Origin of the sequence: Bifidobacterium myosotis (assembly GCF_002259745.1) — a bacterium.
GTDB lineage: Bacteria > Actinomycetota > Actinomycetes > Actinomycetales > Bifidobacteriaceae > Bifidobacterium > Bifidobacterium myosotis.
Genome location: NZ_MWWW01000002.1, coordinates 1 through 57,671, shown reverse-complemented (window position 1 = coordinate 57,671; position 57,671 = coordinate 1). Strand labels below are relative to the sequence as shown.

Genomic DNA, 57,671 nt, shown 5'->3' with positions numbered 1-57,671 from the left:
TGCCGACGGCCTCGATGGCGGTGGCCATGGAGTGGTCCATGTTGTTGTAGTGGTGCTGACCGTTGCGGCCCACGCAGTAGAGGTTGCCGAAGGAGTCGAGGTATTCGACCAGTTCGTCCATCTGGGAGTAGGTGTCGAAGTAGGCGGGGTAAGCCTTCTTGACCTTCTCGCGGTGGGTGTCGAGCACGTCGTCCGGGCTGGAGATGACCTTCATGCGCACCATCTCGTGGATGGCGAACTTGACGCAGTCCTCTTCGCTCATGTTCCAGAAGGCGTCGCCCTCATCGCAGAAGTACTCGAGACCGATCCAGACGGTGTCGTCCACATCCTTGACCAGATACGGGCTCCAGTTGTTGAAGACCTGGATACGGCCCACGGTGTAGCCCGGGTCCTGCACGTAGATCCAGCAGTCCGGCACGATCGGCGGGTTGCCGAGGGTGGGGATGTTGGTGGTGTTCTTGAGGCGCAGGCGCTTGACGAGCAGGCCGACGGTGACGAAATCGCGGTACGGCAGGCCGTTGGCGATGACGGTCATGTCCTTCGGCGCGGGCTTGGACGCGGGCGCTTCGGCGTCCTCACCGGCGGCGTCGATGGCGTTGACCAGATCCTTGATGGGCATGGAGGAGATGAACTGGTCGGCGGCAAGTTCGGTGCGGTTGCCCTCGGAATCCTCGTACACCACGGAGGAGATGGCACCGTGGTCCTGACGGACCTCGACCACCTTGGCATCGGTGATGACCTTGGCGCCGTTGGCCTCGCAACGCTTCTCGACGGTCTCCCACAGCTGGCCCGGGCCATACTTGGGGTACCAGAACTCCTCGATGAGGGAGGTCTCGACCTCGGCGTTGGAGCGCTTCTTCGGCATCAGCTTCTGGAAGGCGTTCTTGAGCACGCCGAGCACGCTCAGGCCCTTGACGCGCTGCGCGCCCCAGTCGGCGGAAATCTGGGAGGGATGACGACCCCACAGCTTCTCGGTGTAGCCCTCGAAGAACATGGAGTACAGCTTGCGGCCGAAACGGTTGATGTAGAAGTTCTCGAGGTTGGTCTCGGGCAGCTTGTGGAACATGGACCGCAGGTAGCTGAAGCCGGCCTCCATGGTCATCACGAAGCCCATGGCCTTGAACGTGGAGGGCTTCAAGGAAATCGGGTAGTCGAAGAAACGACCACCGTAGAAGATGCGAGAGACGCGGTGGCGCTTGAGCATCACTTCGTCGGTGACCTCGGGGTCCGGTCCGCCGGGCTCCAGATCATGGTGGCGGCCCAGCTTCTTGTCGTCATAGCTGGGGGCGCCCTGCAGCGGCAGGACCTCCTTCCACCAGTCCATGATGCGGGTGTCCTTCGAGAAGAAACGATGGCCGCCGATGTCCATGCGGTTGCCGTTGTGGCGCACGGTGCGCGAGATGCCGCCGAATACGCGGGTCTCCTCAAGCACGGTCACGTCATAATGCTCAGCACCGCCGTCCTTGACGAACTCCCAGGCGGCGGTCAGACCGGCGGGGCCACCGCCGATAATCACCACGGATTGCTTTTCGCTCACTGTGAATCTCCTTCTAACCAAATCAGCGACAGCTTATCCCAAGGCCGGGAAACGCACGCTGCACTTGTGCATTTCCTCCACGAATATTCATAGTCGGTTCACGCGCGCCCCTGCGCGCCCCATACATATCGACAGAACGCCCATTCTGGGGCGTTATGCCAAGTCATGCCGAGCCACAGGTGAACGAGAATACCCCGAAAACGAACTTGAGGGGTGGGATATGCAGTGCCGGACCGTAGGCTCGGCCGAACGGCCTTGAGTGTGTCCGGCACTGCATATCCCACCCCTCAAGTGGTCAGCGACCTATATATACGAATCTGACGACGTCACTCCCTCAGCCCAGCTCCACGGGCCAGCTCGTCCGGCAAGTATGGACGCGCTCTGCACGCAGCCTGCTAGCTCGCCTGTTAGGAAACATCAGTGAATGTCATCGGGAATGTCGATGTCGGTTTTCTGCACTTCCTCGACGTTCACATCCTTGAACGTCACGATACGTACGGACTTGACGAAACGGCTGGAACGATACACATCCCACACCCATGCGTCGGTCAGCTGCACGTCGAAATACACGTCCTGCCCGGCGGAGCGGACGTTGAAATCCACCTTGTTCGCCAAGTAGAAGCGGCGTTCGGTCTCCACCACGTAGGTAAAGAGCTTGATGACGTCCCGGTATTCCTTGTACAGTGCGAGCTCGGCGTCGGTTTCGTAATTGTCGAGATCCTCGGCGCTCATACTTGATTACTCACTTTCCGTGTCACGCTTGCGGCCTCGGCCCAGTGTACGCCACCATGCTTCCTTCGAGGTCTTACGCTCACCTTGGCCGTACGGCCAGTTGCTTTCCTCATCCGCGACCCGTTCGGCCACCGTGTGCGGCTCCTTGACCCTGCCTTCAGCGAAATCCTGATGCTGCGCGGCTCTACTGACGTCGTCCGCCGACCGGGTGCCATGCCCGGTCTCCTGAGGCGCCTCACCAAGGATATCGGCTGCCCCCGTGGATACGCCGGCCTCGGCCACATTCCCGGTTCCGGAACCGGTCGAACGCTTCTGCTGGATGGCGATGGAGTGCTCGCGCGCGCTCAGCGCCTCCTTGACGCCCGGGTTGTCCTCGATCAGGTGCATGCCAAAAGCGTCCAGCGAACGGATCGGATCATACTCGTCCACCAGCGTGTCCATGACGATGAGATCCTGGTACTTGCTGTTCTCGGCGTCCCACAGCGCGTCACGCGAGGTGCCGGAGGGCACGAAGCCGAGCGATTGGTAGACGGAGATGGAACGGGTGTTCTTCTCGGGCACGCTCACCCAGATGCGGTGCATGCCCAGGCCGGCCGGCTCGGGCGCGAAACCGTAGGTCATCACGCGCGGCATGGCGTCACGGGAATAGCCGCGACCGCGATAATCTCGTCCAAGAATAATCTGAATACGAGCGGACCGTGACCAACCATCGATGTCGATAAGGAAGATCATGCCAATCACGTTGGCGGTCGAGGAGGCGTCCACCTTACCGTCGTCATCATGGTCGGCGTCGGTGAGTACGGCCCATGCGATGGTGCGACGCGATTCCGGATCGCCCACACCGGACTCCGTCGGCGCCTGACCGTGCTCCCAGGCTTGGGAACGGCGGACCCACGTATGGACCACCGCACGTTCGGTGGCGGCATCCTTTCCGGTGATCTTGGAGGCCCCGTAGAAGGCGTCGAGCTCGTCGAGCCGCGGCAGATCATCCACGGTGGCTGGACGCAGATGCACCATTTCTCCGCGAATCGGCGGAATGACAATGCTGTCCGGCAAATCACGCCTCAACTGAGTATCGGTAGCCACGCTCAACACCTCGTTGGTCCCTGCCATTGGTATTTGTCCCCTGTTTCGACTCACATTGCAGTGCCGAACATATCTTACTCGACTGGACGAACGCTGAAAATGGGCTGAAATGGGATATTTGCCACACGTTCACCGAGTTACGTTCACCGAGTCATGCCGGTATCGGCAACGGATGGTTGGTTATCCCTCTGAGCGTTCATCCCTCGCCCGACTGCGACGATAGCCCGACCGGCACCTCTGACGCAAAAGGGCTCCCCTCGAGTGAGGGGAGCCCGAAGCGAGCGCGTCGCGTCATATCGCCAGCGCTCTGACCGACCGGTCAGGCGGTGTGATACGACGTCACGGCTCAGCCCTTGATCTTGCCCATGACGACCTTGGTGACGGCCTTGGCGTCGGCCTGACCGCGGGTGGCCTTCATCACGGCGCCGATGATCACGCCCATCGGCTTCATGTTGCCGCTCTTGAGCTTCTCGACCACGTCGGGGTTGGCCTCGAACGCCGCATCGACGGCCGCCTCGATGGCGCCGTTGTCCTCGACGATCTTGTAGCCGTGCTTCTTGACGACCTCATCCGGGGTGCCTTCGCCCTTGAGCACGCCTTCGACGGTCTGCTTGGCGAGCTTGTCGTTGAGCTTACCGTCGGCGATGAGCTTCTCGACCTCAGCCACGTCGGCCGGGGTGATCGGCAGCTCCTCGAGGGAGACACCCTGCGCGTTGGCGGCGCGGGACAGCTCGCCCAGCCACCACTTGCGGGCGCCGGCGGCCTTGGCACCGGCCTTGACGGTCTCCTCGATCAGATCGAGGGCGTCGGCGTTGAGGATGTCGCGCATCTGCAGATCCGTCAGACCCCACTCGGTCTTGAGGCGGTTGCGGCGCTCACGCGGCATCTCCGGCATCTGGGACTCGATCTCGGCGATGTGTTCCTTGGTGATGTGCAGCATCACCAGATCGGGGTCCGGGAAGTAGCGGTAGTCGTCCGCATCGGACTTGACGCGGCCGCCGGCCGTGGTCTGTGTGGCCTCGTCCCAGTGACGGGTCTCCTGCAGAATCTCCTTGCCTTCGTCAAGGCGCGCGGCCTGACGGCGGATCTCGTACTGGATGGTCTTCTCGATGCCGCGGAAGGAGTTCACGTTCTTGGTTTCGGAACGGGTGCCGTACGGGGCGTCGGCGGACGGGCGCAGCGAGACGTTGACGTCGGCGCGCATGTTGCCCTGCTCCATGCGGGCGTGGGAGATGCCCAGCGCGCGCACGATGTCACGGATGGCGCGCATGTAGGCGCCGGCGATCTCGGGAGCACGGTCGCCCGCACCCTCGATCGGCTTGGTGACGATCTCAATCAGCGGCACACCGGCGCGGTTGTAGTCCACGAGGGAGTGGTCGGCGCCCTCGATGCGGCCGTCGGCACCACCCACATGGGTGTTCTTGCCGGCGTCGTCCTCGATGTGGGCGCGCTCAATCGGCACACGGAAGACGGTGCCGTCCTCCAGCTCAACGTCCAGATAGCCGTTGCCGTTGGTCGGCTTGTCGTACTGGGAGATCTGGTAGTCGCGCGGCATGTCCGGGTAGAAGTAGTTCTTACGGGCGAACTGGCTCCACTCGTTGATCTCGCAGTGCAGGGCCAGACCCAGCTTGATCGCATAGTCGACCGCAGCCTTGTTGACCACCGGCAGCGAGCCCGGCAGACCAAGGCTCACCGGGGTCAGCTGCGTGTTCGGTTCGCCGCCGAACTCGATATGGGCCGGGCAGAACAGCTTGGTGTTCGTGCTGAGCTCCACATGCGTTTCCAAGCCGAAGACCACGTCATACTTCTTGGTGGCATCGGCGTACTTCATCAGTTTTTCAGCCATGATGTTTGTGTTTTCCTTCCGATGCTTCCGTCACTTGTCGAGACCGTCGAGCCACGGGGCCTTGAGGTCCTTCCAGATCGGACCGTTCCAGTCCTCCTCAAGCGCGGCCTCCAGCGCGGCGGCCGGCTTGTACATGACCTCGTCACGCTGCTGCGGGGCGATGAACTGGAAGCCCACGGGCAGACCGTCGTCCGACAGGCCAGCCGGGATGGACATGGCGGGCACGCCGGCGAGGTTGGCCGGAATGGTGGCGATGTCGTTCATGTACATGGCCAGCGGGTCGTTCATCTTCTCGCCGAACTTGAAGGCGGTGGACGGGCTGGTCGGGGCGACCAGCACATCGACCTGCTGGAACGCGGCCTCGAAGTCGCGGATGATAAGCGTGCGGACCTTCTGGGCCGAGCCGTACCAGGCGTCGTAGTAGCCGGCGGACAGGGCATAGGTGCCCAGGATGATACGGCGCTTGACCTCGTCGCCGAAGCCCGCCTCACGGGTGTAGGCCATCATGTTGGCGGCGGTCTGCGGTACGCCGGCCGGCGGCATCACGCGCAGGCCGTAGCGCATGCCGTCGTAGCGGGCCAGGTTGGAGCTGACCTCGGACGGCATGATGATGTAGTACGCACCGAGCGAGTAGCCAATGTGCGGGATGGACACCTCGCTGACCTCGGCACCCATCTCCCTGAGCTTGTCGACGGCCTCGTTGAAGCGGGCCTCGACGCCGGGCTGGAAGCCGTCGCCGCCGAGCTCCTTGATCAGGCCGACCTTGAGGCCCTTGAGATCGCGCTTGGCGCCTTCACGGGCGGCGGCGACCATCGGACGCGGGCCCCCGGGGATGGAGGTGGAGTCGCGGCGGTCATGGCCGCCGATGACTTCCTGCAGCAGGGCGGAGTCGAGCACGGTGCGGGAGACCGGGCCGATCTGGTCGAGCGAGGACGCCATGGCGATGGCGCCGAAGCGGGAGACGCCGCCGTAGGTAGGCTTGACGCCCACGGTGCCGGTCAGGGCGCCGGGCTGACGAATCGAGCCACCGGTGTCGGTGCCGAGGGCCAGCGGGGCCTCGAACGCGGCGACCGCAGAGGCGGAGCCACCGCCGGAACCGCCGGGCACGCGCTCGGTATCCCACGGATTGTGGGTGGTCTGGTAGGCGGAGTGCTCGGTGGAGGAGCCCTGAGCGAACTCGTCCAGGTTGGTCTTGCCGAGGATCGGCATGCCGGCGGCCTTGAGCTTTTCGATGACAGTGGCGTCGTACGGCGGCACCCAGCCTTCGAGGATCTTGGAGGCTGCGGTGGTCTCGATGCCCTTGGTGACGATCATATCCTTGATGGCGATCGGCACACCGGCCAGTTCAGGCAGAGATGCCTTCTCTTCCGCCGTCTTGGCGTCGAAGGCGTCGGCCTGCTCGAGGGCCACGTCGCCGGAGACCTTGAGGAAGGCCTTGATGGACGGTTCGGCGGCTTCGATCACCTTGAGGTGGGCCTCGACCAGCTCGCGGGAGGTCACATCGCCCTTCTTGACGGCTGCGGCCTGCTCGGCGGCGGACAGCTTGACCAGGGTTGCGGTTTCGTTGCTTACGGTGCTCATCGGGTTCACTCCTCGCTTCCCAGGATTCGCGGTGCCACGAACATGCCGGCCTCGGTCTTCGGGCCGCCGGCGAGCGCCTCGGCCTGCGTGAGCGGGGTCTCGGCCACGTCGGGACGAAGGTAGGCTTCCAGCGGAACCGGGTTGGCGGTGGGCGGGACGTCGTCGGAGGCGACTTCCTGGACCTTGTTGATGGAGTCTGCGATGACGTTCAGTTCGCCCTGCAGACGGGTGATTTCCTCATCGGTGAGCGCGATTCGGGCAAGATCGCCCAAATGCACGATTTCTTCGCGTGAAAATGTTGGCATGGGCTCAACTATACGAGCGGTTTGTGACACGCGAAATGCGAGTTCGCATTGTACGGAACATCGAATTACTGTCACTGAGACATTCACAGCGTCAGTTTTCCGGACCGATGCGGCTGTCCTCATTCCCGATCATCGGACGAGTCACATCCGTGGGACCTATATAGAGCACCTATATAACCCGTCCGCTACTTCACATCGATGCGCTTGACGGTGACCAGGCCAGTGCCCCACAGCACAGTGCTCCATGCGAACAGCAACAGACCGGACTGCCACCACGAGGGAATCCAATAACTCGGTTTCTCAAGCGCGATCGGCGCCGACGACGACTCGACGCCACCCGATAGGAACCGGTTCATGGCGGCGTCCGGCGCCAGATAACTCAGCGTGCCCAGCCATTCGAACTGGTTCATCAGCACTGAGGTCAGGGACAGCACCGACGAGAGCACCATGAACAGGACAATCACCGCGCATACGCCGCCCACGGTGGAACGGGTCAGACCGCCCAGCCCGACCGCGAGCAGCGCAACCAGCATGATGACCACCGGGAATCCCACCAATGTGACCGGAATGATACGCATCTGGTCATCGCCCAAAGCGGTGATCTCATGGCCGCGAGACATGAGCCACACCACCAACCCGGCAGCCGCAATGCCGACGAGGCTCGCAGCCACGGAGAACAGCGCCACAGCCAGTGACTTGCCGATGTAGAACATGCCGCGTCTCGGATTCGCCACCAGACTGGCCTGCACCGCCGACGTGGTGTACTCACTGGTGATGGCCATGACGCCGAAGATGCCGAAGACCAGCGCAGCGGTGGTGCCGGACGAGGCGAGGACGGACCACACATCAGCCGCAGACACGGGTCTGGGCGAGTCCAGTTGCTGGCCTGTATTCAGATCCACCGACGCCATGAACATCGTGCTCCAAGTGCCCAGCGCCGCCATGCCGACGATGAGCAGCACGGACAGCCCCATCAGGATCCATGTCGAAGTCAGCGACTTGAGCTTGAGCAATTCGGCGCGGAGCACGCCCATGAACGTGAGATGGATGTGACGATTCCAACGATTGGCCCGGCGGCTGGTTGCACTGCCGTTCGGGATGGCGGCAGTAGCGTATGCGGAATTGGACATCACGCCGGATCTGGCGTCCGATACGGTGGCCGGTGTGACGCCGATTGATGGTTCCGGCGCCACGCCGGTCGGGTTGACGGAGACATCGTTGGGAATGAATCCGATGGCATCATTGGCGGAGGCATTGCCTGCGGAAGCGTTCATCGCGTGACCTCCTTGGCTCGGTATTCGATTTGGTCATGGGTCAAAGCCATATACGCCTCTTCAAGTGAGGCATGCTCCTCGAGGAATTCGTAGGTGACGAGCTGCGCCTGGGCAAAGACCCGTGCCGCGGCGTCAAGATCGGCGCCGATGATGCGGAACACATCGCCCGTCGGCGGGTCGTTGGGTGTGCGTTGTTCCATAGTGACCGTGATCTGTGGGGCACGGGAGAAGATCGCCAGCAACTTTTGCGGCTCGGGTGTGACCACGCGCAGTGATTTGGTGGAGTGCTCGGCCACGAATGCGTTCACCGTGGTGATTTCCAGAATGCGCCCTTGGCCGATGATCACCAGATTGTCTGCGGTGAGGGCGACTTCGCTCATCAGGTGGGAACTCAGCAGCACGGCCCGGCCTTGGGCGGCAAAGTGGCGGCAGAGCTCACGCACCCATTTGACGCCTTCCGGGTCAAGGCCGTTGATGGGCTCGTCGAGGATCAGGTTGCGCGGGTCGCCCAACAGCGCCGCCGCGATGGACAGCCGTTGGCTCATGCCCAACGAGAACCGTCCGGCCTTGTTCTTCGCCACGGCGGTGAGACCCGTGATGTCGAGGACCTCGTTCACACGACGACGTGGAATGTCGTTGGTGTAGGCCAAGGCTTTGAGATGGTCGATGGCCGGGCGCGAAGGGTACGCGGATTTGGCGTCAAGCACCGCGCCGACCGCCCGCATCGGCGCGCGCAGTGTGACGTATGGCCTGCCGTCAATGAGCGCACGACCGCGATCCGGGGTGATGAGCCCCAGCACGGCACGCATGGTGGTCGATTTGCCGGCGCCGTTGGGGCCGAGAAAGCCGGTGACTTTGCCGTCTTCGGCAGTGAAGGTCACATCGTTGAGCGCCTGCTTGGTTTTGAACCGTTTGCTGAGCCCTTCAATCTCTATCATGATTCAACTGTAGATGAAAGGCCCATGCCACACCAGCGATGTCAACATATGGCTACCGCACGTTATCGGATAGTCCAGCCTAGTGTTCCGCGTCGGAAGATCATTGACGAATTGGCTACCCCTCAGACCCGCTTCGCGGGGCACTGGCGTGCGGTTCAGGCGATGACGGCGTGCTGGGCGATCCAGGCGTGCATGGCCACGGCCGCGGCGGCTCCGGCATTGATGGATCGCACTGAGCCGAATTGCGAGATATAGACCACGTCGTCGGCGAGATCGAGGGCCTTCCGGCTCAATCCCGGGCCTTCCGCCCCGAAGAGGAGCAGGCAGCGCTTGGGAAAGGCATAGGTCTCCATGGGCACGGCACCGGGAATGATGTCGAGCGCGATGATGCGAGAAGACTCCAGCTCCTTGATGCGGGTATCGCAGGCGTCGATTTCAGCCAGCAGCGCATGCAACCGCTGGTTGTCGCCATCGACGGCCACATCATGAGCGTGGATGGCTGCGGCTCCGGCACGGGCACGTTCGGCGGCGATCTCGCCGGCGATGCGGTTGCGCCAGCACTCCACCAGTTCGGCGATGGACGGATGGTGCTCGACGTGCTGATAGAGCTCGGTCATCAGAGCGCCCTTGCGGTTCCATTTATGCGGTCCCACAATATGAACGCGGCGTGCTTGGAACGCATTGGCGGTACGCACCATGGACCCGATGTTGAAATCATGCGTCCAGTTCTCCACCGCGACTTCGAAATCATGCCGGCCGCGAGCATCCAAATCCGCCTTTATGGCGGCCACGGACCAGTAGCGGTACCTGTCGAGCACATTACGACGGTCTCCTTCGTCCAGCAGCGCCGAAGCGTACCGGCCGTCGTAATTCGGCGAAGCGGGATTATCGGGGCGGGGTTCGCCGGGGTGGGACTCACACCACGGGCCGAGACCCACCTCACGAAATTCCGGTTCGCCCGATGCCTTGGCCGCCAAGGAGATCTGGTTCGGTGCGTGCACAATCACTCCTCTTACAAACGCTTTTCCGAGACTTTGCCTTCATCACCCGCGAGTAGCCGGAACGCTAGAACACGCTTCAATGCCGGATGCCCTCAAGCCGGAACGGCTGTGCCAGCACAGGCCTAACTATCTCGCTATCTCGTGTTCGCCGGGGATATTCAGAACCCGAGAACGGCTGTGCCGACACAGGACCGAAGGTTTACGCACCAACTGCGCGCAATGGGATATGTCTTCAGCGCAGTTTGGCGGTATGTGTCAGCGCAGCTCGGCTTCGTCGAAGACCTGAACGAACGGCAGCACATGGCCGTCTCCCGTGGAGGGATTGACCACGTTGATATCCTTGGCACCGCCGCCGACCAACGCCGCAATCGCGACCACGGATGCCCCCAACTGATCGACGACGCCGAAATCGAGGCTGAGCTCGTTGCCGTTGCGCAGCGTGACCAACGAGCTGGTCTGCACATACGACTTCTCGGAAAGCCAAGCGTCCAGCAACACCACGCGACGGCCGGCGATGGACGGTCCCTTGATGGACGGATAGACGAAATCCATCACAAAGCCGTCAAGATCCTGCCCGCGGGATGCGGCGGCCTGTATCATCGCCGACACCATCGGCACCGCAGCGGCGGTCAGCGCGCCGACCGCGTCGAAGTCATCCACCGAATAGCCGGCGTCCTCCAGGGCATCCAGCAACACATGCCCCATGACCACGGCAGCACGATGGTCGAACGTCACCGCCGACAGCTCGGAGAAGGGACGCCCGACCACATGCTCCTTGAGCAGGGAGGCCAGCTGTTCGCGCGGGTCCAGCTGGGCGAAGTCGGTGGTGTTCCGGGGTGCGGCGAGATCCGGTGTACCGGTTGAGCGGAATCCTGATTCAGTCATGACTTCAGACTATCGCCTGAGGGAGTCATCACCGCACTGTGATTTCGCTGCACAGCGCATCACCACCCAGCGATGCCACTTCCAGCGACATCACCGTCCAATGACATCACCGCGCAGTCACGGACTCGCCCGACTCCGACGGAATGACCTCGGGGGCGGACAGTTCATTGACATTGGCCTTGTCGGATTCGATCAGCGGCACCTCCTCGATGATCTTGGTGGGTTCGATCTTCTGCAGTTTGCGCGCGGTGGGCAGCACACGCTTTTCGAGGCTGGCCGCGAACTTGTTGTACGCCCCCACCGTCTTGGTGATCTGCACGCCCAGTTTTGTGGCGTAGTCGCCCAATACGGCGAAACGATCGTACAGTTCGCGCGACAGATCGAACAACTGCTTGGCGTCGTCGGTCAGGGACTGCTGCTGCCATGCGTAGGCCACGGATTTCAGAACCGCCCATAGGGTCACCGGCGAGGTCAAAGCCACCTTGCGGGAGAAGGCGTCATCCATCAGCGTAGGGTCGGCCTCAAGCGCCGCCTGCAGCAAGGCCTCGTTAGGGATAAACGCCACCACGAAGTCCGGAGCCGTGTCGAAGGCGTTCCAATACGCCTTCTCCCCCAAGGCGCGCACATGTTCGCGCAATGCCTTGGCGTGCGAACGAAGCAACTCGTCGCGACGCACCAATTCCTCCGGCGATGCCGTCTCCGAAATCTCGCAGGCACGCTGGTAATCGGCATACGGCACCTTGGCATCGATTGGAATGGTCTTCCCACCGGGAAGATGGACGATCATGTCAGGACGCAGCGTGCGCCCATCAGCGCTGTTGACCACCACCTGTGTATCGAAATCGACATGCTCGAGCAGTCCGGCCGATTCCACGATGTTCTTGAGCTGCGCCTCGCCCCACGCGCCACGGACCTTGTTGTTCCGCAATGCGGCGGACAGCGAGCTGGTCTCCTTGTCCAATCGGGCCTGCTGATCGTTCAGCCCCTTGAGCTGGGCCCCAAGCGCACCCATCTCCTGTTTGCGCCCCTCTTCGATCTGCGTGACCTTGTTCTGCAGAGCATCAAGGTTTTTGGCCACGGGCGCCAAAGCCTCCAGAACCTTGCTCTGTTCCTTGAGCCGGGCCTCCTGCTCGCGGCGCTTGGTCTCAGCGGCCTGGATTTCCGCCTGCCGACGCTCTTCAGCCGCCTTGGCCTCCGCCCGGCGACGTTCTTCGGCCTCGGCCGCGGCACGCTCCCGTTCACGCTGGATACGAATCTGCTCGGCTTGCTGCGCTTGGGCCAACTGCGATTTGACGAATGCCAACTGCTGGCCGACGCCTTCGATCTGCGCCCGCGATGCCGCATTGACGGCCCTGAGCTCGGCGGCGTCCGCACGGGCTGCCTCCAATGCGGAGCGCGACTCCTCAAGCTCCGCGGTCTTGGCACCGCGAGCCATCTCCTGGCCTTTATGCCGCCCCAGCATGAATCCGACGGCAAGGCCCATCACGGCACCCACCACCAGCACGAAGACCACGATTACTACGGTTCCCATTTGCTCAGTCATGGTTCCCAGTATGACACCGGTTCACAGTGACGGTAAAATTTTACCGTCCGCGACGAAAACAAGCCGAAAACGGCGCCATCGGCACCCGCAACACGCATCCGCAACACCGCAGCAACGACAGCAATCAATCGGTCATCACAACCCTATGACCAAACGACTCTCACGACTTGACAAGCCTCGCAATGGCCGCAGACGCCTCGGCAAGCTTTTCGTCGGCCACCGCGCCGCCTTCCGCGGAAGCCTGACGGACGCAGTGGTTGAGGTGGTCATCCAGCAGCAGCAACGCCACCGACTTCAGCGCCGAGTTTGACGCGGCAATCTGGGTGAGGACGTCGATGCAGTACTTGTCGTCCTCCACCATCTGCTCAATGGCACGTACCTGCCCCTCGATACGACGCAACCTCGCCACGATCTTCGCCTTGTCACCGCCGTATCCGTGCATGCGCCCTCCTTTTCCCACAGCTGAACACGCCACTATTATATACCCTCTAGGGGTATAGGGTATACACTGTCTGGCGATACAATAAAGAGGGAAGGAGCGGTTATGGAATTCAACATCTTTCCGATCGCAGTGGCATTGCTGGCAGCGGCCGCACTGACGTGGCTGGTGCTGCGGTTCTTCTTCGCACCGCAACGCGGACAGGCTGGAACGGTAAGCGGCGGGCGCCAGCGCGCCACAATCACAGTCAAAGGCGGCTACTCCCCCTCGACCATCACCATGCGCGCCGGCCTGCCGGCTACCCTGACGTTTGACCGTCAGGAGACCGGCGAGTGCACCTCGCATGTGGTCTTCGCGGATCTCGGACTGGACGCCATGCTGCCGGGCAACGCCACGACCAACGTGGAGCTGCCGCCCCTGCCCGCCGGCGAGTACCCCTTCGCCTGCGGCATGAACATGGTCCACGGCCTGCTGCGCGTGGAAGACGACCCTGCGACCAGCAATGCCGACGCGTCATCCGAAAGCGCCCTCAGCTCATCCAGCTCAGCCGACGCATCCGATGAATCCGGCGCATCCGTCACCCCCGAGCACGGACAGACCCCAACAGCGACACCCACCCATCACCCTGCCCCCTCGCCCAGCGCGACCCCAAGCTCCACGGATGCCGCAGAGGCCGAACGCCGGGAGGCACAGGAGCGCCGCAACGAAATCAAGTCCCTCACCAAACTGGTCGTCATCGGCGCGATACTCACCATCCCGGTGTTCGCCGCCACCATGCTGCACATGGCCAACCCCGCGCTCGTGCCGCACTGGATGGTCAATCCGTGGCTGCAGGCCATCCTCATCACCCCGGTGATGTTCTACTGCGGACATCCCATCCATTCGGTCGGCTTCCCGGCACTGGCCCACCGCTCACCGGACATGAATTCGCTGGTGTCCCTCGGCACGTCGGCCGCCTATCTGTACAGTCTGGTCACCTGCATCGCCCCTTGGGTCTTCCCGGAGGGCTCCCGCGAACCGTATTTCGAATCGGTCGGCGTGGTCATCACGCTGGTTCTGGTCGGACGACTGCTGGAAACCAAGGCGAGGGAAGGCACAGGCAAAGCCGTGCAATCCCTGATCAAACTCCGCCCGCGGACCGCACACCTGCTGAACGACGGCATCGACGCGACCAACGATGACTGGCTGAACCCGGCCAACGCAACGGACACGGACGTCGATGCCCTAGCCGTCAACGATCTGGTCATCGTCCGAGCCGGCGAGCGCATACCGGCGGACGGCGAGACCGTGACCGGCGAGGCCACCGTCGACGAATCGATGATCACCGGCGAGTCCAAACCAATCGTCAAGAACGCCGGCACACAACTCACCGGCGCCACGGTGCTGCTCAAGGGCAACGTGCTCATGCGCATCACCCAAGTGGGCGCGAATACCGTACTTTCGCAGATCGCCGGCCTCGTGGCCCGGGCGCAGGCCACCAAAGCCCCGGTTCAGCAACTCGCCGACCGCATCGCGCGGTACTTCGTGCCCGCAGTGATGATCATCGCCATCTGGACGTTCGCGATATGGGTATCGGTCGGCCCCGATCCGAGACTGGCCCACGCTCTGGTCACGGCGGTCAGCGTACTAATCATCGCCTGCCCGTGCGCGCTGGGACTGGCCACCCCGCTTTCGGTGACGGTGGCGCTGGGACTGGGCGCCACGAATGGCGTGCTCGTCACCAGCGCAAAAGCCCTGGAACGGGCCCGGCGCATCGGCACCGTGGTGTTCGACAAGACCGGCACCATCACGCGCGGCATTGCGGACGAATCCGCCGATTGGAGCCGACCGAGCTACGAACAGGACACGGTCAAGGAAGGCTCGGCACAGGCCATCGCGGCATTGCGCGCCCGCGGTATTCGCACGGTCATGCTATCCGGCGACAAGGCGGACGTGGCAAGTCGCATCGCACGCGAAGTGGGCATCGACACCGTGATCTGCGAGGTCAAGCCCGATGGCAAGGCCTACTGGATCGAAAGGCTGCAGCGCGAACGCGACGGCCTGTCGGGAGCGATGCCCGATTCCGCAACTGCTCCGTCCGACCGAGCGGACGGCTCCGCACGCCCTGTTACCGCACGGAACACTCCCGTCGGCGGTTCTCGCAGCACCGATCAATCCACGAACCTCATCGCCATGGTGGGCGACGGCATCAACGACGCCCCCGCGTTGGCACAAGCCGATTTGGGTATCGCCATCGGCACGGGCACGGACGTGGCCATGCAGTCCGCGGACGTGACGCTGATGAGCGGTGACCTCAGAGGCGTGCTCAAGACCATCGACCTTTCTCAGGCCACCATGCGCAACATTCGGGAGAATCTGGGCTGGGCCTTCGGATACAACGTAATCGGCATCCCGATTGCGGCAGGCGTGCTCTACCCGTTCACCGGATGGCTGCTCAGCCCGATGATCGCCGGACTGGCGATGGCCCTGAGCTCGACGTGTCTCGTACTCAACGCGAATCGTCTGCATGGCGCGCGGATCGACGGCGGCCTCGCATCGGCCGGCGGTGTTGTCGGCGATGGCGTCGCTGACAACGCTCACGACGGTACGGCTGGCGGTACAGCTGGCGGTACGACAGACGGCACGAACAGGCGGGAGCCGACCGTTATCGTCGACGACCGCACCTCATTGCACTTGTCCGAACAATCACCATCAACCAAGGAGAATCACATGGAAATGAACATGCACATGCATCACATGGCCACCGCCGACGGCGAAACCGCCACCGACCCGGTGTGCGGCATGAGTGTTGCGGTGAACGCCGAGTCCATCACGCGCGAATACAACGGCAAGACCTACTACTTCTGCGGCGAGCACTGCGCCACCAACTTCATGAAGGCGCCGCAGGTGTTCCTGAGCGAGTGACGCCCATCGCACCGTTTCGCGCACCCCACGGCGTAGGGATTCGCCCACGGTGTAGGGAAATCCACATGGTGTAGGGAGCCAAAACGGCTTTATTCCGCCAAAGTGGATAATCGACTCCCTACACCGTGGGCATATCCCTACACCGTGGGACATTTGCGCATATGGCCGGCGGCTCCGCTGCGGTCACGTTTGTAGCGCATATCGAAAAAGGCTCCAACCCCTATTGAGAGGTTGGAGCCTTTTTGTATGCATGTAGGGCGTATGCCGGTGCCGATCAGCCGAAGAAGAACACGAACATCCACGCACCGATGATCGCGCCCACAATCGGGGCCACGACCGGAATCCACGCCTCGCCCCAGCGGGAGGAGCCCTTGTGCGGAATCGGCAGAATGGCGTGCAGGACGCGCGGCATGAGGTCACGGGCCGGGTTCAGACCGGGGCCGGTCGGGCCGCCCATGGAGGTGACGAGGCCCCACACGATGAAGCCGACGACGATTGCGGCGGCGGCAGGGTCCTTCTCGCCCCACGGGTCCATCAGGCAGCACAGCGCGCCGAAGACGAGCACCAGGGTGCCGAACATCTCGTTGACGAAGTAGTTGACCTTCTTGTCATCGGCGTCGCTGGTGCAGAACGTGGCGAAGATGGCGTCGGGATCTTCGGTCTCCTTGTAGTGCGGGTAGTACGTCAGGTAGACGATGAACTGGCCGAGCGCCGCGCCGAGCAGCTGGGCGATGATGTACGGCAGCACTTCGTTCCACGGGAACATGCCATTGACGGCCTGGGCGATGGTCATGGCCGGGTTGATGTGCGCGCCGGAGACCGCACCGAACATCAGGACCGGGAACATCACACCGAAACCGTAGCCCATGGCGATGTTGAGCCATCCGGCATGATGGCCCTTTGTGTTCTTGAGCTCGACATTGGCCACAGAGCCGTTGCCGAAAATCATCAGGATGGCCGTGCCGAAGAACTCGGCAGCCAGCTTGGTAAAGAGGGAGTATTCCACTGCTTCTTCTTTTCTCGTTCGAATGAGGATGTGACTGCGAATAGGGCCGAAGGCCAAGTCGCGCAAACGTGACAAGCGTACGCCGAGGGCTGAACCGTGGAGCGTCGCCCATTCCACGGCTCAAGTCGGTCGGGACCCTCATTTCCCGATGATTTCAATGGGGAGGCCATAGGGTACGTGACCCATCGCGACACGCCGATGATTCGCAACTCCGGAGATCGTCTCATTCCGGCAAAGCTCCTATAGCGTGAATTGGCCATCAGGACCCTCCGGAACCTTGTAACCCAGCTTGCTACCTGAGTGGCCCTTCATTGTGGTGTGCATGGTGGTTTCGTCATGGGTGGGCTTGGATGGTGTGTGGAACCACACGCTCCTTGCACGCGAAAATCGGGAAAGCGTACAAAATACCTGTAGTGCGGATACGGACGCCGGGGCCCGTGAGAGGTTGCAGGTGAAAAGGTGTCTGTTATGACGCCCTTGGACGCCCTATCGACGTGGCCGCGTCGAATCGCAGGTGTTTTGTGTCTGTGTACGGCCTAGGATGCAGGCAAAAGAACACGATTATGGGGGTTGCAGGTGAAACGTGTCTGTTTATGGCCTCGAAAAGCCCATAAACAGACACCTTTCACCTGCAACCCTTTTAGGGCGCACAACGATATACCTGCACGATGGGTGGCAGCCACCCATCAGGGATAATCAGGGATAGAAGCACATTCCCCGGATATGAGAAACCCCGGGAAAACAATACTTCAAAGGGTTTCGGCGAGAAACAAGAAAGGCACCGACCGAAGTCGATGCCTTAAGTGTGCCCCCGCAGGGACTCGAACCCTGGACACGCTGATTAAGAGTCAGCTGCTCTAACCAACTGAGCTACGGGGGCAGTGGTTAGCTGTTGAAGTGTTCCTTGCAACAGGTGATAAATATACTCAGATTCGAGACGAATGCAACCTCCGGCGTGTCGCCCGGAATTCCAACGTTTTTGAAAACGGGATTTTGAGCCGTCTCGACGACATCAGCCCACCTCCCATCACATCAGTGGAAGGCCTTTACAAAATATACATACTCGTTGCCAACCATGCAGACCATAGGCGTCCGACCTCCAGCGTCCGACCTCCAGCCCAGTATCACCACCTTAAAATGACGGGTTTTACCCCATCATCGGCGCTTCACTCCACCGCACCCCTAAAACTGCCGGACTGACACCAGTTGACTGTCGGTTTTCGACGCTTGAGTGTCGGATACCGACGCATGACTGTCGGATTACAACGCTTGAGTGTCGGATTACGTACATATTTTGTACGAGGTCCGACACTCAAGCGTCGAAAACCTACAGTCGTCCGTCGAGGTCCGACACTCAAGCGTCGAGAACCGACAGTCGTCCGTCGAGGTCCGACAGTCAAGCGTCGAAAACCTACAGTCAACAATTTGATGGACTTCAAACACTACAAAACCAACAGTGATGGTCCAGCCTCACCAATAATTGAGCACTGCATCTCCTGTCTCTCCCCAGTCAGCTTCGCCGCCAGCCCGTCCTGCAGCGCGACCTGCCGGCTCGCACGTTACCTGCAAACAGCAACGCTGTTTGCTTTATGGCAACGTCCCAAGAGGGGACTAACAACACTCACACAATTACGAGATAGACCAGTGGCATGTCGAAGACCGACAGTAATCCATCACGGGACGCCGATATAGCTGACATAACCAGACGGATGCACCCAGTCACACCCGAATGCAGCTAAACAAAGGCAGGCACGGACAGACACGGCCAAACACAACCAGGTACAACCAAACACAACCAAATACGAAAAGCCCCGCGTCGCATGTCATAACCATGCGGACACGGGGCTTTTCGATGCTTAAGCTCAGACCTTCAGTCTGAAAGATTCCAGCGCGAAGCCGGAATGACTCACTCGGCCACGACCTTCACGAAGAAGGAAGCGGTGATCTCCGGGTGGAGGACCACCTTGGCGGGGAAATCGCCGGTGGTCTTGATGGGCTCGACCTCGATGGCCTTCGGGTTCACCGGGGCCTTGTCGGACAGAGCGATGGCGATGGCCTCAGTGGAGATGCCACCGAACAGCTTGCCGGACTCGGACACCTTGGCGGCGATCTCGACGGTCGTGCCCTCGATGGCGGCCTTGGCGGCGACGGCCTCTTCGCGGGTGGCGACGGCCTTGGCCAGACGAGCGCGCTTCATGGCGGTGATCTGAGCCTCGGCGCCCTTGGTCCAAGCGAAGGCGAGGTGCTGCGGGAACAGGAAGTTGCGGGCGTAGCCGGCCTTCACGTTCACGACATCACCGGCGTGGCCCAGGTTGGACACGGTCTTGGTGAGAATAACCTTGGTTTCAGCCATTGTTCAAAGCCTCCCTAACTCAGCGACCCGAAGTGGCGTACGGCAGCAGGGCCATCTCGCGGGCGTTCTTGATCGCCTTGGAGATCTCGCGCTGCTCCTGCACGGTGACACCGGTGATACGACGGGAACGGATCTTGCCGCGATCGGAAATGAACTTGCGCAGCAGCGCAACGTCCTTGTAATCGATCACGCTGATCTTGGCAGCCTTCAGCGGGTTCGGCTTCTTCTTGAACGGCTTGACCGGCGGTTGCGGCCTCTTACGTGACATGATGTTCTCCTTAAAAATCGATATTGCTTATGCTGATTGGCAAAAGTGAAGGGCATGGCGAGCGCGCGAATCAGATATCGCGCCGCTTCGCCCCTTTCGTCTGAATCCGCCTGAGGACCGGTACCTGACCAGTCCGAACGGAATCAGAACTCCGGGTCGTTGTCGTCGCCACCGCCGAAATCGGAGGAGGCGCCGAACGTCGAGAAGCTGCCGGAATCGGAGGAACCGGCGTTGCTCCACGGATCAGCCGCCGGAGCGGACGGAGCGGCAGGCGCGGACGGCTGCTGGGAGTAGGCGGCGCCACCCTGATAGCCACCGTTGTAGCCACCCTGGAAACCACCGTTACCACCCTGATTGCCATAGCCGTTGTTCGGCTGACCGCCCTGATAGCCGCCATTGGTGCGGCCTTGGAAGCCGCCCTGACCGGTCTGACGGGTCACCTGTGCGGTGGCACGCGAAAGCGCCGGACCGATTTCGTCGACACGAAGTTCAACAACCGTGCGCTGACTTCCGTCCTGAGCTTGATAGGAACGTTGCGTCAAACGTCCCTGAGCGATCACTCGCATACCCTTGGACAGACTGCTGGCGATGTTCGAGGCCAGCGACGAAGCGCGACCATCCCATGCCGAGCAGTTCATGAACAGCGTATCGCCGTCCTCCCACTGATTCGTGTTGCGGTTGAACTGGCGGGTGGACGCGGCGATGGTGAAGTTCGCCACTGTCGATCCACTGCCAATCGTTCGCACCTCCGGATCACGGGTGAGGTTACCAACTACGGTGATGACGGTTTCGCCTGCCATAACGGTCCTTGACTTTCACTCACTTGCCAGCATCAGCTGACTGAAACGCTGTAACTCAGGCGTCCTTACGAAGGATCTTCGTACGGATCACGGATTCGTTGAGGTTGAGCACACGATCGAGCTCGTCGCTGACAGCGGGCTCGGCAGTGTAGGTCACCACGACGTAGTTGCCCTCGGTCTTGCCGGCAATCTCGTAGGCGAGCTTGCGACGACCCCAGTAATCGGGCTCATCGACGGAACCGCCTTCCTTGGTGACGAGTTCCAGATACTGCTCGGTCAGCTTCTTCAGACCGCGCTCATCCAGCTCAGGATCGGCGATGAACATCAGTTCGTACTTGTGCGCAGACATCACCCACCTCCTTCGGACTAATCGGCCACGGACGTTCCGTGGCAGGAGTGTGTATACGCTTGCCCGGAGCAACGCGTATGGACGCGATGCCCCTTTTGGGCAACTTGCATATGATACGTACGGGGCAAGACAGCGGGCGACGTCCCAGCGAGCCTTGTGGCGGCGCGCCCGAACCGCATGCAAAGTACGTAATGGTGCTGTTTTGGATAATCCATCAAGCGTACGATGGGTGACGAAGAGTTACACAGAAGAAGGGAAATCTCATGTTCTGCCCGAATTGTGGCTCGGCCGTACGCGAAGGCGCGAAATTCTGCGCCTCCTGCGGTCACCCGCTCGCCACTCAGCAATCCGCGCCGTCACCCGTCCAGGCACAGCCGACCGGGGCATTCCCGGCAGTGCCTGCCCCGGCGGCCCCGGTCGTTCCGACGCCGGATGCCGTAAGCGACGAAACCATACTGTCGTCTCATTCGTCCGCGCCCCAGACTCCGACCGGTGCATTCGCTGCCGTTCCCGCCCCGTCGGCCCAGTTCCCGGCCCCGGCGCCCGCCCCTGTCCCGGCCGCCCCGGCAACGCCGGCGGCATCGTCGGCCACCCAGCCGACCGGAGCGATTCCGGTACCTCAGATTCCTTTGCCGCAGGGCAACGCGACTGCCCCGGCCCAGCCGACGGGTGCATTCCCGGCTGTGCCGGCCCCGGCCCCGGTCCCGGCACAGCCCCAAGCAACGGCTGCAAGTACACCCATGCCCGCAGCCACCGCAACCCCCGCGGCCCAGTCCTTCCCGGCGCAGCCCACGGCCCCGGCCCCGGCCCCGACCATGACCACCGGCCCGATTCCGACGCCGTCCGCTGCAGGCGCCGCCCCCGCCCAACCGGGCGCAGCAGCCCCAGCCGCCTCAGCCCCTGGCGCCACGGCCGTACCCGCCGCCGCGAACCCGCTGGTCAAGGAGCTCATCAGCCCCGGCAACATGCAGACGGTCGGCGCCTCGGTCGGCATCGGCGTCATCGCCGCGATCGTGCTCTCCGTGTTTCCGGCCATCGCGCTGAACTCGTTGGGATCATCGACGAATTTCGGGGGTGGTTCCGCTCTTACCTCGAGCTTCAGCCAGCTGCTCTCGATCACCAACGGCATGAACTTCTTCCACTACCTCATCTTCAGCCTCGTCTTCGGCCTTGCGGGTGGATCTCATTTCAGCTTCACCTCCAGTCTTTCCGATGTCGCCAACCTGTCCAACGCGAATCTGTCCAACCTGATCTCCTACCCGCTGGGACTCACCGGCGTGGCCTTGGTGCTCGGCGCGGCCTACGGCGCGTACATGGTTGCGCGCATGAAGGGCATCCGCTTCAAGTTCGCCGGCCTGATCTCCGGATTCGTCTCCGGCCTGATCTCCGCGCTGGTGGTCACCTTGCTGGCCGCCATCGGCCAGGCACCGATCGTGAGCGGTAACACCATTCAGGCGCATCTGACCGGCGCCACTTGGCGGACCTTCCTCGTGACGTTCCTGCTGGGGACCATCGGCTCTCTCATCGGCTACGCGCTGGCACAATACGCCTCGGATTCCAAGACCGTGTTCCAGGCCTTCTGGCAGTGGGCCCACCGCACGCGCGGATTCGTGCGATCCACGACCGAGGTGCTGTTCCTGCAACTCGCGCTCTTCCTCCTCGCCTCGATCGTCGCCTTGTTCGTCATGGCCTTCAAGGACGGTCAGGGCATGCTGCTGCTGATGTTCCCGATCACCCTGCTCATGATCGGCGAGTTCGTCTTCAGTTGGGCGACGTTCGGCACCATGAGTTTCACCCAAGGCGCCAATCAGCTTCCGATGAACGCCAGCCTCTTCAGCCCTGAGCTCGATGTACCGGTCTGGCCGCTCTGGCTGCTGTTCGTACTGTTCCTGGTCGTCACCTGCTGGACCGCCCTGCGCGCTTCGGCCCGCAATATGTATGACCCGGCCTACACGGGCTGGCAGCACATCTGGAAGATGCCCGTCGCGGTCATGGTCTTCTGGCTCCTCGTCAACGTGCTGTTCGGCGCTATCGGCATGAACGTAGAGGCGCTTGGCGTCGAGATCACCATCGGACCGGCCATGTGGAACTTCTTCATCATGGGCATCTGGGCCGTGCTGGTCGAGATCGTGGCGATGACCTTCGGCCCGACCATCGTGGTCTCCGTCCCGGCGCTGTGGCCTGCCCTCGTGGGCGGCACCGTGCGCGCCACCCCGCAGCCCGTCGTCGATTACATCTACGCCTCCGGCGCGATGTTCGGCAAGTGGCCGACGTGGGGCACGCCGAGTGAAGGAGTGTCCGCCCGCCCTTTTGACGACGGTCCCAACCCGCCATCGGCAACGGGAGGACCGGCGAACGGCCCGGCGAACGGCCCAATCAATGGACCAATCAATGGCCCAATCAATGGACCCACCAATAATGGACCGGTCCCGCCGACCGCCCCCGCAGCCCCGGCGACACCAACCGCCCCCACGGCCACCACCGCGACGTTCACTGCAGCCCCGGCCGCAGCGCCGACCTCCATCCCCGCGTCTCCCGTGGCAGCTCCCGCAGCTTCCGCAGCTCCCGGAGTCCCCGGTTCCGCGCCTGTCGCCGCCACAACCACGATGACCGCCCAGCAGAAGAAGATCGCCATCATCGCCGGCGCCGTCGTCGGATTCGTGGTGCTGTTCAGCATCGTCTACGGTGTGCTGTCATCGTCGGTGTTCAGCGCGAAGAGCGTGGCGAACAGCTACATCTCCGCCATCCAGTCCGGCGACTTCGACAAGGCGAACGACATCGCCAAGCCCGCCGTGGACCAGGACAAGGCGGCGCTGCTGACCGACAAGGCCTCCGAGGGCGAGAACACGCGAATCAGCAACGCCCGCATCACGCAGACCACGACGAACGCGGACGGTTCGGTCACCGCTCAGCTCTCGTACACCCTCGGCGGCAAGGAGATCACCAGCGATTCCATCAAGATGGTGACCAACGGCGGTAAGTTCCTGATCTTCAAGAACTGGACCGTCGCCGAGCCGCTGGTCAAGACGATCAAGGTCTCGATGCCGGATTTGCTTGACAGCGTCGTGGTCAACGGCGTGACCGTCTCGGCCAAGAACTCGATCTCCGGCTCGGATGATTCGTCCTCCTACAGCTATCTCGAATTCCCGGTGTACCCCGGCACCTACAAGGTCACCGCACCGAAATCCGAGTATTACAGCAGCAGCACCGTTTCGGCGAGCACCAACGCGGACTCCAGCGACACGTTGAAGCTCACGTCCACCGACAAGCTGAAGTCCGCCATCGATAAGGAAGTGAAGTCGGCCACCGACAAATGCGCCGCCTCCACCGAAGCCGAGCCGGAGGGCTGCCCGTTCGGATACTCCTCCTACTACAGCACCAGCCGCTACCGCAACTTCAAGTGGAAGGTCAAGAACTACGCGACGGTGGATGACATCGACATGTCGTCCAGCACCTTCAGCACGAAGGAGGGTGACGTCACCATGAACTATGAGTACCACTCCAGCGACGGCTGGGAGCCGGACGACGGTTCGAGGTCGTTCACCGCAAACGGACACTTCACCATCGCCGATGGCAAGGTGTCCATCTCCTTCGCAAACTGATCCGGCAACCGACAAATCTGATCCGGCACACCGACACGAAAATCGGCTCGGATCAACTCCGACTGCGGATTCCCCATATGGCCGACCGGTTCATGACCGGCCGACAACCGGCTCATGACACCATGTGCAAGGAAAACGGGATTCCGCGATAATCCTCACGAAACGGGCACCCCGCCGTGGCACACGCTGCGGCGGGGTGCTTGTACACTGGGTAAGGCATAAACGGGAACTGAACAACGAAGGATGAGCACGCATGTCGGCGATTCTTGAAGGCACTCCGGATAAACGACTCGTATTGGTCACGGGCCGCGCATACCCTGAGCTGGCTCAGAAGGTGGCCGAATGCCTAGGCACTGAGATTCTTGAGACCACGGCCTACGACTTCGCCAATGGCGAGATGTACGTCCGCTTCGCCGAACCGGTCCGCGGCGCCGATGTGTTCGTGCTGCAGTGCCATTCCGGCAAGATCAACAAATGGATCATGGAACAGCTCATCATGATCGACGCGCTCAAGCGAGCCTCCGCCCGTTCCATCACGGTGGTGGCGCCGTTCATGGGCTATTCCCGCCAGGATAAGAAGCATCGCGGCCGCGAACCCATCACCGCCCGTCTCATTTTCGACCTGTTCCGCTCGGCCGGCGCCGACCGCATCATGACGGTGGATCTCCACGCCGCGCAGGAGCAGGGCTTCTTCGACGGCCCGGTGGATCATCTCACCGCCATGCCCGTACTGCTTGATTATGTTCGTTCCGCCGTCTCGCTAGACAACACCACCATCGTCTCCCCGGACGCCGGTCGTATCAAGGTCTCCGAGCAGTGGGCCGCCAAGCTGGGCGGTCTGCCGCTGGCGTTCATCCACAAGCAGCGCGACATCACCCGCCCGAACCACGCCGAGGCCCATGGCATCATCGGCGACGTGGACGGTCGCGACTGCGTGGTCGTGGACGACATGGTCGACACCGCCGGCACCATCTGCGAGGCCGTGCGCACACTGAACGAAGCCGGCGCCAAGTCGGTCACGCTGGTGGCCACCCATGGTCTGCTGTCGGGCCCCGCCGTGGAACGTCTCAAGACCTGCGGTGCCAAGGAAATCGTGTTCATGGACACGGTGCCGATTTCGGAGTCGAAGCGACTGCCGAACATGACCGTGCTGTCCGTGGCGCCACTGCTGGCGGCCGGCATCCGTTCCGTGTTCGAGGAGGGCTCCGTGGCCACGTTGCTCGAGGGTCTGCCGGAGGATATGCGCCCGCGCAACATCTATGCGTGATTCCGCGAACCTGTGATTCGATTCGTTTATGAGTGATGCCGCCAAGCGATGAACTTGGCGGCATCACTCATAAATACTCATGAGACACTGCATAATCACTGCATTGAGCGGGCAACTCGCTTACGAGGGGTAGGTACACCGGTCACCGGAACTGCTATCTGCGTTGCAAGGGGTAGCATGCCAAGTATCCGCACGCGCAAAACCGCTCAATATCGGCATGGTTCAAGAGGTTGAAGGCCACTTTGCAATGTCGAGGTACCCCTTGCAACGCAGATAGATATCACAACAACCGGTGTACCTACCCCTTGCAACCGAGTTACGGCATAAGTCAGCCTAATCGCAGCTCGTGTCTCGCTTGGTCTTCGCCGGCGGAGCATTCAGATGAACGCGCGGGCGCCGAAGATGGCAGTGCCGACGCGCACGATGGTCGAACCCTCCTCGATGGCATAGGCCATGTCCTGGGTCATGCCCATCGACAGCTCCTTGCAATGCTCGGTGCCGGTGGCCCCCGACGCGAGAATCTGGTCGCGGGTGCGACGCAGATGCGCGAAGCCCTCGCGAATCACGCGCTCGTCATCCACATGCGCACCGATGGTCATAAGTCCCTGCAATTCCAAGCCGCCCATGGCACCGATACGCTTGGCCAAATCGATGGCGTGGCTCGGCGCGCAACCGGACTTCGACTCCTCGCCGGATTCGTTCACCTCAAGCAGCACGCCCACCGTCACGCCATGCATGGTGGCACGGCGGGCGATCTTCTCCGCCAGCTCGATGGAATCCACCGATTCGATGGTGTTCACCACCGGCAGCACCTTACCGATTTTGTTGGCCTGCAGCTGGCCGATGAGGTGGAACGGGATGTGGCCCTGTGCGCCAGCGGAAGCGTGCGCGGCGGAATCCGCAGCGACCCCAGTAGCCTCAGCCTCGGCAGCGCCAGCGGAAGCGATATCCCCACCCACGCCGAGGGAGAAACCACGCTCGCCCAGCAACCGCGTAAGCCCCGGCGCCTTGACCACGACCTCCTGCGGCCGGTTCTCGCCGATCATGCGTACGCCGGCATCGAGCGCGGCCAAGATCTCTCCCACGTCGCGGGTCTTCGTGGCCGCCAGCAGCTTCACCGAACCGGCTTCGCGCCCGGCCGCAGCCTCGGCCTGCGCGATGCCGTCCAACACCTTGTGCACGCCGTCCGCGATCTCCCGCGCACGCGCCTCATCGATGACCTCGTTCGCGAGATCCTTATGATCCATGTATGCCGTCATCCGCTTCCCCTTTCGACTGTGCCTTTACCCATGATGGCTCATATTCGCAAGGCTCATATTTCACACATCGTAATCGCAGCAACGCGATAATGCCTCCGATGGAACGCAATGTGCCCGATGGCGTATACCATCGGGCACATTGGGCAATCAATCGGAACGAATCAGCAATTGACCGTTGACGGCATCAATGGAGCACCATCAATGCCAGTTCGCATCAGGCGTTCTGCTCGGCCTCAGCAAGAGCCTTGGCGTGACGCTGGGCCAGCTCGGCCTTGATCATCGGCTCCATCTTCTCGTACTTGCGGTAGAAGCACATGATCACACCGACGATGATGTACACAATCACCGGCAGCCAGATGAAGCAGAAGCTGATGGCATCCTGAGCAGCCTGAGTCTGGACGTCCTTGGTGGCGTCGTAACCGGCGGCACCCATGATCTCCAGCGGCAGGAAGGCACCGAAGCCGGAGCCGACCTGGATGCAGAAGGCGGAGCCGACGGCGGTCAGGAAGCCGGCGGCGTGGATGCCGGTCTTCCACTCGCCGTAATCCACGGTGTCGGCGAGCATGCCGAACGGCATACCGATGGCGATGGCAGCACCAAGCACACCGATGGTCCAGAAAGTGACCAGCAGCGGCACGTTGTGGCCGGCAAGCGGCATCAGAGCCTGGCCAAGGCCACCGATGACCAGACCGATGATCATGGTCAGGGTCTTGTTCTTGGTCTTGTTGGCGATAATCGGCATGGCAATGGTACCGAGCAGGCCGAGCACCTGAACGCCGTTGAAGATGGAGGTCAGGTTGCGGTTGTTGAGCACGTACTGGGCGTAGTAGGTGGACACGCCGTTACGAGTGGACTGGGCGACCCAGTAGATCACGAAAGCGACGACCAGGATGATCCACGGCCAGTTGCCCTTGGCGGCCTTAAGGGAGTCGCTCAGCGGAATCGGCTTGTTGAGTTCCGGGTGGTAGTTGCGCTCGTTGAGGTTCTTGAAGGAGAAGAGCAGCAGGATGATGGCCACGATGCCCCAGATGGCGGTGACAATCATGAAGCCGGTCTTGTCGCCGCCACCGAACTGGACGCCGAACCAACCAACCAGCGGGATGGTGAAGGACGAGGTGATGAAGGAACCAATCTGACCACCTGCCATACGGAAGGAGTTGGCGTTGTTACGCTCGGTCGGGTCGGAGGTGAGGTTCGGCAGGATGGCGGTGATAGGCGTCTGGATACCGGTGTACACGGCGCCGGCGGCCAGAATGTAGGTAATCAGGGCGTACCAGAACTTCGGGGCGCCATCAGGCAGGCCCGGAGCAGTGAAGGCGATCCACACGGTGATCGCGAACGGCACGCACAGCCACAGGAACCAAGGACGGCTCTGGCCCCACTTGGTGTTGGTGTGGTCCACGATGGAGCCCCACACCACGGCGGAGATGGCGTCGGCAAAGCGGGCGACCAGCAGAATCGTACCCGCACCCAGCGCACCGGCGGCCGGGATGTGGAACACGTTGGTGTAGAAGTACATGATGTACGACGAAATGGTCACGTACAGCAGGTTGCCTGCCATATCGGTGAAGGAGTAAGCGACCTTCTCCCTGACCGAGAGCTTCACTGCGGAAGCATCCTGAGTTGCAGCACTCATTGGTTTTCCTTCTTCATTGATTTGTTGCGGTTACAACAGGTGGTGATGGTTGAATCGCCCTTAGGCGGACGGTTCGATGAGCGGAGCCGAACGGCGGTCATGTGACGGACAGGAAATATTGGCGTACCTCTGCGCATGACCGCCCTACGGCGTCTGCCGGTGTCCCGCCCGAATTCGTGGGCGGGACAAGCTTGGGATTGGAAATCGGAGACCGAAAGCCAGCGATTAGAAGTCGGAGTCGAACCAGACCTGCATCTGGCCGACCTCGCGGTTGGCCCACGCGTAGTACGGGATGAGCTTGAGGTCGTAGGACTTCTCCCCGACCGGATGCTCCTCCACGTCCGCGTACAACGGGAAGTCCTCCTCGTCGTGCGTGCGCTTCGTGGCCGGGATCGTGATGACCTCCACGCCGTCCAACTCGCCGAAGTGGTACTCCGCACGGGCGCGGGACGCGTCGTGGCTGCCGATGTGGTAGTTCCACAGCGGCGCCGAGTTGTCGGCCTCCTCCGCGCAGTACACGATCGGGCCGCGCATCACGGCGATCTTGCCGATGTCGTGACGCACCAGCGTCTTGGAACGCATGAACTTGACCGACATGTCCAGATCAAGCGTGACCTGCGTCTCGCCCGAAGTCAGCTCGATGGTCACGAAACCATCCTCGATCGGCAGACGACGGGCATCCTCCCCGTTGACCTTGAGCTCGTGCTGGGTGGCGGACCAGGACGGGATACGCACCAGGAACTTCACCGGCTCGACACCTTCCGGCACGTCCACGGTGAACTCGATGTGGCCGTCCCACGGGAAGTTGGACTTCTGAGAGACCTTCACGCCGTCGAAGAATTCGGCGTCGTTCGCGATGAACTGGTGGGCGATAATCTCGCGCTTGTCCTCGTGCACGGTGTACAGGTAGCGGTCCACCGAAGCGATCAGACGGGCTATGTTGGCCGGGCAGCAGGCGCAACCGAACCATTCGGCGCGGTGCATGAGCACATGGTAGCGATCCGGGTTGTGGTCGGTGGCCTCGGGGTCGGCCTCAAGGGCATTCACGTAGTAGAAGTGCTTGCCGTCGAGCGCGATGCCTGCGATGGAACCGTTGAAGAGCTCCTTCTCGAGCACGTCCGCGTATTCGCCCTTAGTCTCCAGCTCAAGCATCTGCTTGGCCAGGAAGCTCATGGCCACGGAAGCGCAGGTCTCGCCGTACATGGTGTCGCTCGGCAGGTCGTAGTCGTAGGTGAACGCCTCGCCCACATGCGTGGAGCCGACGCCGCCGGTGATGTACATGCGCTTGGTCACGATGTTGTGCCACAGACGCTTCGCGGTCTCCTCGAGCTCCTTGTCGCCGGTCAGACGGGCAACATGGGCGACGCCCGTGAGCATGTAGCCCACACGCACGGCATGGCCCTCCGCGGTCTGCTGCTGGCGAATCGGACGCGCGGTCTGCGTGTACTCATGCGTCCAGCCGCGCATCTGCGGGAAGATATCGGTCGAACCGTCGCCGATCTTCTCGTTCTGCTTGTCGTAGAAGCTCGGATCCTTGCCGCGAACGTCGATGAAGAACTTGGCGAGCCTGAGGTACTTCTCCTCCTTGGTGACCTCGTAGAGGCGGGAGAGCGCCAGCTCGATTTCCGGGTGACCGTCGGCGCCGGGGATCTTGTCCTCCCCCTCGCCGAAGTTCGCATCAAGGCAGGCGGCCATCTTCTCGGCCACCTCGAGGGCCTGCTGGTTGCCGGTCACCTCGAAGTACGCCACCGCGGCCTCGATGTAATGGCCCATCACATACATCTCATGCGACTGCTGAATCTGGGAGAAACGCTCGCGATCCGCGAACGCGCCCGACTTGATGATGTACGGCGTGTCCAGATAACCATCCTCACGCTGCGCACGCGCGATCAGATCGACCAGCTTGTCGCACAGGGCCTTGAGCTGCTCGTCCGGCTCGTAGGCCAGGGAGTAGGCGGCCTCCTCGAGCCACTTGTACACATCCGAATCCTGAAAGACGAAGCCCTTGAACTCGCCTTCCTCGTCACCCGCCGCGATACGCAGGTTACGCACCGCACGGCTGTAGTGGTAATCGATGTCCTGCTTGGCACCGGAGGGGTCACGCGGGATGTCAATCTTCTGCTCATCATTGATCACAGCCCACTGATACGGGATTACTTCCTTGGCAACGTTCTCACGATAACGCTTCCAGAACGGCGAAGTAACCGTGACCTGCTGGCTCATGGTTCGTCCTTTCCACACTGTAGGTACTGCTCGTATTCCGCTTTGCATAGACATGTACACCAGCTGCCACGCTGGCCTTTCATGCCCCTTACCAACTTGCAGTGTTGATGGTATGCGTTGTTTTTCCGCTCTATGTCCGGGTCTTGCGAATGCGAAAAATTTCGCATATTCTGGCGGCATGTCCAGCAAAACAACCCTCGCCGACGTGGCTCGGCTGGCGAATGTTTCCGTTGCCACCGCATCCAAGGCACTGAATCATACGGACCGCATCTCCGCCCGCACACAGCGTGCGGTGCTCAAGGCGGCGGAACAACTCGGCTACGACAAAGCCAACAGGACGGAGCGGTCTCGTGAGCACTCAGGACTCATCGGACTCATCACCTCCGATTACAACGGCCGATTCGCCCTGCCGTTGCTCACCGGCGCCGAAATCACGCTCGGGGCGTCGAATCACGCCGCGTTACTGATGAGTTCGCACGGCCGGCCGGCGTTGGAGAAAAGCCATATCGACCGTCTCGCGGTGCATGGTGTGGATGGGCTGATCGTGGTGGGCGATACCACCAATTCACGGCCTCCGCTCGACCCGCAGACCACGATGGGCCTGCCGGTGATTTACGCCTACGACCCCTCGCGCGACCCGAATGACTGCAGCATCATCTGCGATAACATCGGCGCCGGCGCGCAGGCCATCGAATATCTGCTGAACATCGGGCGCCGGTACATCGCGGTGATCGCCGGCCCCGAGGATTTCCAGGCGGCGAAGGACCGCGTTCTGGGTGCGCAGCGCACGTTCATCCTCTATGATTTCCAGCCGATTGCGATTCTGTTCGACGCATGGAGCGAGGAGTGGGGTGAGCGGGCGGCACAATTGTTGGTGGAGCAACACCCGCATCTCGATGCAATCTACTGTCTCAGCGACGAGATCGCCCGGGGCGCCGTGCGCGGACTGAGGTCCATCGGCAAACGTGTCCCCCAAGACGTGGCCGTCATCGGGCACGATAATTGGTTCATATTCGCCGCCAACGCCCATCCCACGCTCACCACGTTTGACAATAACATCACCATCATCGGCAAGACCGCGGCCCAGTTCCTGCTCGACGCGCTGGCGGGCCGGCCACATCACGGTGTGACATCCATCGAATGCCCGATGATCGTCCGGGAATCCACCGAGCCCCGGCGTCACACCGCGCTGGAAAGCACCGGCCGCGTCTACGAGCGCAAGACATCGTGAGGCATGCGAGGGCACAGCCGCTCGCGCCGGACCGCATCTCAGAGCGTCATGCACACCCCAAGACGCCTCCAGTCAACCGTCTCCACCAGCAAGGCGCATATCCTTATCGAGCCGATGGCGGGGCACCGGCCGAGGCACGAACCACTAGCTCGCCCTGCAATTCCACGAACCTCGCGGGCAGCACCTCACCGCGCTCCTGTGCCTCGATGCGCGACAGCAGCAGCTGGACAGCCTGGCGGCCGGCGGCAGGGAAATCCTGCCGATACGTGGTCAACGGCGGCGTCCACACGCTCGACAATGGATGATCATCAAAGCCGATAACGCTGATATCCCCCGGCACGCTCTTGCCTTCATCCTCCAGCCCACGAATCAAACCCATCGCGATTTCGTCGTTGCCGGCGAATATCGCGGTCAACCCATCCACATGCGCTATCTCATGCCCCAGTTCGCGCGCATCGCTGGGCAACCATGAACAGTGCCACATATCAGGAATCGGCTTGTCGTTGGCGCGCAACGCCGCCTCCCAGCCGGCGGTACGGCTGTATCCGCCGCCTCCGCCCGGGATAGTGACGTGCACGACGTTCGCGTGTCCCAGACCGAGCAGAAATTCGGTGATCTCCCGACCGGACTGGTTCTCACGCAGATCGATCTGATCCAAATCGGATTCGCGATCGCCGGCGATGACCACCTTCGCGACCGTATCAGGGAGCAGATTCAAGGCCTTGGCGGCCAATTCGTCGTATTTCATCACGACGACGCCGCTGGGGTTCTGATCCATGACCATGGTGATGGACGCACGCAGGCCATCGGCCGAGTCATCATCCAGTTTGGAAATGCTCACCGGATAATTGTTCGTACGGGCTTCGTCCTCGATGCCCTGAATCGTCATCGATGAACCATACAGCGTGGTATTGCTGGTGAGCACCGCGATGGACTTCATGGTCGAGTTGACCAAACCACGCGCCACGCGGCTCGGATGGTAGTCAAGCAGTCTGATGGCATGAGCGATACGGCTCCGGCTTTCCTCGCTGATACGGGGCGAATCGTTCAGGTATCGGGACACCGTTGACACCGATACGTTAGCGAGCGCGGCCACATCCTTGATTACCGGCGCCCGCTTCTCTTTAGGCCTTGGCATATGCACCTGTCTATCTTCCATCATTGCCCCAGTATATAAGGGCCCGTGATGGAACATTTGCGATGGGAAGCGCTCCGTGTTCCCCAACCGGAAGGAGAAGAACCTGTCAGGGAACACGGAGCGCTTCGGAAGAGGAGAAGAACACTGGGTATGGCTTTACTTCACTGCGCCTCCATTCTCGCCCACCACCAACCTGCTACGGAACATGCGGGCGCTTACTTGACCGCACCGCCCTGCAATTACGGACTCGCCTGTGGCGAGGCTTATCGTTACCTCGCCACTGCCGCAGCTCGGCGGAGCCTGTAAACCGGAAAATCTTCGAATTTTCCTTTCGCAGCACAGCTGCTCACCTCGCCTACGGACAGCCCACTGGACTGTCCGCTTAACGGCTTGGCCGGGATGTTTACTTAACGGCTCGTCCTGCAATAGCGGACGGCCTGCGGCCGGCTCAGTATTACCTCGCGTCTACCGGCGCTCGGCGGCGCCTATAAACAGCCTACTAGGCTGTTTACTTAACGGCGCCGCCCGTGATGCCGCTGATGATCTTGCGCTGGCCGATCACGAAGACGATGAGCAGCGGGAGCGTCATCAGGATGATGTAGGCGAAGATGAGATGCCAGTTGTTGAGATACAGGCCTGCGCTCGCCACATTGTAGAGGTTGAGCGGCAGGGTGCTCATCTTGCCGGAGAGGATGAACAGCGAGTAGAAGATGTCGTTCCAGATGTACAGCACCACCAGAATCGTGGAGGATGCGAGCGTCGGGGCAAGCAGCGGGAAGATGATCGTGAAGAAGATCCTCATCGGGCTGGCACCGTCGATGCGGGCGGCCTCCTCGAGGGACGGCGGAATCGTGCGGATGAAGCCGGTGATGAAGAAGATCACCACGGACAGGTAGATGCCGATGTACACGCAGTTCATGCCGAAGGCGGTGCCGGACAGGCCGAGCATCTTGAGCAGCATCATGATCGTCACGACGGACGGCGGCAGGATGACTCCGGAAATGAACAGCGCATACAGCATGCCCACGCCCTTAGAGGTACGGCGACCGAAAATCCACGCCGCCATCGAACCGAACAGCAGACAGATGAACACCGACGGGACTGTGACCAACAACGAGCCGAGGAGGGCCGGGAACACCTTACCTTCGACGATGACCTCCTTGAGGTTGTCGATGAGATGCCACTGGCTCGGCAGCGCCATGCTCGGCACCACGGCCTCGGCCTGGGTCTTGCCTGCGGTGACGATGAGAATCCAGAACGGGATGGCCAGGAACAGGAGCATCAGGAGGATGACGATCACTGCGTGAACGATGTCATGGACTTTCGACGACTTCTTGACGACGGTGAGGCTGTTGGTTCTAACACCGGATTCGCTATAGGTTGCGCTACTCATAGGATCTTCTCCTCACGCTTACGCAGGTAGGTGACAAGCGGGATGGCGATGATCATCACCATCACGAAGAGCACGAGGCTCATGGTGGTCGACTGGGAGTACAGGCCCTTGCCGAACGTACGCCAGATGAACAGGTTCAGGATTTCGGTGGAACCGCCGGGGCCGCCGTTGGTGGTGGCCTGGACGATGTCGAAGGAGTTCATCGAGCCAAGCAGGGCGGTGGCCACGTTGAAGGTCATGGCCGGAGCGATGAGCGGGAACTTGACCTGCCAGAAGGTCTGCCAGGCGTTGGCGCCATCGATGGAGGCAGCCTCCAGCACTTCGGAATCGATGGTCTTGAGACCGGCGAGGTAGGTGAGCATCGCGAAGCCCATCCATTTCCATCCGTGGATGATGGTGACGATCACGATGGTCCACGTCGTGGAGCCAAGCCACTGGACGTCCACGGTATGACCGGCGAAGAAACCGAGAATCTGGTTCAGCACGCCGTCGGTCTTCAGGATGGCCTGCCAGATGTAGCCGGCGCCGAGGGCGGACATGATCACGGGAATGAAGAACATCGTGCGGGCGAAGCGGTTCAGACGCGTGTCCTTCTCGAGGAGCACGGCGAGCGCGAGACCGAACGCATTCTGGAAGAAGGCCACGAGCACCGCGTAAATCAAAGTGACCTTGATATCTGCCATCAAGGTACCGCTCTCGAAGAGCTGCTTGAGATTATCCAAGCCGTTGAACTCGATGGTCTTCTTGAACGCGGACCAATCGGTGAAGGCGTAGATGAAGTTCATGACCGTGGGCAGGAAGAAGAACACCAACAGCATTACGCCCGCGGGAACTATGTAGCGCAACGGATAGTTCTTGCGCTCCAATGTCCGCGTACCCTTGACTGGTTTGGCGGACGAAGAGACGTGAGTCGTCATTGTTTCGCTTTCCTTACATAAGTGGCTGGGCGGCCGGGGCCCGGAGCCGCGCTAGGGAAAACGCGGCCTCGGGCGTGGCCCGGCCGGATGCCTGAGCCGGAAATCGATTGGGATCATGCCCCGGCGGGAGTGCGGTGAAACACTTCACCGGGGCGGTCAACCAATCAGAATCCTTCGACGCCCTGCGCCTTGGCGATCTGTGCGAACTGGTCCTGGGTGGTCTTGGCAACCTGCTCCGGGGTCATCGTGCCGTTGACCATGTTGGCAAGGTTCAGGTAGAGGTCCGGGTTGGCCACAGCCTGGGACTGCATGGAGCCGACCGCGTCCTTGAGGGCATCGAAGGCGTCGAGCTGGGCCTGAGGCACGGTATCGGGGGTCTCGACGTCCTTCATGATGGAGACGTAGTTCTGGTCCTTGATGAAGGTCTCGTACTCGGAGCCGAGCCAGAACTCGATGAACTGGCGGGCCGCGGCCTCACGCTTCGCGTCGCCGGTCTTGAAGGCGACGATGCAGTTGCCCTGCTGCGGGATGGAGGTGGCGATGTTGCCTTCCTTGGAAATCGGGAAGAAGCCGATGGTGTCGTCCAGCTTGGCCTTGTCGTTGTCGGCAAGTGCCGAGATGGCGTTGAACATCGAGTTGGTCTGGATGATCATGCCGGCCTTGCCGTCAAGCAGAGCCTGCGCCTGATCGGTGTCCTTGGCCGAACCTGCGTCCTTGTTGTACAGGCCATCATCAATCATCTTCTTGTATTCCTTGATGGCGCCAAGGATGTCCTCGCCCTCGAAGCTGTCCTTGTTGGCGTTGACGTTGTCCCACAGGCCGTCCTTGGCCGCCTCGGCGAGCTGCACGTTCACGGCCCACTGGGTGCCCCACTGGGAGCCGGCCATCTCGAAGAACGGGGATTCGGCCGCACCGGAATCCTTGATCTTGTTGGCCGCCTCGATCAGGCCATCCCAACCCTTCGGGGTATCGGTGATACCGGCCTTCTCGAAGACCTTCTTGTTGTACCAGACGCCTTCGGTGTCCGGAGCGGAGACCAGAGCACCGTAGTAGGTGTCCTGGTATTTGCCGCTGGCGTCGGCGATGCCGTCGGCGTAGTTCTCGAGCCACGGGGCGTTGTCCAGCTTCTGCAGCTTGTCCTGGGCCACAAAGCCCGCCAAGGTGGACGGCACGGCCTGCCAGAACATGATGTCCGGGGAGTCGCCGGTGGTGATCTTGGTCTGCACGTTGGATTCGTAGTTGTCCGGAATGGTCTGCAGATCGACCGTGGCGCCGGTCTTGGACTCGAAGTCCTTGATGACCTGGACCGGAATCTTGTTGGAGTTCTGGGCCGCCCAGAACGTCAGCTTCACACCGTCAAGCTTGGTGTCCTCGGCCGGCCAGTAATCGGCGGAGGAGGTATCGGTGTTGTCGTCACTGCCGGCGGCTGCGGGGTTGCCGCATCCGGCGAACATCATACCAAGGGCTGCGATGCCGGCGATAGCGGCGGTCGTTTTCTTCCAGTTCCTCATCATTGAGCCTTTCCTTGAGGATTCTCATCCCGCCCTCCAGCGGAATTAACTCTCGGCGTTCACATGCTGTCATGCCCCTCACTGCGGCATCGCAGCTTCTTGAATCCCGATAGCCACAATCATATGTGGTATCGATTCCACGTCAACCATGCACGGCGTGTCGAGGCGAGATTGTCATGCGGTAACACAAACGAACAAAAACTAACAATTGGCTTTATTTCAACGCTTGTAAGACATATAAACAACAAAATGTGAGCCTTAACGGGCAAAGGGGCGATTTTGTGGTACCGATTCCACGATGTATGATGCTTGGTATCGATTCCCCTGCACGAAACCAATACGACGAGGTATGCCATGCGAACAACGATCGTCACCATCCACCAACCTGAACCCGATAGCGAGCTCGGCAAACGGCTGTGTACGCCGCCCATTGAACTCGCCATCGGATTAAGCGCAAACCGCCTTCCCCACATCGCGGCCATCACCCACGCGGCGATTGCATCATCGAGCGGAGGACACGGCGACGGACATGCAGACGACACCGGCCACAGCACAGCCGCAACCATCGATTTCCAATTCCCTCAAACACTCGACGCTGGGCTCTCCATCAGCGAGTTCCCCACCATCCTGCCCACCCAGGCCGAGGGATGGACCGGCACGCCTGCCATCCAGGTGAGCCGCGATGGCAGAGAGCTCTTCCCCGCGCTGAAGGTCGTTTCCCATTCATGGACCGACAATTCGCTCCGCTTCGAAGCAATCGACCCCGAAGGCGGTCTGACGCTTGACGCCTCCATCGCCATCGGGCCGGAAGGCCTTATCCGCATCGACACCGCCCTTACCAATGCCGGCGACAATCCGCTCACGATAGCCCGGCTGACCCCGGTCGTACCGCTTCCGCCGCAGATCGGTGAGATTCAGACCTGCACGGGACACCATCTTCGCGAGCGCGCGCTGCAGCGCCAGCCGCTTACGGAGGGGCTGTTCGCCAAGGACTCGCATATGGGGCGGCCGGATTTCAACGCCGCAACACTGCTGGTGGCCGGCGTGCCGGGATTCGGATTCGAGCACGGACTGACCTTCGGCGCACATGTGGCGTTCAGCGGCAACAGTACGGTCTTCGCAGAGCGCACGCCGTACACCCATGGCATCATCGGTGGTGGAGAACTGCCCTATGCGGGGGAAATCACGCTGCAACAAGGTGAGACCTACCATGCGCCGCGTCTGCTCGTCTCCGTGGGAGACGGACTCAACGCCGTTGCCGCACGGTTCCATGCCTATCTGAGATCCTTCCATCCTGAGCTCGCGTCCACACCCCGTCCTGTGACGCTCAATACATGGGAGGCCATGTACTTCGACCAGAACGAGGAGAAGGTCATCGCGCTGGCGGACCGCGCGGCGTCCATCGGCATCGAACGCTTCGTCATCGACGATGGATGGTTCACCGGCCGCAGAGACGACACCAAAGGCCTTGGGGACTGGCAAGTGGACCACAGCATCTGGCCGCACGGCCTGCACACCGTGGCCGACCACGTGCATGGACTCGGCATGGGGTTCGGCCTGTGGTTCGAGCCGGAGATGATCAGCCCGGATTCCGATACGGCGCGCGCCCATCCCGATTGGATACTGGCGCCGAATGCCACGCGGATGCCGGTCTAGGCACGCAGCCAGCAAGTCATCGACCTGACCAATCCGGCGGCAGCTCGGTATGTGGAGGACTGCATCGACAGGCTGGTCGGCGAATACCACATCGACTACATCAAATGGGATCATAACCGGTTCCTCACCGAGCCCGTCTCCCGCACTTCCGGTCTGACGGCGGTGCATCGGCAGACGCAGATGTTCTATGCCATCATCGACCGTCTGCGCGCCCGGCATCCGTGGCTGGAGATCGAGTCCTGCTCCTCGGGAGGAGGCCGTATTGATGCAGGCGTGCTGACCCGGTGCAGCCGCGTATGGGCCTCCGATTGCACCGACCCAATCGAACGCGCGGACATCCAACGCGGCACCTCGCTCATCGTTCCGCCGGAGATGGTCGGAGAGCACATCTCCGAATCGCCGAACCACGCCACGCGACGCTCCACCACAATCACCACGCGAGCGGCGATGGCGTTCTTCGGCCATCTGGGCATCGAATGGAACATCATGAAGCTCAGCGACGACGAGCTGGCCCTCATCAAACGGTGGGTGGACCTGTACAAGGCACGGCGCACGCGCCTTCCGCAAGGTGATGTCGTCCATGCGGACAACCCCGACCCGGCGGTGCGCGTGGACGGACTGCTGGCACCCGACCGGTCTTACGCGGTGTACCGGTTCGCCGCCGTATCCTCGTCAGCCGAATACCCGTACGGGCTGACGCGCTTCCCCGGTCTCAACGAATCGTCGACATACCGTGTGCGCCCACTGGGAGGTGCCGATCTGTACGACAGCGAAATAAGCCCGAACTGCCGCACACATCTGGACTGGTGGACCGATGACGGCATTACCGTACCGGGTGCGGTACTGACGCAATGGGGCATTCGCCTGCCGCAGCTCGCTCCCGAGCACTGTCTGCTGCTCGAAGTGGAACGCGCCTAGATCCTTATTCAAGACGGGTGGGCGGTTGACCTCGTTTGGAGGTCAACCGCCCACCCGTCTAACCGTCTAATTTGCCTTTTGGACTTCCGCCAAGTCGTTACGCGCGGAACTCGAAGGTACGGGAGATATACCCGCCATCGGCAGGCACGCCCACGATGGCCGTCCCGGCATCGGCATCCCAGCGCACCGGCCAATCAGTAAACCCATCGCCGACCGGCAGCAGCGTCTCCGCCTGAACCGCGGAACCGTGGAACCACGGCAACGGAAGAGCCACGTCTCCCCCGTCCCCTTCGCGGGACCACACCGTCACCAGCGTGCGGTCGGAGGCTCTAAGGCCCAACGCGATCACCTTGTCGTCCCAGTCGGGCAGGCCGAGCGGCCAGAATGGCACCGCGGAGCCGATCACCGGCTGCACATGCGTCTTGTATGCCTCGACCGCCTGCACGATAAGCGCCCGCTGCGCCTCGCTCATCCGGTTGATGTAACCGGAAAGGAAGAACCGTCCTAGGAACGTGGTGTTGAGGTTGAACGCGAACTCCTCGGGGGTGTTCTGCGCATTCGGATACGCCCAGCTGCCCGCCTGCTCAGGCGTCATGAGCATCGGGGCCGCCGCCGCGATAGCCGGGTAGAGGCGGAAGTCCTGCTGGTCGGACGTAGACTGCACCTGGAAACGCGACGTCTGCGCAAAATCCATACGCATGCCACCGGAGGAGCAGTTCTCAATGATGAGCCCCGGGTGACGTCGGTGCAGCCCCTCAATCCACGCGCTGTAGGCGCGGTTATGGCCCAGCAGTCCATCGCCGGCGCTGTCCGCGTTGAAATCGGTGCCGGCGTCGGGCGAGACGTTGTAGTCGAACTTGAAATACCCCACGCCGTAATCGTCAATCAGACGATCCACCGTGTCATCCAGATGCTGGCGCGCGGCTGGGTCGCGCAGGTCGAGCAGATACCGCTCCTGCTCGACCACGCGACGCCCGTACCGATGGAAGAACGCCGAATCGGGAAGCGACTCGGCCATCGGTGATTTGACGCCGATGACCTCCGGCTCAAGCCACAGACCCGCAATCATGCCGGCATCTCGGATGGCACCAATCACCTCGGTGATGCCATTCGGGAAGCGCTTCTTGGACGGCATCCATTCACCCACGGACGGCCACCAGTCGCCGGTGTCGTCATACCATCCGGCGTCGATGCAGAAGATCTCGATACCGGATTCGGCAGCGCCCCGAATCAGCGGCAGCAGCTTGTCCGTGGTCGGGTCACCGTTGATGGTGTTCATGTAGTCGTTGAAGATCACGCGCGGATGCTCATTGTCCGCCTTTTCGATACGCATCGCGCGGCGGTATGCCGTCACATTGGCGATGGCCCCGTCGAAATCGGCGGCCAGCGTGGCGGATGCGGGCACCGTGGTGAACGATTCACCCGGTGCAAGCCGCTTGGCCCAGTCGTGATTCACATTGGTCGGACCGGAGAGCGCCAGATATCCGTCTTCGGTATCGCGACCGACCTCCCAACGCCACGCGGCGTTGTGCTCGATCTGGAAGAGCCAAGTCAGGCCCAATTCGCGGGAGTCGAGCAGCGCCAACGGCGTGTGCCTGCCGGTGGACCATGTTCCGGTGTTGACCACGGAGTGCGCACCACGCGGATTATGGCCGGTCATCTGCTGCGCCAGCCTCGGGAACAGCTTGCCGGTGGGCGTCTCATGCCAACGGCCCTCGCCAAGCCAGTCATTCTCGCATTCGATCAGACGCCAGGCATCGCAATCGGCGCTTGTGCCCTGCGGCGCGCCGAACGCCGAAACGAAGCTGGTCACGGATTCGAGCACAATCGACCCATCGGCGGCAAGCGCCGGCGAATCCTCCACGGCGGGATTGCCGGTGTTGGTTACCGTCGCGCTCACCCGGAACATCGGTATGGCGCGAGGCAGATCATAGTGGACGACGACGGTGATCCCCAGCGCCACGTCGGCAAGCGTCACATCAAGGTGATCGCCATGGGAATCCTTATCGGTGGAGTGGGAGACATACCGCAATGCCCGTCCGATATCCGTATGCACCAGACGGTCGTTCGCCAGCCAGTGCCCCGTACCGGTTGCCAGGATCTCCACCAATGGGAGCCTGTGTTCAAAACGTACGTCGATCCCACCGGTGTTCAGCGCGCTCACCACGACCGGCTGATCATCCGCCCAAGTAAAGGTCATGGTCAACGTCTCGTTGCCCCATGTAAAGGTCTGCATGGTACTCCTTACCTGCCGTATGACGAGTCCTTCTGCATGCCCGCGGACGTTCACGCCCTCGTCGCCGCATCGTCCCAACGTTGGCGGACACACATGCCACAGGTACAGAGGAACAGTACATGTGGTATCGATTCCACATAGTACAAAAGAGCGCCTCACCGAGCAAATTAAACACACTTATTTCGAGCGTGGTATCGATACCGCAAAAGGAGTATGAGCGGCATGACCCGCAAGCGAACCACGCTGCATTCGCATTCCGTAAAGCACCTGGAAGATCCCAAGGACCGCCCACAGGGCATCCAGCGTGAATCCACACTGCCTCTGGACTAATCCGACGTAAGCCGTCAGCCGTAAGCTGAGGAAGCGGCGACCGAGCCCACCGCCAGCCTACCGCTTCTTCGTCTTGCGGCCCTTGAGGTAGATGTCGAGCACGATCCAGCAGCCGAGGGCGAAGGCGACCACGTAGCCCATGAAACCGACGATTGGAATGCCGAAGATGATAGGCTTCATGCCGGCATAGTAGACAATGGACGAGCCGACGAACAGGCCCACCACGATCAGCGCCATCGCCAGCCGGTTCACCATGTCGGAGAGCATCTGGAACGGCTCTTCGGAGCCGACGAGCTCGATGTTGGTGCGCAGCTGGCCGCGTGTGAGCATGCGGGCGGCCACCCTCAGCTCGCTCATCGCGTCGAGCGCGCTGTGCAGCGCCTCATGGCCTTCCAATCCCAGTGATTTCAGCTCGTCCTTGACCATCTGGTCGGCGGTTTTCGACGTGGCGATGTGCTGGGAGATAATCTCAATCATGTTCACGTCGGGGATGAACTCGTCGAGCAGACCCTCGAGCGTCACCAGCGCGCGTCCCACGGTGGTCACCGTGCTGGGCACCTCGATGCCGTGCCGTTGCGCGAGCGAGGTGAGCGCCGTGAGGAACGCGGCGATGTCAAGGTCCGCAAGATCGACGGTGCCGTATTCCTTGACGATCGCGTCAAGATCGGCCAGCAGCGACGGATAGTCGGCCGGATTGGCCTCGGTGCCCGCGAACCGCAGCAACCCATCGGCCAGCGCCGGCGAATCCTGCTTGGCGACGGCGAAGATCATGTCCTTCATTACCGAGCGGGTCTTCGCGTCGAGGCGCCCGGTCATGCCGAGGTCGATGAGCACGATCTGCCCGCCGCGGATGATGATGTTGCCCGGATGCGGGTCGGCGTGGAAGAAGCCGTCGTCGAGGATTTGCGTGGCGTAATTGTCCACGAGCTTGGTGCCGATCTCCTTGAGATCGTACCCGTCCGCGACCAGCCTGCCGGGGTGCGACAGGGAAATGCCGTCCACGTACTCCATGACCACCACATGCTCGGTGCACAGGTCCGGATACGGCTTCGGGCAGTCCATGTATTTGAAGCGCGCGGCGAACCGCTTGAATTCGGCGAGATTACGGGCTTCGACCAGAAAGTCCGTCTCGGATTCGAAGGTGTCCCACAGCTCCTCGACCACGCCCTTGAGATCCACGATCTGCGAGGTGCGAATCACCTTCGTGGCCACCTTGGCGATGGAGCGCATGATGGACACGTCCTGCGCCATCGTCTCGCGCACGCCGGGGCGCTGGACCTTGACGGCCACGTCCTCGCCGGTTTTGAGCGTGGCGCGATGCACCTGGGCGAGCGATGCGGAGCCCAGCGGTTTGGGGTCGATGTGCGCGAACACCTCATCCGCCGGTCGCCCGTATTCCTCCGCGAGCACGTCCAGCACCGTGGCATACGGCATCGGATCGGCGTCGGCGCGCAGTTTGGCCAGCTCATCGCAGAAACTTTGCGGCAGAATCTCCGAGCGCATCGACAGAATCTGCCCCACTTTGACGAACGTAGGGCCCAACGCCTCGAACATGAGCCGCATCTTGACCGGTGTGAGGCCCTTGAGGGCGTCGAACTGGTTGACGATACGGCTGATTTGCGCGAGACGCTTCACCTTGCCGCGCCGGGTCAGATGGTACCGGCTGGAAAAATCGTCTCGTCTGCCGCCGAACAGGCCAATCGTTTCGGTGTCGGGCTGATTCCAGGCATACGAGGATGCCGGCTCCCCGTTTGAGGAGTCGGCATCGGACCTGGTGCATGCCGGCTGTGCCGTCGTATGGGCCGAGTCGGTCGAGTTAGTCGAGTCGGCAGGTTCGGGCGGGTTGACCGCCCCGGCAGACTCACCTGAACCGGCCGAAAAATCCGAACCGGCCGGGTCTTCCGTAATGGTCGGCTCGGCCGGTTCGATGGCGTCGGCGGCGTGCGGCGACTGCGATGACGTCACTCGGCCGCCTCGGCCGGGGCGTCGGATGCGGCGTCATCAGACGCGGCCGCGGAATCGGCCTGCTGAGCATCGGCCTCGGCCTTCTTGGCCTCATCCTTGGCGGCATCGTTGACGAGGGCCTCGCCCACCTTGCGCTTGAGCTCGGTGTTGAGGCTCTTGCCCTGCTCGACGGTCAGCTCGCCCTTCTTGACGAGGTCGTCCACAATCGCGGAGCTTTTCTCATATCCGGTGGCCAAGGCGCCGATGCCCGCCAGCAAAACCTTGCGCAGACCGTCACCCAAATCAAAATCTGCCATAATAACCCCTCCTTCGAGGCCCGTCGGCGGCCTTATGCCGCGTCCCGTACTGCTAAGCCTAGCGCAAACGCCCGGCCTTGGCGCTAGGCCCTAAGGCTGATTTCGTCTGATCGTACGGTGGATTTCACCTCGGCCGGGCGGCCGCGGCCTTACGGGCGTTGGCGGCCACGGCGTCGAGCCGGACGAGCTCGGCGGCCTGCTCCGGAGTCTGGTCGATCTTGTCGAAAGAACCGTATCGCCGTTCGACGGCGGTGGCGATGAGGAAGTCGCTGATCGCCGGGTTCTTGGGCAGCAGCGAGCCGTGCATGTACGTGCCGATCACGTTGTGCACGCGCGCGCCTTCGGTGTGGTCATCGCCGTTGTTGCCGCGGCCGTCCTGATCGACGCGACCCAACGGCTGCACGCCTTCGCCGAGGAAGGTCTGACCGGAGTGGTTCTCATAGCCGATCACATCGCCGAACTGCTCGGAATGCTCGACCAGATTGCCGATCATGCGCACGTCACGGCCCACGGTGTGCGCCTTGATGATGCCGATGCCGTCCAGACGGGTGCCGTCCACGGTCTCGAAATACTCGCCGAACAACTGGTACAGGCCGCAGATCATCAGCATCGGCGTGCCATCCGCCGCCAGCGAGCGCAGCAGCTCCGCACGCCCGAAGAAGTCGTCGATGATCTTCTTCTGGCCGGTGTCCTGGCCGCCGCCGCCGAGGATCAGATCGACATGGTCCGGCCAGTCATCGCCCTGATTGTACTGATGGATGCGCGGTTCGTAGCCGTACAGCTCCAGTCTGCGGCGAATCGTCAGCACGTTGCCCGAGTCACCGTAGATGTTCATGTCCTTGGGATACAGGGACACCACATCAATCGTCTTGCCCATGCCACGTTCTCCTTATCGTCATGGTCAATCGTCATGGTCAGCGACCATCGTCATTGTCAGCGGCCCACGCCGGCGTCCGCCACGGTGGCCACCTGCGCAAGTGCGGCGCGCACGGCGAGCATGGCCGTGTATGTGCAGTAGATGTGCTTCGGCTTGCCGGGGTTGCCCTTCACGAACGCGGCGAGCGCCGATTCGATGTCCGTGTCGGTCGCCCGCACCGGCACCTGATCGTAGCCCAGCCTGAGCGCCATATCCCAGGCACGCACGCCGGAGACCATGCCCACGCCCGATTCACGCAGCGAGGTGAAGTCCACATCCCACAGCCAGCTCATGTCGCGGCCGTCGGCGTATTCGTCGTTGATGACGATCATCGTGTCCGCGTTCGTCGGGTCGAAACTCGCCAGCGAGAGGCGGAATCCCATCGGATTCTTGACCAGCAGCAGTTCGACCGGTGAGCCGTTGACGTCGATAATCTCGCCGCGTCCGAACGCCGGCGTGACGCGGGAGACGGCGGCGATGAGCTCGTCGGCGGAGACGGCGCACGCATTGGCGGAAATCCTGGCCTTGGCGGCGGCAGCGGTATCCCGCATGACCGCGCGCACCACGGCGAGCGCGGCGGCCGCGTTGTACAGGTTGTAGACACCTTCGAGCTTGACGGCGGTGGAATAGTCGTGGCCGTCCATGCGGAACGTGGCCTCGTGGTCGCCCACGGCCGCGAGGGTGACGTCGGCGGGCGAGCGGACTTCGTCATCATCCGGCTCAGTCTCCTGTGCAACGTCGGCTGGATTCGTTGCCTTGCCGGCCTTGCCGGCCATGCCGCCGAAAGCCCCACCAGATGTTCCTGCCGCCCCTCCGGTCGGCCGCGCCGCCGGCTCACCCGTCAGCGAGGACCGCGCATCGGACTCGACGGAGACCGTGGTGGCCATGTCATCGTCGGACGGGAAGTAGTGCCTAAGGTCATCGGTCAACCCGAAGTACCGAATCTCAGTGCCGGCCGGCGCCAGACCGGCGAGCGCGGCGATGCGCGGGTCCTCGCGGTTGAGCACCACGGTTCCGGTGGTGGCCGCAGCCACATGGCCGAGCAGCTTCGCCGTGGTGTCGATCTCGCCGAATCGGTCGAGCTGATCGCGCATGACGTTGAGCAGCAGGGCATACCGCGGCTTGACCTGCCGCACGAAGTGCACGGCATAGGCCTCGTCCAGCTCCAGTACGGCGATGTCGGCGTCGAGCCGACCGGACAAGCTCACCTCGGTGAGCAAGGAGGAGACCACGCCACGGGTGAAGTTGGAGCCTGTGGGGTTGGTGAACACCTTGAGTCCCAGATCGGTGAGCATCGAGGCGACCATGCGGGTGGTGGTGGTCTTGCCGTTGGTGCCGGAGACCAGCACCACGCCAAACGGCAGACGACCGAGCGTGCGGGCCAGGAACGTCGGGTCGATCCTCTCCACCACCTTGCCGGGGAACGCCGAACCGCCATGTCTGGTGACTCGGGCGGCGGCCCGAACGAGTTTTCCGATGGCTGGTGTAGCGAACATAATCACACCCCCTGGTTGTAATCCTGCGGCATGTCCTTGAACTTGGACGTGGCACCGAGGAAGGCGAGATGGAAGGTTTCGGTCGGACCGTTACGGTGCTTGGCCATGATGATGTCGGCCTCGCCGGGGCGGTCCTCCTTGTCGTAGAAGTCCGGACGGTGGACCAGGAACACCACATCGGCGTCCTGCTCGATGGAGCCGGATTCACGAAGATCGGCCAGCTGCGGCTTCTTGTCGTTGCGCATCTCCGGGCCACGGTTCAGCTGGGAAAGGGCCACCACCGGCACCTCCAGCTCCTTGGCCAGAAGCTTCAGCGCGCGGGAGAACTCGGAGACCTCCTGCTGACGGGATTCCACGGCCTTGCCCGAGGTCATGAGCTGCAGGTAGTCGATGACCACGAGCTTCAGGTCGTTGGTCTGCTTGAGGCGGCGGCACTTCGCGCGGATCTCCATCAGTGACATGTTGGGGCTGTCGTCGATGAACAGCGGCGCGTTCTGCATCTTGGTCCAGAACTGGTTCAGCGTGTTCCACCGTTCGGGCGTGATGTCGTCCGCACGGCGCAACGCGGCCATCGGGATGTTGGTCTCGGCGGAGATGATGCGCTGGGCGAGCTCCACCTTGCTCATCTCGAGGCTGAAAACGATCGTGGTCATGTTGTGGTGCAGCGAGGCCGCACGCGCGAAATCGATGCCGAGCGTGGACTTGCCCATGGCCGGGCGGCCTGCGACCACCACCATCTGGCCGGGCTGCAGGCCCTGCGTCACATCGTCGATGTCGCGGAAGCCGGTGGGCACGCCCTTGTTCACCAAGCCCTGCTGAAGCTTGTCGAGCTGGTCGAGGGCGTCGTGCACTACCGGGCCAATCGCGGAGTAGTCCTGCCGTACCTTGCCCATCGACATCTCGTAGACCTCGGACTGTGCGAGATTCACCACGTCCTCGGCTTGCGAGCCCTCGGCGGAATAGCCGAGCTGTGCGATCTTGGTGCCCGCGGCGATCACGTTGCGCAGCACGGCCCGCTGATGGACGATTTCGGCGTAGTACATGGCGTTGGCCGCCGTGGGCACGGATGCCACAAGGCTGTGGAGGTAGTCGGCGCCGCCCACCTTGTCCAGATTGCCGTCGGCGAGCAGCTGATTGGCCACGAGCACCACGTCCACCGGCTGGCTCGCGGAGAACAGGTCGATGATCGCGTTGTAGATCGTCTGATGCTTGGGCTGGTAGAAGTCGGCCGATTCGATGGTCTGCGAGACCTCGCCGATGGCGTCCTTGCTCATCAGCATGCCGCCGAGCACGGCCATCTCCGCGTCGTCGTCATGCGGGGGCACGCGGTCGAAAATCGCGTCGCCGGATGCCGCCGTGGCACCCGAACCGTCGCGGTTGGAGCCGCGCCCACTTCCGCCGCCCGAATATCCCTGATATGAGGTGTCGCTTCCTTCTGCCATAGCCCCAAGTATAGAAGGCCGCCCGAGCGCCGGTAAAAATTTACCGGGGTTGGCATTCGCCGTTATGGTTATGCACATCGGGATGCACCTGCGCATGCACAGACATGTCTCCGAGTACGCTTTCCGACGATTTGTTTACCGTGGATTCACCCTGTGGAGGGGTGCGCGACACGCAGAGGAGGGGAATGTGGATAGAAAAATAAGTTATCCACATTTAGGGGATAACTATGGGGATAATCCACCAACTTATCCACATAATGGGGATAAGTTGGTGGATAGTTTGGGGATAACATTTCGGACGACTGGAGGCCGGTTGCGCAACGTAGTCAATCATGATATGCAGCGGAATCCGGCCGTCGCACCGGAGCAGGACGGCGGCAGGCGAGGTGCCGACGGCCGCGACAGTACCGGCAGCGACTCGATCAACCGGCGGATTCTGGCGTTGGCCCTGCCCACATTCGGGCAGCTTATCGCCGAGCCTACGTTCATTCTCATCGATACGGCGATTGTGGGGCATATCGGAGATGCGGCGTTGGCCGGCCTGTCCATCGGGTCGACGATCATCCTCACCGCCGTCGGATTGTGCATCTTCCTCGCCTATTCGACCACCGCGCAGGTGGCGCATCTGCTGGGCGCCGGTCGCCGACGGGAGGGGCTGCAGGCCGGCATCGACGGACTCTGGCTCGCGCTAGGCATCGGCGTGGCGCTGAGCATCGGACTATTTGCAGCCGCCGAGCCCTTGTGCCGGGCGCTCGGAGGCCAGGGCGCCGTACTGGATCAGGCCGTGACCTACACGCGCGCAATTGTGCTGGGCGCACCCGGCATGCTGCTGGTCTATGCGGCCAACGGCATCTTCCGCGGGCTGCAGAAGGTTCGCATCACGCTAATCGCCGCCGTAAGCGGCGCCGTGCTCAACACGGTGCTCGAGGTGCTGTTCGTCATCGTGTTCGGCTGGGGCATCGCGGGGTCCGGCGCGGCCACGATGATCGCGCAATGGTATATGGGACTGTTTCTGGTGATACCGGCCATTCTGTGGGCCCGGGCAGATGGGGCGAGCCTGCGGCCCAGACTTGAAGGAATCGCGGCCGCCGGCGGCGATGGTTTGCCGTTGTTCATCCGCACCTTGGCGATCCGCGCAGCGATGGTGGTGACGGTCGCCAGCGCCGCCCGCATGGGCACTGCGGTGCTGGCGGGATTCCAAGCCGTGAACTCCTCATGGAACTTCGCGATGAACATGCTCGATTCGGTGGGCATCGCCGGCCAGACCCTGGTGGCCACGGCGTTGGGTGCCGGCAACATCGCCGAGGCGAAACGACTGACGCGCGGCACCGGACGCGCAGGCCTTGCCATCGGCGCAGTCATCGGTCTGGCATTCGCCGTGATCGGGCTGTTCGCCGGGCATTTCTTCTCCCCCACGCCGCATATTCAGCTGCTGATCGCGGCCGGTATGGTGACGATGGGCGTTTTCTTCCCGCTTCAGGGCTGGATGATGGCGATCGACGGCATCCTCATAGGCTCACGCGACTACCGGTATCTCGCCGTCACCTGCACGGCGACAGCAGTGGTGTACATCGCGCTCATGCTGCTGCTGGCCGATGCCGTAACGCCGCATCTGGGCAACGATCTGCTGCGCACGGTGACGCTGTGGGCTGCATTCAACATCGTGCTGATGGGCGGTCGCGGCCTGTGCAACGGGCTGCGCGTGCGCGGTGACCGTTGGATGAGGTGAACTGGGTCGCCGACGCAGCGCGAAAGTGTCGCATACGCCATCGCATGCGACACATCGCAACACCGAAATGTCATATCGCGACGCCGGCGTCTCACATCGCGGCGCGTACGGCGGCATACATGGCGCGGACCAGCTGTTCACGCCATTTGGACCAGCCATATTGCTTGGTGATAGTCTCGCCGGCGGTTGCCCCGAGCGAGGAACCGTCCGCGCGGGTCAGGTCGAACAGCATGTCCAGCAGCACCTTGTCGTGATGCAGCCGTTCCGCCAGTTCGGCCGCCACTGCCGGGTCGTTCGGGTCGCGACCGGTGGCGAACTCGGAAAGCGTCAGATGCTCACGCACCAGCGTTGTGGCCCATTCCACGATGTCCGGCGCGAAGCCCATGCGCTTCAGAATAACCGGTACATGGCGTGCGCCTTCTGCGGCGTGATCGCGCACGAACGCGCGTTTGCCGATGTCATGGGTGATACCGGCGAGCAGGAGCGCGGTGTAGTGGTCATCGTCATACCGGCCACCGGACGGCGTCTCTCTGCCGAGGCGTGACGTGACCTCCACCATATGCCGGTCGATGGTGTACCGATGCGCGGCCGATGCGGACGGACGGTTGCGGATGCCGAGCCATTCAGGCATCCAACGTCCCGGAATGTCCACGAAATCAATGCTTTCCCAGACGTTCATCAGCTCCGGCCCGCACGCCAGAAGGCGCACGAACAGTCCGCGGGATTCCTCGTCCCACTCGCTGTCCCGGATCGGGCAATGCTTGAGATTCATCAGCGTGGACGGATTGATCGGCAGTCCGAACTCCCCGGACGCCACGGCCATACGCAGCGCCAGTTTGGCATCCGCAGCCGGGTTCACGCCGGGGGCCAATACCAGCTCGCCTTCGTGTTTGGCCACGCCTGGGGCGACGAGGTCGAATTGCGGCGCCTCGCGCTTGCCGCCGGCGCGCTGGGAGAACATCTGGAAGAAGGCGAAGCGGGGCTTCTCATGCGTCAGTGAATGCTCGGCGCGGGAGGCGGTGGAGTCGAGCGAGAAGGAGATGCGGCGGCCGATGCGGGCGAGTAATGTCTGCAGGTCGTCGATGGAGTAAGCGGCGCGCTCCGCCTCCGGCCACGTCGGATCGGCAAGGCCCAGCATGGCGGCCACCTTGGCCTGATAGGGCGTGAGCAGCATGTTGGTGTCCTTGCCGGCCACGAGATGGATGCAGTCGCGCACGTCCAGCAGGCGCTCCACGGCCTCATCGTAAATGCCGTGCGGACGGTCGGCCAGCCACGATGCGGCGAGCGCCGAAATCAGCACCGAGTCGCGCAGACCGCCGCGCGCCTCCTTGATGTTGGGCTGATTGACGTACTGCATGCGGGCGAATTCATCCAGCCTCGCCTTCGCGGAATTCAATAGCTCGGGCAGGCGCTTGCGCGCGGCCTTGCGCCATCGCTCGAGGATGGAAAGGGCCGTGGCCGTGATGAGTTCGGTGTCGCCGGCGATGGGCTTGACGTCGAGCCATCCCATCGCGGCGGGCAGGTCGTGGTCGGTGACTTCCTCGCATTGGGCGCGCGTACGGATGGAATGGTCCAAGTCCAGGCCGCTGTCCCATATCGGATACCACAGCTTGTTGGCCAGTTCGTTGAGCTGCTGGTCGTTCAGCGCGTGGGGCTCATAGATAATCACCAAGTCGAGATCAGAGCTGGGACCGATCTGCCCTCGGGCCAGGGAGCCCACCGCCGCGAAACCGATACCAGTGCTCGGCACGGCGAAGGACGTGGACTTGCAGGCCTCATCCCATAGTTCCGTGAGGCACCGCATCGCCAACTCGGTGCGCGCCTGACGCTTGGCCGGGCCGTTCCGGTAGACGCCGTCGTCATCCGGCCGGCTCATGTCCATAAATCGCTGTTTCAACCCATCTACTGCCGATGCCATTGCCTATCCTTGCCTCATCTTTCGCTTGGGATTGCGTCGTCGCTCATGGCTTAGCGCTCTATCTGCTTTGCAAGGGGTACATCGGAGCCTTTGCGGACAGCTATCTGCGTTGTAAGGGGTACTTCAGACCGCATAACCCGAGTATGTCTGCCCTTGGCGTGGCGCCGTCACGCCATTTTTCGCGCTGGTCTACTTGGCCAGGTACCCCTTGCAAAGCAGATAGCTGTCCGCAAAGCCCTCAAAGTACCCCTTGCAACGGAGATACGCACTTCAATATCTGAAATACCCCGAAATACCCGCGCCGTTGCGCCAGAATGGACGCGAAGCGATACGAAAAGTCCCCGCACGGCGACTGGCGCAGCGTGCGGGGACCTGTCTTATTCGATAATCCGAACCCCGAGCGAAATACCACAGGAGGAACGGACGCCTTATCAGATCGCGGCGGAACCGGTCTCGCCGGTGCGCACGCGGGTCACCGAGTCAAGCGGGGCGACCCACACCTTGCCGTCACCGATGGTGCCGGTGCCGGCGGCCTTGACGATCACACCGACCAGCGTCTCGGCGTCGGCGTCATCGGCCAGAACCTCAACGCGAATCTTCGGAACCAAATCCACGGTGTACTCGGCGCCGCGGTAGACCTCGGTGTGGCCGCGCTGGCGACCGTAGCCGTTGGCCTCGGACACGGTCAGACCGTGCACGCCGGCGGCCGCAAGGGCCTCCTTGACGTCGTCGAGCTTATGGGGCTGGATGATAGCAGTAATCAGCTTCATCTCACTTCACCTCCTTGAGAACAGAGCTGGCAGTACCAGCAAAATCGTAAGCACGTTCACCCTGGTCGGCAAGGTCGATGCCGCCGACTTCCTGGGCCTCGGTGACACGCCAACCAATCGTCTTCTCGAGCGCGAAGGCGATGATCGCGGTGATCACGGCAGAGTAGAGGATGGCGACCAGCGCGATGCAGATCTGGACGACCAGCTGCTTCCAGTCGCCGCCGGCCAGCAGACCGGTGCCCTCGCCGAAGAAGCCGATGAGCACGGTACCGGTCAGACCACCGACGCCGTGGACGCCGACCACGTCAAGGGAGTCGTCGTAGCCGAACTTGAACTTGAGGCCGCAGGCCAGGCAGGTCAGGATACCGGCGATGGCGCCCATCACGATGGCCCACAGCGGGGAGACCACATCGGCGGCCGGGGTGATGGCGACCAGACCCGCGACCATGCCGGAGGCGGCACCCATCGCGGTGTAGTGGCCGGAACGAATCTTCTCGGTGAAGCCCCAGGAGAGCATGGCGGCCGCGGTGGCGGCGGAGGTGGAGACCCAGGCGTAGCCGGCGGTGCCGTTGGCGGCGAAGGCGGAGCCGGCGTTGAAGCCGAACCAGCCGAACCACAGCAGGAAGGCGCCGAGCATCACGAACGGAACGTTGTGCGGACGGAACGGCTGCGTGCCGAAGCCCTTACGCTTGCCGATGATGAGCACGATAATCAGTGCGGCGACTGCGGCGTTGATGTGGACGACGGTACCACCTGCGAAATCGTGGGCGGCCGCGCCGATGGCGGTGGAGATCGCGCCCTTGGCGGAGAGCAGACCGCCGTTCCAGACCATGTGGGCCATCGGGGCGTAGTCGAAGGTGATCCACAGCGCCACGAAGATCATCCAGGTGCTGTACTTGACGCGCTCGGCGATGGCGCCGCAGATCAGACCCACGGTGATCATCGCGAAGGCAACCTGGAAGGCCACGTCGATGGAGGCCGGGTAGTTGTTGGCGTTCAGGGAAGCCGAACCGAACACACCCTGATCCGCGACCATCGTGTCCTTAAGCAGGAAGCCCGTGGCCGGGTCGCCGAAGATGCCACCGATATCGGAACCGGCATAGGCGATGGACCAACCCCACAGGGTCCAGATGATCATGGTGACCGACAGGGCGGCCGCCTCAAGCATCAGCATGTTCAGGACGGCCTTGGCACGAACCATACCGCCATAGAAGAACGCCACACCAGGCGTCATGAGGAAAACCAAGGACGCGGATGTCAGGATCCATGCGGCATTACCGGAATCAAGCGTTCCCATGTCTACCTCCCTCTCTTTCAGCTCACGGCGCCTGAACCGCTACACGGCCGGCGTCTTTGTACTCACTTTGCAGTCCCCGTTCGGGGCTAACAGTTCGTCAGTTAAAGCCCGCATCATTTTGGTTTCGTTACGGCAAGTTACGCGATTGTTAAGCACGGCCGGGCTTATCGCAAGGGTTTCGTTGGCGGATTCCGGCGGGATTCCAACGGATACGGGAAGGCCCCGAACCATGTTTCCATCATGATTCGGGGCCTTGGTTGGCGGCGGTTGGGGCGTTTCGCCGCTCACAACGTGGACGCGGGCCGACGCGAGGCAGCCACGAGGCATCCACGGCCGACGACGAGTCACGCGGGCTACGCCAGAATGCCGTCCACGAAGCCTTCCGGATCGAAGGGCGCCAGATCGTCCGGGCCTTCGCCGAGACCGACGAGCTTGACCGGCACGCCGAGCTCCTTCTGCACGGAGATGACGATGCCGCCCTTGGCCGAGCCGTCCAGCTTGGAAAGCACCACGCCGGTGATGCCGATGGCCTCGGCGAACACCTTGGCCTGGATCATGCCGTTTTGGCCGGTGGTGGCGTCCAACACGAGCAGCACCTCGTCCACCGGCAGGTTCTTCTCGGTGACGCGGCGAATCTTGCCCAGCTCGTCCATGAGGTTGGCCTTGTTCTGGAGTCGGCCGGCGGTGTCGATGATGAGCACGTCGGCGTTCGTCTCCTTGGCTTTGGCGGAGGCCTCGAAGGCCACCGAGGCCGGGTCGGCGCCGTCCTTGTCGGAACGCACCACCGGCACGTTCACGCGGGCGCCCCACGTCTCGAGCTGGTCCGCCGCGGCGGCGCGGAAGGTGTCGGCCGCGCCCATGACCACCTGCTTGCCCTCGGCTACGAAGAGACGGGCCAGTTTGCCGGCGGTCGTGGTCTTGCCGGTGCCGTTGACGCCCACCATGATGATGACGCCCGGCTTGTTCGCACCCGGCTTTTCGGCGTTGAGGCGACGATCGGTGTCGCGGCCCACCAGATCGAGCAGTTTCTCCTTGAGCGCGGCACGCACCTCGGCGGGATTGGACCGGTCGTTGACGCGGGCGTCCGTACGCAGCTCGTCAACCAGCTGGCCAGATGCCTCGGCACCGACGTCGGCGAGCAGCAGGGTGTCCTCGACATCCTCCCAGTCCGCCTCGGAGAGGTTGTCCTTGGTCAGAATGTTGAACAGGACTTTGCCGAACGGATTGTCGGACTTGGCGAGCTTGGCCTTGAGGCGGGTCAGTCGCGATCCGATGGATTCCGGGGTTTCGGATTTGGGCTGCGCGGGGGCCGCCGGGGTCTCAGGGGCTTCCGGGGCGGCGGGCTCGGAAGCGGGTTCAGGCTTCGACTCGGAAGCCAGCTTCGGTTCCGTGTCGGCGATAAGGGAATCGGAGGTCTGCGATTCGACCTTCGGTGACGGCGTTGCACCGCTTGCAACGGTCTCGGCTCCGGCTTGGGATTCGGACTGAGACTCAGCCCGGGATTCGGTGGACGCCGCGGCAGGGGCGGCGGCGCTTTCGTCCTTCGCTGAAACCGGTTCCGACATCGAAGGCCCACTCTCGGTGCCATCACCAGCGCCGGAGACCGCCTCCTCGGACCGGGCCTTCTCAGCCTTCGCTGCCTCGACTTCCGCCTCAGCTTCCGCAGCCAGTCGGGCATCCGCCGCGGCCTTGGCATCGCGGGTCCGCTTGTCATCCGGGGCGGTCTGGCCCACCGCGCGGTCCAGATCGCGCCTGCGGGACTTGGACCACCACACACTCACAGCGATCAGGATGACCGCCACCACAATCACGCCGATAACGGCCAATACGGTATTCATATCCATAAGCCAAAGTCTATCCCGCGCCCGGAATCAGGGCACCGGCCAGACCCCGGAACCGACCGCCGCGCGAATACGCCCAATGGAGGCCGATTCCACCCGCGGGCTAAGCTGAACGCTATGGCACATTCTTCACGTATGACATCGCTGCAGCGGCGCGAGCAGCTCATCGAGGTGGGGCGTTCACTGTTCGCGGCCAAAGGGTTCGAGGCGGTGAGCGTCGAGGAAATCGCCGCGCACGCCAAGGTATCCAAGCCGATCGTCTATGAACATTTCGGCGGCAAGGAGGGTCTTTACGCAGTGATCGTGGACCGGGAGATGCGCGCGCTGACCACCACGCTCACCGAGGCGCTGGATAATCCGGATATCCATCCGCGCCGCATCGTGGAGCGAACCGCGCTGGCGCTGCTCACCTACATCGAAGAAAACGCGGAAGGTTTCCAGGTACTGGTGCGCGACTCCCCCAGCACCGACCCATCCGGATCGTTCAACTCGTTGCTGGGCGATATCTCGCTGAGGGTCGAGGACATCCTCTCCGATACCTTCAAGCGGCAGAAGCTGTCCGTCAGGGGCGTGCCGTACTACGCGCAGATGCTGGTGGGCATGACCGTATTCACCGGCCAGTACTGGGCGGACCGCCCGAAGGTGAGCAAGGAGCAGCTCGCGGCGTACATCGTGGATCTGGCGTGGCATGGCCTAAGCCGGCTCAATTCCAAGCCGCAGCTGCTGTTCGAGGGCGCGAAGGCCCGGAAGGAGGCGGAACGTCGGCATAGGGATGACGCGGCGTCGCCGGAGGAATCGTCACGCCCGGCCGACGCGAAGTGCGGCGAACCGGACGAGCCGGACGGGTCCGAGCCCGCCGGACAAGGCGAGTCAGACGTCATACCTGAGGGCCCGGGCGAACCGGACGTATCCGACGAGACCTTCGCCCCGCACCAGACGGACGGCGAGGAAAACGACGCGCGGGCCGGCGCGTAGGGACTAAAGCCGGCCCGCCAAAAGCAGTCAGCAGGAAGCAGTCGGCCGAGGGCTGCCGTCCAACAACAACAACAGCCGCCCGGCAGCCCGCTCCACCCACAGGTGCATTCCCAAGTCCATTCCAAGCCGAACTCGGGGAAGATTCAGGGGATGCAGAACGTGCATTCAGAGCGCCAACTTGCGTAACGCCCTGCCGCGCCGGGCACCCAAGTGCTACGGTGTGAACAGTACAACGCACAACGATGAATTATGTGAGGACGACATACTGCTATGGCCAATACGGCAAAGACGCTCACCTTCGTGATCCCGGCATACAATATGGAGTCCTATCTCGACCGCTGCGTGAATTCGATACTTTCCGCAGCGAACACCCAGGACGTCGAGGTGCTGATCGTGGACGACGGGTCCAAGGATGGCACGCTCGCCTACGCGCAGAAGCTCGAACGCACCAATCCGGGCGTGGTGCGCGCAATCCATCAGGAGAACAAGGGCCACGGCGGCGCGGTGAACACCGGCCTGGCGGCCGCAACCGGCATGTACGTCAAGGTAGTGGACGCGGACGACTGGGTGGACCCGCAGGCCATCGACACCGTGCTCGCCACGCTGCGGGCGCAGCGCGAGACGAACGAGCCCATCGACATGTTGGTGACCAACTACGTGTACGACAAAGTGGCCAAACGTCACAAACACACGGTGAACTTCCGGCGCGTGATGGACTCCGGCCGTGTACTCGGCTGGGATGATTTGGGCACGTTCGNNCTGNNTTCGTGGGTTAGGTTGTGGGCTTTGGTAGTCGGATGTCGAGGCCGCCGCATCGGAGCATGATCAGGGCGATGAGGTTGTCCACGTGGTGGAAGCCGTA

At 62.3% G+C, this 57,671-nt stretch carries 40 protein-coding genes, 1 tRNA gene and 6 pseudogenes (1 of these 47 running past the window's edge); 10 read left to right on the top strand and 37 right to left on the bottom strand.

What is annotated here, in order from left to right; genetic code table 11:
- The 13 genes and pseudogenes from BMYO_RS00385 to BMYO_RS00330 all read right to left on the bottom strand — a co-directional run.
- Nucleotides 1-1,537 carry the 5' portion of an NAD(P)/FAD-dependent oxidoreductase gene (locus BMYO_RS00385; RefSeq protein WP_094666638.1) on the bottom strand. 77 nt of this gene lie to the left of the window's left edge, so 1,537 of the gene's 1,614 nt are visible here — the first part of the coding sequence; the start codon lies at nucleotides 1,535-1,537; its stop codon lies beyond the left edge, outside the window.
- A 417-nt stretch (nucleotides 1,538-1,954) separates the two neighbouring features.
- Complete coding sequence (locus BMYO_RS00380) at nucleotides 1,955-2,269, bottom strand: DUF2469 domain-containing protein (RefSeq protein WP_033890645.1); 315 nt, start codon at nucleotides 2,267-2,269, stop codon at nucleotides 1,955-1,957.
- 6 nt (nucleotides 2,270-2,275) lie between these two features.
- A complete protein-coding gene (locus tag BMYO_RS00375) occupies nucleotides 2,276-3,382 on the bottom strand; it encodes a GNAT family N-acetyltransferase (protein ID WP_094666637.1) in 1,107 nt (368 codons plus the stop codon).
- 319 nt (nucleotides 3,383-3,701) lie between these two features.
- Nucleotides 3,702-5,201 (bottom strand): Asp-tRNA(Asn)/Glu-tRNA(Gln) amidotransferase subunit GatB, encoded by a 1,500-nt coding sequence (gene gatB, locus BMYO_RS00370; RefSeq protein WP_094666636.1) that lies wholly within the window; start codon nucleotides 5,199-5,201, stop codon nucleotides 3,702-3,704.
- Nucleotides 5,202-5,231: 30 nt separating this feature from the next.
- Nucleotides 5,232-6,782 carry an Asp-tRNA(Asn)/Glu-tRNA(Gln) amidotransferase subunit GatA gene (gene gatA, locus BMYO_RS00365; RefSeq protein WP_094666635.1) on the bottom strand — a complete coding sequence of 517 codons (1,551 nt, stop codon included), beginning with the start codon at nucleotides 6,780-6,782 and terminating at the stop codon, nucleotides 5,232-5,234.
- A gap of 5 nt (nucleotides 6,783-6,787) precedes the next feature.
- On the bottom strand, nucleotides 6,788-7,087 hold the full coding sequence (gene gatC / locus BMYO_RS00360; RefSeq protein WP_094666634.1) for an Asp-tRNA(Asn)/Glu-tRNA(Gln) amidotransferase subunit GatC: 300 nt from the start codon (nucleotides 7,085-7,087) through the stop codon (nucleotides 6,788-6,790).
- Between the two features lie 185 nt (nucleotides 7,088-7,272).
- Complete coding sequence (locus tag BMYO_RS00355; RefSeq protein WP_094666633.1) at nucleotides 7,273-8,361, bottom strand: ABC transporter permease; 1,089 nt, start codon at nucleotides 8,359-8,361, stop codon at nucleotides 7,273-7,275.
- Entirely contained in the window at nucleotides 8,358-9,299 is a 942-nt protein-coding gene (locus BMYO_RS00350; protein ID WP_094666632.1) for an ATP-binding cassette domain-containing protein, read from the bottom strand. Before BMYO_RS00350 ends, BMYO_RS00355 begins: the two co-directional genes overlap by 4 nt.
- A 155-nt stretch (nucleotides 9,300-9,454) precedes the next feature.
- Nucleotides 9,455-9,742 (bottom strand): annotated as a pseudogene (locus tag BMYO_RS12510) (TrmH family RNA methyltransferase); the annotation flags it as partial.
- Nucleotides 9,743-9,816: 74 nt separating this feature from the next.
- Nucleotides 9,817-10,300, bottom strand: a pseudogene (locus tag BMYO_RS12505) (RNA methyltransferase); the annotation flags it as partial.
- 255 nt (nucleotides 10,301-10,555) lie between these two features.
- Complete coding sequence (locus BMYO_RS00340) at nucleotides 10,556-11,185, bottom strand: orotate phosphoribosyltransferase (RefSeq protein WP_169833997.1); 630 nt, start codon at nucleotides 11,183-11,185, stop codon at nucleotides 10,556-10,558.
- 106 nt (nucleotides 11,186-11,291) lie between these two features.
- Nucleotides 11,292-12,728 (bottom strand): DNA recombination protein RmuC, encoded by a 1,437-nt coding sequence (locus tag BMYO_RS00335; RefSeq protein ID WP_094666631.1) that lies wholly within the window; start codon nucleotides 12,726-12,728, stop codon nucleotides 11,292-11,294.
- 160 nt (nucleotides 12,729-12,888) lie between these two features.
- Entirely contained in the window at nucleotides 12,889-13,170 is a 282-nt protein-coding gene (locus BMYO_RS00330; RefSeq protein ID WP_094666630.1) for a metal-sensitive transcriptional regulator, read from the bottom strand.
- Nucleotides 13,171-13,272: 102 nt separating this feature from the next.
- Between BMYO_RS00330 and BMYO_RS00325 the strand changes: the two genes are divergently transcribed.
- Nucleotides 13,273-16,071, top strand: a complete 2,799-nt coding sequence (locus tag BMYO_RS00325) for an HAD-IC family P-type ATPase (RefSeq protein ID WP_094666629.1) — start codon at nucleotides 13,273-13,275, stop codon at nucleotides 16,069-16,071.
- Between the two features lie 274 nt (nucleotides 16,072-16,345).
- Here BMYO_RS00325 and BMYO_RS00320 read toward each other — a convergent pair whose 3' ends face one another.
- The 6 genes from BMYO_RS00320 to rpsF all read right to left on the bottom strand — a co-directional run bounded on the left by BMYO_RS00320 (nucleotide 16,346) and on the right by rpsF (nucleotide 20,847).
- Nucleotides 16,346-17,077 (bottom strand): MIP/aquaporin family protein, encoded by a 732-nt coding sequence (locus BMYO_RS00320; RefSeq protein WP_094666628.1) that lies wholly within the window; start codon nucleotides 17,075-17,077, stop codon nucleotides 16,346-16,348.
- Between the two features lie 806 nt (nucleotides 17,078-17,883).
- Nucleotides 17,884-17,957 (bottom strand) — tRNA-Lys (locus tag BMYO_RS00315).
- Nucleotides 17,958-18,983: 1,026 nt separating this feature from the next.
- Complete coding sequence (gene rplI, locus BMYO_RS00310) at nucleotides 18,984-19,430, bottom strand: 50S ribosomal protein L9 (protein WP_094666627.1); 447 nt, start codon at nucleotides 19,428-19,430, stop codon at nucleotides 18,984-18,986.
- Between the two features lie 19 nt (nucleotides 19,431-19,449).
- Nucleotides 19,450-19,698, bottom strand: a complete 249-nt coding sequence (rpsR, locus tag BMYO_RS00305) for a 30S ribosomal protein S18 (RefSeq protein ID WP_094666626.1) — start codon at nucleotides 19,696-19,698, stop codon at nucleotides 19,450-19,452.
- Between the two features lie 143 nt (nucleotides 19,699-19,841).
- Complete coding sequence (locus tag BMYO_RS00300; RefSeq protein ID WP_094666625.1) at nucleotides 19,842-20,498, bottom strand: single-stranded DNA-binding protein; 657 nt, start codon at nucleotides 20,496-20,498, stop codon at nucleotides 19,842-19,844.
- 55 nt (nucleotides 20,499-20,553) lie between these two features.
- Nucleotides 20,554-20,847 carry a 30S ribosomal protein S6 gene (gene rpsF, locus BMYO_RS00295; protein WP_094666624.1) on the bottom strand — a complete coding sequence of 98 codons (294 nt, stop codon included), beginning with the start codon at nucleotides 20,845-20,847 and terminating at the stop codon, nucleotides 20,554-20,556.
- 263 nt (nucleotides 20,848-21,110) lie between these two features.
- On the opposite strand from rpsF, the pseudogene BMYO_RS12500 reads away from it, so the two are divergent.
- From BMYO_RS12500 to BMYO_RS00285, 3 genes and pseudogenes are all read left to right on the top strand, one after another.
- Nucleotides 21,111-21,176 (top strand): annotated as a pseudogene (locus BMYO_RS12500) (zinc-ribbon domain-containing protein); the annotation flags it as partial.
- 411 nt (nucleotides 21,177-21,587) lie between these two features.
- Complete coding sequence (locus BMYO_RS00290; protein ID WP_233427992.1) at nucleotides 21,588-24,449, top strand: zinc ribbon domain-containing protein; 2,862 nt, start codon at nucleotides 21,588-21,590, stop codon at nucleotides 24,447-24,449.
- A 253-nt stretch (nucleotides 24,450-24,702) separates the two neighbouring features.
- Nucleotides 24,703-25,716, top strand: coding sequence for a ribose-phosphate diphosphokinase (locus tag BMYO_RS00285; RefSeq protein ID WP_094666622.1), 1,014 nt, complete (start codon nucleotides 24,703-24,705; stop codon nucleotides 25,714-25,716).
- 377 nt (nucleotides 25,717-26,093) lie between these two features.
- On the opposite strand, the gene BMYO_RS00280 is transcribed toward BMYO_RS00285, so the two are convergent.
- The 3 genes from BMYO_RS00280 to BMYO_RS00270 all read right to left on the bottom strand — a co-directional run bounded on the left by BMYO_RS00280 (nucleotide 26,094) and on the right by BMYO_RS00270 (nucleotide 30,834).
- Nucleotides 26,094-26,975: a YggS family pyridoxal phosphate-dependent enzyme gene (locus tag BMYO_RS00280; protein ID WP_094666621.1), complete on the bottom strand. Its 882-nt coding sequence runs from the start codon at nucleotides 26,973-26,975 to the stop codon at nucleotides 26,094-26,096.
- Between the two features lie 214 nt (nucleotides 26,976-27,189).
- Complete coding sequence (locus BMYO_RS00275) at nucleotides 27,190-28,611, bottom strand: MFS transporter (RefSeq protein ID WP_094666620.1); 1,422 nt, start codon at nucleotides 28,609-28,611, stop codon at nucleotides 27,190-27,192.
- Between the two features lie 225 nt (nucleotides 28,612-28,836).
- On the bottom strand, nucleotides 28,837-30,834 hold the full coding sequence (locus BMYO_RS00270) for a glycoside hydrolase family 127 protein (RefSeq protein WP_094666619.1): 1,998 nt from the start codon (nucleotides 30,832-30,834) through the stop codon (nucleotides 28,837-28,839).
- Between the two features lie 178 nt (nucleotides 30,835-31,012).
- On the opposite strand from BMYO_RS00270, the gene BMYO_RS00265 reads away from it, so the two are divergent.
- Entirely contained in the window at nucleotides 31,013-32,065 is a 1,053-nt protein-coding gene (locus tag BMYO_RS00265; protein WP_094666618.1) for a LacI family DNA-binding transcriptional regulator, read from the top strand.
- 103 nt (nucleotides 32,066-32,168) lie between these two features.
- On the opposite strand, the gene BMYO_RS00260 is transcribed toward BMYO_RS00265, so the two are convergent.
- From BMYO_RS00260 to BMYO_RS00245, 4 genes are all read right to left on the bottom strand, one after another.
- A complete protein-coding gene (locus BMYO_RS00260; RefSeq protein ID WP_143249073.1) occupies nucleotides 32,169-33,320 on the bottom strand; it encodes a LacI family DNA-binding transcriptional regulator in 1,152 nt (383 codons plus the stop codon).
- A gap of 391 nt (nucleotides 33,321-33,711) precedes the next feature.
- Nucleotides 33,712-34,596 carry a carbohydrate ABC transporter permease gene (locus tag BMYO_RS00255; RefSeq protein ID WP_094666616.1) on the bottom strand — a complete coding sequence of 295 codons (885 nt, stop codon included), beginning with the start codon at nucleotides 34,594-34,596 and terminating at the stop codon, nucleotides 33,712-33,714.
- A complete protein-coding gene (locus tag BMYO_RS00250) occupies nucleotides 34,593-35,513 on the bottom strand; it encodes a carbohydrate ABC transporter permease (protein WP_094666615.1) in 921 nt (306 codons plus the stop codon). The genes BMYO_RS00255 and BMYO_RS00250 overlap by 4 nt, the downstream gene beginning before the upstream one ends.
- A gap of 164 nt (nucleotides 35,514-35,677) precedes the next feature.
- Nucleotides 35,678-37,027 (bottom strand): ABC transporter substrate-binding protein, encoded by a 1,350-nt coding sequence (locus BMYO_RS00245; protein WP_233427950.1) that lies wholly within the window; start codon nucleotides 37,025-37,027, stop codon nucleotides 35,678-35,680.
- Between the two features lie 351 nt (nucleotides 37,028-37,378).
- Between BMYO_RS00245 and BMYO_RS11950 the strand changes: the two are divergent.
- Nucleotides 37,379-39,223: pseudogene (locus BMYO_RS11950) on the top strand (alpha-galactosidase); the annotation flags it as partial.
- Nucleotides 39,209-39,598, top strand: a complete 390-nt coding sequence (locus BMYO_RS12660; RefSeq protein WP_476515054.1) for a GH36 C-terminal domain-containing protein — start codon at nucleotides 39,209-39,211, stop codon at nucleotides 39,596-39,598. The pseudogene BMYO_RS11950 and the gene BMYO_RS12660, both read left to right, overlap by 15 nt.
- Before the next feature lie 97 nt (nucleotides 39,599-39,695).
- On the opposite strand, the gene BMYO_RS00230 is transcribed toward BMYO_RS12660, so the two are convergent.
- From BMYO_RS00230 to dnaB, 6 genes are all read right to left on the bottom strand, one after another.
- Entirely contained in the window at nucleotides 39,696-41,834 is a 2,139-nt protein-coding gene (locus BMYO_RS00230) for an alpha-galactosidase (RefSeq protein WP_094666612.1), read from the bottom strand.
- A 387-nt stretch (nucleotides 41,835-42,221) separates the two neighbouring features.
- Nucleotides 42,222-43,865 carry an AarF/UbiB family protein gene (locus BMYO_RS00225; protein ID WP_094666779.1) on the bottom strand — a complete coding sequence of 548 codons (1,644 nt, stop codon included), beginning with the start codon at nucleotides 43,863-43,865 and terminating at the stop codon, nucleotides 42,222-42,224.
- 260 nt (nucleotides 43,866-44,125) lie between these two features.
- Nucleotides 44,126-44,425, bottom strand: coding sequence for a hypothetical protein (locus tag BMYO_RS00220; RefSeq protein WP_094666611.1), 300 nt, complete (start codon nucleotides 44,423-44,425; stop codon nucleotides 44,126-44,128).
- Between the two features lie 124 nt (nucleotides 44,426-44,549).
- On the bottom strand, nucleotides 44,550-45,302 hold the full coding sequence (locus BMYO_RS00215) for a type 1 glutamine amidotransferase (protein ID WP_094666610.1): 753 nt from the start codon (nucleotides 45,300-45,302) through the stop codon (nucleotides 44,550-44,552).
- Between the two features lie 56 nt (nucleotides 45,303-45,358).
- Nucleotides 45,359-46,837 carry a Mur ligase family protein gene (locus BMYO_RS00210; protein ID WP_094666609.1) on the bottom strand — a complete coding sequence of 493 codons (1,479 nt, stop codon included), beginning with the start codon at nucleotides 46,835-46,837 and terminating at the stop codon, nucleotides 45,359-45,361.
- A gap of 2 nt (nucleotides 46,838-46,839) precedes the next feature.
- Nucleotides 46,840-48,279 (bottom strand): replicative DNA helicase, encoded by a 1,440-nt coding sequence (gene dnaB, locus BMYO_RS00205; RefSeq protein WP_169833996.1) that lies wholly within the window; start codon nucleotides 48,277-48,279, stop codon nucleotides 46,840-46,842.
- Nucleotides 48,280-48,616: 337 nt separating this feature from the next.
- On the opposite strand from dnaB, the gene BMYO_RS00200 reads away from it, so the two are divergent.
- Nucleotides 48,617-50,008 carry an MATE family efflux transporter gene (locus tag BMYO_RS00200; protein WP_169833995.1) on the top strand — a complete coding sequence of 464 codons (1,392 nt, stop codon included), beginning with the start codon at nucleotides 48,617-48,619 and terminating at the stop codon, nucleotides 50,006-50,008.
- Between the two features lie 91 nt (nucleotides 50,009-50,099).
- On the opposite strand, the gene BMYO_RS00195 is transcribed toward BMYO_RS00200, so the two are convergent.
- The 5 genes and pseudogenes from BMYO_RS00195 to BMYO_RS12495 form a co-directional block, all read right to left on the bottom strand.
- A complete protein-coding gene (locus tag BMYO_RS00195; protein WP_094666607.1) occupies nucleotides 50,100-51,926 on the bottom strand; it encodes a [protein-PII] uridylyltransferase family protein in 1,827 nt (608 codons plus the stop codon).
- A 431-nt stretch (nucleotides 51,927-52,357) separates the two neighbouring features.
- A complete protein-coding gene (locus tag BMYO_RS00190) occupies nucleotides 52,358-52,696 on the bottom strand; it encodes a P-II family nitrogen regulator (protein WP_094666606.1) in 339 nt (112 codons plus the stop codon).
- A gap of 1 nt (nucleotide 52,697) precedes the next feature.
- A complete protein-coding gene (locus BMYO_RS00185) occupies nucleotides 52,698-53,993 on the bottom strand; it encodes an ammonium transporter (RefSeq protein WP_094666605.1) in 1,296 nt (431 codons plus the stop codon).
- 353 nt (nucleotides 53,994-54,346) lie between these two features.
- Nucleotides 54,347-55,558, bottom strand: coding sequence for a signal recognition particle-docking protein FtsY (gene ftsY, locus BMYO_RS00180; RefSeq protein ID WP_233427984.1), 1,212 nt, complete (start codon nucleotides 55,556-55,558; stop codon nucleotides 54,347-54,349).
- 39 nt (nucleotides 55,559-55,597) lie between these two features.
- Nucleotides 55,598-55,831 (bottom strand): annotated as a pseudogene (locus BMYO_RS12495) (signal recognition particle-docking protein FtsY); the annotation flags it as partial.
- A gap of 138 nt (nucleotides 55,832-55,969) precedes the next feature.
- Here BMYO_RS12495 and BMYO_RS00175 point away from each other — a divergent pair.
- Both BMYO_RS00175 and BMYO_RS00170 read left to right on the top strand, forming a co-directional pair.
- Nucleotides 55,970-56,809: a TetR/AcrR family transcriptional regulator gene (locus tag BMYO_RS00175; RefSeq protein ID WP_233427976.1), complete on the top strand. Its 840-nt coding sequence runs from the start codon at nucleotides 55,970-55,972 to the stop codon at nucleotides 56,807-56,809.
- 270 nt (nucleotides 56,810-57,079) lie between these two features.
- Nucleotides 57,080-57,598 (top strand): annotated as a pseudogene (locus BMYO_RS00170) (glycosyltransferase family 2 protein); the annotation flags it as partial.
- Nucleotides 57,599-57,671 lie beyond the last annotated feature (73 nt).

What these genes read in the sequence shown, in the direction of transcription:
- BMYO_RS00380 (WP_033890645.1), bottom strand. Translation starts at nt 2,269, where the DNA reads ATGAGCGCCGAGGATCTCGACAATTACGAAACCGACGCCGAGCTCGCA.
- BMYO_RS00375 (WP_094666637.1), bottom strand. Translation starts at nt 3,382, where the DNA reads ATGGCAGGGACCAACGAGGTGTTGAGCGTGGCTACCGATACTCAGTTG.
- gatB (WP_094666636.1), bottom strand. Translation starts at nt 5,201, where the DNA reads ATGGCTGAAAAACTGATGAAGTACGCCGATGCCACCAAGAAGTATGAC.
- gatA (WP_094666635.1), bottom strand. Translation starts at nt 6,782, where the DNA reads ATGAGCACCGTAAGCAACGAAACCGCAACCCTGGTCAAGCTGTCCGCC.
- gatC (WP_094666634.1), bottom strand. Translation starts at nt 7,087, where the DNA reads ATGCCAACATTTTCACGCGAAGAAATCGTGCATTTGGGCGATCTTGCC.
- BMYO_RS00355 (WP_094666633.1), bottom strand. Translation starts at nt 8,361, where the DNA reads ATGAACGCTTCCGCAGGCAATGCCTCCGCCAATGATGCCATCGGATTC.
- BMYO_RS00350 (WP_094666632.1), bottom strand. Translation starts at nt 9,299, where the DNA reads ATGATAGAGATTGAAGGGCTCAGCAAACGGTTCAAAACCAAGCAGGCG.
- BMYO_RS00340 (WP_169833997.1), bottom strand. Translation starts at nt 11,185, where the DNA reads ATGACTGAATCAGGATTCCGCTCAACCGGTACACCGGATCTCGCCGCA.
- BMYO_RS00335 (WP_094666631.1), bottom strand. Translation starts at nt 12,728, where the DNA reads ATGACTGAGCAAATGGGAACCGTAGTAATCGTGGTCTTCGTGCTGGTG.
- BMYO_RS00330 (WP_094666630.1), bottom strand. Translation starts at nt 13,170, where the DNA reads ATGCACGGATACGGCGGTGACAAGGCGAAGATCGTGGCGAGGTTGCGT.
- BMYO_RS00325 (WP_094666629.1), top strand. Translation starts at nt 13,273, where the DNA reads ATGGAATTCAACATCTTTCCGATCGCAGTGGCATTGCTGGCAGCGGCC.
- rplI (WP_094666627.1), bottom strand. Translation starts at nt 19,430, where the DNA reads ATGGCTGAAACCAAGGTTATTCTCACCAAGACCGTGTCCAACCTGGGC.
- rpsR (WP_094666626.1), bottom strand. Translation starts at nt 19,698, where the DNA reads ATGTCACGTAAGAGGCCGCAACCGCCGGTCAAGCCGTTCAAGAAGAAG.
- BMYO_RS00300 (WP_094666625.1), bottom strand. Translation starts at nt 20,498, where the DNA reads ATGGCAGGCGAAACCGTCATCACCGTAGTTGGTAACCTCACCCGTGAT.
- rpsF (WP_094666624.1), bottom strand. Translation starts at nt 20,847, where the DNA reads ATGTCTGCGCACAAGTACGAACTGATGTTCATCGCCGATCCTGAGCTG.
- BMYO_RS00290 (WP_233427992.1), top strand. Translation starts at nt 21,588, where the DNA reads ATGCCCGCAGCCACCGCAACCCCCGCGGCCCAGTCCTTCCCGGCGCAG.
- BMYO_RS00285 (WP_094666622.1), top strand. Translation starts at nt 24,703, where the DNA reads ATGTCGGCGATTCTTGAAGGCACTCCGGATAAACGACTCGTATTGGTC.
- BMYO_RS00280 (WP_094666621.1), bottom strand. Translation starts at nt 26,975, where the DNA reads ATGACGGCATACATGGATCATAAGGATCTCGCGAACGAGGTCATCGAT.
- BMYO_RS00275 (WP_094666620.1), bottom strand. Translation starts at nt 28,611, where the DNA reads ATGAGTGCTGCAACTCAGGATGCTTCCGCAGTGAAGCTCTCGGTCAGG.
- BMYO_RS00270 (WP_094666619.1), bottom strand. Translation starts at nt 30,834, where the DNA reads ATGAGCCAGCAGGTCACGGTTACTTCGCCGTTCTGGAAGCGTTATCGT.
- BMYO_RS00265 (WP_094666618.1), top strand. Translation starts at nt 31,013, where the DNA reads ATGTCCAGCAAAACAACCCTCGCCGACGTGGCTCGGCTGGCGAATGTT.
- BMYO_RS00255 (WP_094666616.1), bottom strand. Translation starts at nt 34,596, where the DNA reads ATGAGTAGCGCAACCTATAGCGAATCCGGTGTTAGAACCAACAGCCTC.
- BMYO_RS00250 (WP_094666615.1), bottom strand. Translation starts at nt 35,513, where the DNA reads ATGACGACTCACGTCTCTTCGTCCGCCAAACCAGTCAAGGGTACGCGG.
- BMYO_RS00245 (WP_233427950.1), bottom strand. Translation starts at nt 37,027, where the DNA reads ATGATGAGGAACTGGAAGAAAACGACCGCCGCTATCGCCGGCATCGCA.
- BMYO_RS00230 (WP_094666612.1), bottom strand. Translation starts at nt 41,834, where the DNA reads ATGCAGACCTTTACATGGGGCAACGAGACGTTGACCATGACCTTTACT.
- BMYO_RS00220 (WP_094666611.1), bottom strand. Translation starts at nt 44,425, where the DNA reads ATGGCAGATTTTGATTTGGGTGACGGTCTGCGCAAGGTTTTGCTGGCG.
- BMYO_RS00215 (WP_094666610.1), bottom strand. Translation starts at nt 45,302, where the DNA reads ATGGGCAAGACGATTGATGTGGTGTCCCTGTATCCCAAGGACATGAAC.
- BMYO_RS00210 (WP_094666609.1), bottom strand. Translation starts at nt 46,837, where the DNA reads ATGTTCGCTACACCAGCCATCGGAAAACTCGTTCGGGCCGCCGCCCGA.
- dnaB (WP_169833996.1), bottom strand. Translation starts at nt 48,279, where the DNA reads ATGGCAGAAGGAAGCGACACCTCATATCAGGGATATTCGGGCGGCGGA.
- BMYO_RS00200 (WP_169833995.1), top strand. Translation starts at nt 48,617, where the DNA reads ATGCAGCGGAATCCGGCCGTCGCACCGGAGCAGGACGGCGGCAGGCGA.
- BMYO_RS00195 (WP_094666607.1), bottom strand. Translation starts at nt 51,926, where the DNA reads ATGGCATCGGCAGTAGATGGGTTGAAACAGCGATTTATGGACATGAGC.
- BMYO_RS00190 (WP_094666606.1), bottom strand. Translation starts at nt 52,696, where the DNA reads ATGAAGCTGATTACTGCTATCATCCAGCCCCATAAGCTCGACGACGTC.
- BMYO_RS00185 (WP_094666605.1), bottom strand. Translation starts at nt 53,993, where the DNA reads ATGGGAACGCTTGATTCCGGTAATGCCGCATGGATCCTGACATCCGCG.
- ftsY (WP_233427984.1), bottom strand. Translation starts at nt 55,558, where the DNA reads ATGTCGGAACCGGTTTCAGCGAAGGACGAAAGCGCCGCCGCCCCTGCC.
- BMYO_RS00175 (WP_233427976.1), top strand. Translation starts at nt 55,970, where the DNA reads ATGACATCGCTGCAGCGGCGCGAGCAGCTCATCGAGGTGGGGCGTTCA.